The sequence below is a fragment of the Dechloromonas sp. TW-R-39-2 genome (genome assembly GCF_016864195.1).
Taxonomy (GTDB): Bacteria; Pseudomonadota; Gammaproteobacteria; order Burkholderiales; family Rhodocyclaceae; genus Azonexus.
Genome location: NZ_CP045202.1, coordinates 618,959 through 676,140, shown reverse-complemented (window position 1 = coordinate 676,140; position 57,182 = coordinate 618,959). Strand labels below are relative to the sequence as shown.

Here is a 57,182-nt window from a genome sequence, read left to right as displayed (position 1 = left end):
AAGCGGGCCGGCAGATCGATCAGGAAATGCACGCCTTCACCCGCTTTGCTCTGGCAGGCAATCGTCCCACCCAGCTTGGCCTTGACGATGTTGTGGCAGATGTACATGCCCAGCCCCGAGCCGCCCTGCCCGCGCCGGGTGGTGAAAAAGGGTTCGAAAAGATGCGACAGCACTTCCGGCGTCATGCCGGCACCGGTATCGGCATAGCTCAGGATCAGCCGCTCGCCCTGACGCTTTGCCTGGATCGAGATCTTGCCGGACTGGCTTCCCTGATCGAAGCCGTGGGTCACGCTGTTCATCAGCAGGTTGGTCATCAATTGTTCGAGCAGCCCCGGCAAGCCATCGATTTTGAGGTTTTCGGGACAGTCGACCGTGACGCTGACCGGCAGACGCTTGAGCTGGTTCTGCAAACTGTGCAGGACATCCTCGATCAACTCACGTAGTGAAAAGATACGTTCATGATCGGCACTCTGGTCGATCGAGGTCCGCTTGAAACTCTGGACCAGCGCCGCCGCCCGACGCAGATTGCTCATCGCCAGTTCGTCGCCCTGTCGCAAGGTGGCCAGTGCCGCCCGCAAATCATCCTCGCTGACCTCTTCACTGTCCAGCAAACGGTCGATTTCATCGAGCGTATGTTCGCTGTTGGTCACCGCCCCGACGGCCACGCCGATTGGCGTATTTATTTCATGGGCAAAGCCGGCCACCATCCGGCCAAGCGAGGCCAGCTTTTCACTCTGCACCAGCTCGTCGCGCGCGGTTTCGACTTCGGCAATCTTGCCAAGCAAATCTTCCCAGCGACGGCGGAGTTGCTCAAGCAACCACCAGACGCCCCCCGTCACCAGAATGAAAATCAGGCCGTGGATGATCCAGGCTTGCCGCTCGCTTGGCCGGGCCGCTGCCAGGAAAGGCTCGTAACGCTGTGTCACGCTGATGCCGCCGCGCACATCGCCGACTTGATAGCCTTGTGCCGCATGGCATTTGAGGCAGGCATCGACCACCAGGAGCGGGGCCATGTAGCGGTGCTTGAGACCGTCGCTGCCATTCGACTCGAAACCGCTGACCTCGGGAACGCCACGTTCGAAGGCTTCCAGCGCATTGCGCTCCCAGTCATCCGCCGCATTGCGCGGATTGACCGGCTTGAGACTGGTAATGCGGAAAACGACGCCTTCGTCCTGCCGGGCCAGTTCGCTGATCAGGCGCGTCATGTAGGCCGGATTGATCAGCGTCAGTTGTCGCCCGTGATTATCCGAAATATCGCGCAACGGATGCTTGAGGTAGGGATTCGGCTTGGTTTGCTCGTCGACCGCGACATAGACGCCGCCATGTTGCGAATTCCACAGCCGGGTCAGCACCACCATGCGGAACATGTTGCGTGCGCCCTCCGTCACGACATCCTGATTGTGGCGGCGGATATCGTCGATCGAACTATGCAGCGACCAGCCGACCGCGCCGACCCAGAGCGCCAGGAGAACCAGCCAGCGGGCGCGCTGGCTCATGAAGCGTGGAATATTCGTTGGCATGCTGCCTCCACGGAAAAAGGGCAACCCTCCGGCTGCCCTCTTGCTGTTTCAGTCGTCTTCGTCGTGCAACTGGAATTTGCTGGCCAGTTGCTGCTGCACATTGGCCGGCACAGCCGAGTAACGGGCAAACTCGATGCGATAACTGCCCTGGCCGCCGGTCAGCGACTTGAGACGCGACTGGTAGTCGTTCAGTTCGGCCAGCGGCACCTCGCCGGAAATGGCAGCCATGCCGCGGCCACGCCCGTCAGTACCGGTAATGTGGCCACGCCGTCCGGCCAGATCGCCGCTCAGATCGCCAATGGCCGATTCGGGGACCATGATTTCAATGTTGACGATCGGTTCGAGAACAATCGGTCTGGCGGCCCGGATGGCCTCGACGACCGCCTTGCGGCCCGCCGTCACGAAAGCCACTTCCTTGCCATCGACCGCATGGGTTTTCCCGTCGAAAACGGTGACTTTCAAGTCGTCGACCGCGTAACCGGCAACAACACCGCCGGCCAGGCCCTGACGCACCCCTTTTTCAACCGCCGCCATGAACACACCGGGAATGACGCCGCCTTTGACGGCATCAACAAATTCAAAACCTTCACCACGCCCTTTCGGCTCGATCCGCAGATGGACTTCACCGAACTGGCCGGCACCGCCGCTTTGCTTCTTGTGGCGATGAATCCCCTCGGCCGGGCCGGTAATCGTTTCACGGTAGGGAATGCGCGGCGGCTTGGTATCGACATCGAGCTTGTACTGGCTGGCCATCTTCTCCAGCTTGGCCTTGAGATGAATCTCGCCCAGGCCGCGAATCACGGTTTCATTGCTGGTCGGATGGCGCTCGATCAGGAAAGTCGGATCTTCCATCGCCAGCTTGCCGAGAATATCGAACAAGCGCTGTTCATCGCCCTTCTTCTTTGTCTCGACCGCCAGCCCGACCATCGGCTTCGGGAACTCCAGCGGAACAAGGTGGATGTGATCTTCATCATGCGAATCGTGCAGCACGGCGTCGAAATCCACTTCCTCAACCTTGGCAATCGCCCCGATGTCACCAGGCAGCAGTTGATCGACTTCAAGCACATCCTTGCCCTGAAGTTGGTACAGGTGGGCCACCTTGAATGGCCGCTTGCTGTCACCGACAAAGAGCTGGGCATCCTTGCGGATCGTTCCCTGGTGCACGCGGAAAATACCGATCTTGCCCATGTAAGGATCGGCAACGACTTTGAAAACATGGGCCAGCACATGCTTGTCCGGGTCCGGCACAGCCTGGAACGACTCACGCTGATCACCCGGCAGCCCCTTGTAGAACGGCGGCGGATTGCCTTCCGCCGGATTGGGCGCCAGCGAAGCCAGCACATGCAGCAAGGCCTTGATGCCGGCCCCCGTTTTGGCCGAGGTAAACAAAATCGGAATCAGATGGCCTTCACGCAAAGCCTTCTCGAATGGCGCGTGCAAGGCCGCCAGGTCGGGATCGGCACCATCCTCGAGGTACTGGGCAAGCAGGCTCTCGTCTTCTTCGACAATCTGGTCGATCAAGGCACGATGAACGGCGGCGACCGACTCGAAATCAACCTCCCCGGCCGTCCCCTCAAGTACCTCGACGACATCGGCCGCGCCGTGCGACGGCAAATCCAGCAGCATGCACTGCTTGCCGAAGCGTTCACGAATATCAGCGACCAGAGCCGGCAAATCGAGATTGTCGGCATCGATCTTGTTGATCACGATCATCCGGCATAACTTGCGCTCGGCTGCCAGCGCCATCATGCGCTCGGTCATCAGCTCGATGCCGGTCTGGGCATTGATCACGATCAGCGCACTATCGACCCCCGCCAGTGCGGCAATCGACTGACCGGAGAAATCTGGGTAGCCCGGCGTGTCGATCAGGTGAAGATGGGTGTCTTCGTAGCCAAAGTTGATGATGGCTGAATTCAGGGAGTGCCCGGTTTCCTTCTCCTGGCTATCGAAATCGCAGACAGTACTGCCTTTTTCGATGCTGCCGCGGGAGGGAATGGCCCCTGCCGCGTGGAGTAAAGCTTCGGCCAGTGTGGTCTTGCCGACAGCGCCATGACCAACCAGAGCAACGGAACGAATGGCCTCGGTAGTGTACTTGGACATCTTATTCTCCCTGAGCTTTGCAGAATTCAGCGGGTGTTCATTTCACACCCGCTGCCAAACGATCAACAAAATGCGGCCCGAAGCCGTAAAGCAGCGCAACAGCCGCGACAATCAACACCACCCCGGCAATCAACTGCTTGCCCGGGCGCGAAAAGTCCTGCCAGTGAGTTGCTGAAAACCAGAGCGGCCCGATCACGGGCAGGGCCAAGGTCGGCACCCAGCGTTGCCAGCCAAAGGCAAAGGAAGCCGGCAAGGTTCCGACATAACCCACCAGAAGCAGCGAGCCACCGACAGCAACCAGAATGGCGACCGCAAAAACGAAGGCGGTAAACCAGAAATCCATTATTTCTTCACCTTTTGCGGACGAACCCAGCCGGTCAAGGTCACTTGCTTGGCGCGTGACACGGTCAACGAGTCCGGCGGGGCATTTTTGGTCAGGGTCGTACCGGCACCCAGTGTCGCCCCGCGCCCGACCGTCACCGGCGCGACCAGCTGGCTGTCCGAGCCGATGAACGCATCGTCCTCGATAATCGTCTTGAACTTGTTGGCACCGTCGTAATTGCAGGTAATCGTGCCGGCACCGACATTGACCCGCTGACCGATTTCGGCATCACCGATATAGGCCAGGTGATTGGCCTTGGATTGCGCACCGAGCGTGCTTTTCTTGATTTCGACGAAATTGCCGACATGCACTTCCGGCCCCAATTCGGTACCAGGACGCAAGCGGGCATAAGGGCCAAGGATGCCATCCGGACCGATCACCGCGTCCTCGAAATGACAGAAAGCGGCAATGCGCGTCCCCGCCCCGACCTTGACGTTTTTCAGCACACAGTACGGCCCGACTTCGACCGCATCGGCCAATTCGACCCGGCCCTCGAAAACACAACCGACATCGATTGAAACATCGCGCCCGTAAGCCAGCTCGCCCCGTACATCGATACGATTCGGGTCGGCCAGACGCACGCCGCCGACCAGCATGGCATCGGCGATATTGCGTTGATGCACGCGTTCCAGTTCGGCCAGTTGAACCTTGCTGTTCACCCCCAGCACTTCCCATTCGCCATCGGGCTGGGCGGTGTGCACCGGCACGCCTTCGGCAACGGCCAGCGCCACGATGTCTGTCAGGTAATACTCGCCTTGCGCATTGCTGTTCGACAGTTTGCTCAGCCATTCAGCCAGGCGGGCCGACGGAATCGACATGATGCCGGTATTCACTTCATGTATGGTTTTTTCGGCCGCTGTCGCATCCTTCTCCTCGACAATCCGCAGAACCTTGCCGGCAGCATCGCGGACGATACGCCCGTAACCCGTCGAGTTCTCAAGCTCGACGGTCAGGATCGCCAGGCCATCCTTGCCGGCCTGGAGCAAGCGTTTCAGGGTGGATGCCTGGGTCAGCGGCACGTCGCCATAAAGAACCAGTGTCTGGCCGCTATCGCCCAACGCTGGAACCGCCTGCATCACAGCGTGCCCTGTTCCGAGTTGCGGCTCCTGAAGCGCCCAGGAAATATCGTCTGCGGCAAGGGTAGACCGCACCACATCGCCACCATGACCGTAGATCACCACCAACTTGCTCGGCGACAAACTGCGGGCGGTATCAATGACGTGCTGGGCGAGGGCCTTGCCGGCCACCGGATGCAGCACCTTGGGAAGATTGGAATGCATGCGCTTGCCTTGGCCGGCAGCGAGAATGACGATGTTCATAGTGTATTCAAAGGATAAACCCGGCGAAGCGGGTGTGGTTCATGCCGTTTTCTTTTCATCCTGCCCGTTCAGGATATCGCCCAGCACGGCCTTGCCACGCGACGAAACACCCCAGTGCAGAACATTCTTGTCATTGATCCGGGTTTCAATGACACCCATGGTTTTCATGACGGTCAAACGCTGGCTGACAAAATCACGGGCCAGCCCGGTACGCTCGCAAATTGCAGCCAGATTGCCATAGACAAAACTTTCTTCGGCCAAAGCCCGAAGTATTTCAACGTCGTTGTACGACAGGACTTCTCGCGGCTCAAGCTTGACCTCGGGGAGCGGAGCCGGCTCCTCACGAACCGGCATCACGGCAGGCTCGGCCTGCTTTTGCTGCTTGAGCTGGCCGACTTCGCGTTTCACCTGCTCGAGTTGCCCACTCAGCCGTTGTGCCACGTTATCGACAACACGCCGTGAGGCGACGACATAAATCAGGCAAAAACCGGCAAAAGCGAAGAAATCGACGGGTTTGGTCCGCGCACCTTCGAGCAAGGTGCTGGAAATCATGTTCAGGAACAATGGCACGGTCAACGCGGCCACAATGCCCAAAATGGAGTATTTGAGCCACTCTCGCCGGTTCGGCTCTACGTGCCGGTCAACCATGAAGGCATTGGCCAGCCCGCCCAAGGCACCGGCCAGAATCATGATTGCCAGAATGAGCAGCATATGCCCGTCCAGTGCCCCCCCAGGCATTGTTACCAGCAGTGCTGGCTGCAATTCAGACGACATGCTCATCCCCTTATTGGTCTATTTCGCATTTTTACACGATTGTCCGACGCTGTCGAAGAAAGAGCACTATTTTGAGGCGATAAAAAAGCCCCGGGATCGGGAAGATCCGCGGGGCTTTTTGTATTGCCTGAAGCGCTTAGCGTGGCAGGGTCGTCGAACCCATCAGGAATGCGTCGACTTCACGTGCCGCCTGGCGACCTTCGCGGATCGCCCAGACGACCAGCGACTGACCACGACGCACGTCACCGGCAGCGAAGACCTTGGCGACGTTGGTTGCATAGCAGCCTTCGCCATCCGTCGTTGCCTTGGCATTGCCGCGGTTGTCCTTGTCGACGCCAAAGGCTTCGAGCAGACCACCGACCGGATTGGTAAAGCCCATGGCGAGGAAGGCGTTATCGCAAGGCAGTTCGAATTCCGAACCAGCCACCTCGGACATCTTGCCATCCGTCCACTCAAGGCGAACAGCCTTCAGTGCCTTGACGTTACCCTTGCCATCATCGACGAAGCCCTTGGTGGCCACGGCGAAATCGCGCGTACAACCTTCGTCGTGCGAGGAAGAAGTGCGCAGCTTGTACGGCCAGTACGGCCAGGTCAGCGCCTTGTTTTCCTGCTCCGGCGGCATCGGCATCAGTTCGAACTGGGTCACCAAAGCAGCACCATGGCGATTCGAGGTACCGACGCAATCAGAACCAGTATCGCCGCCACCGATGACGATGACGTGCTTGCCCTTGACGTTGATCGGATTAGCCTTGCCCTGCTGGACTTCCTTGTTCTGCGGAATCAGGAACTCAAGCGCAGCGTAGATACCTTTCAGCTCACGACCCGGCACCGGCAGATCACGCGGAACCTCGGAACCGGCAGCCAGGATCACGGCATCAAATGCTGCGGTCAACTGCTCGGCAGAGACAAATTCCTTGGCATCGTTGTTGATCCCGGCCGGCACATCCTTCGAACCGATCACCACCTTGGTCTTGAACGTAACGCCTTCGGCTTCCATCTGGGCAACCCGGCGATCGATCACCGTTTTTTCCAACTTGAAGTCGGGGATGCCATAGCCAAGCAGACCACCGATACGGTCGCTCTTCTCGAACACCGTCACGTCGTGACCGACGCGCGCCAGTTGCTGGGCGGCAGCCATACCGGCCGGCCCGGAACCAACGATGGCGATCTTCTTGCCCGTTTTGGACTTGGCCGGCTGCGGCACAACCCAACCAGATTCCCAGCCTTTGTCGATGATGAAATGCTCGATCGACTTGATACCCACCGGCGCCGCGTTGATACCCAGCGTACAGGCAGCCTCGCAAGGAGCCGGGCAGATGCGGCCGGTAAAGTCCGGGAAATTGTTGGTGGAGTGAAGCACTTCCAGCGCCTGCTTCCAGTTACCACGGAAAACCAGATCATTCCAGTCCGGAATGATGTTGTTCACCGGGCAACCGTTGTTGCAGAACGGAATGCCGCAATCCATGCAGCGCGCGCCCTGAGTCTTGGCATCCTCATCGTTGAGGGTATGCACAAACTCCTTGTAATGCTTCAAACGGTGCTCAACCGGGTCGTAAGACTCGGAAAGACGCTCGAACTCCATGAAACCAGTCGGCTTGCCCATTATGCGGCCTCCTTCTGTGCAGCGGCCATCTCGGTGAGGGCGCGCTTGTATTCGTGCGGATAAACTTTGACGAACTTCTCGCGGTAGGCATCCCAGTTAGCCAGAATGGCCTTGGCTGTCTCACTGCCAGCAAATTCGGCGTGGCGGGTGATCAGTTCCTTGAGCAGCGTTTCGTCAGCCAGACCCAGATGGAGCGGCTCACCAGCAGCCTGACGGCTGGCCGGCAAAACCTTCTCAAGTGCAACCTGGGCCAGATTGGCGCGCTGCTTGAAGCTGCCATCCTCGTCGAGCACATAGGCGATACCACCCGACATGCCTGCGGCAAAGTTGCGACCGGTCTGGCCGAGAACAACGACCGTACCGCCAGTCATGTATTCGCAACCGTGGTCGCCAACACCTTCGACCACAGCCGTACCACCGGAATTGCGGACACAGAAACGTTCGCCACCGACGCCGGCCAGATAGGCTTCACCATCGGTCGCACCGTACATGACGGTGTTGCCGACAATGATGTTTTCCTGGGTATTGCCACGGAAATCCGGGCTCGGCTTGATGATGATGCGACCACCCGACAAGCCCTTGCCAACGTAGTCATTGCCTTCGCCAGTCAGTTCCAGCGTCACGCCACGGGCCAGGAAGGCACCAAAGGCCTGACCAGCCGTACCGGTCAGTTTGACGTGGATGGTATCGTCCGGCAGGCCGGCATTACCGTAACGGCGGGCAACTTCGCCCGACAGCATGGTGCCGCAGGTGCGATTGACGTTGATGATCTTCGTTTCGATCTGGACCTTCTGGCCCTTTTCGAGTGCCGGCTTGGCTTGTTCGATCAGCTGGTGATCGAGCGCCTTGTCGAGACCATGGTCCTGAACTTCGGTGTGACGGCGCGGCACATCGGCCGGCACGGCAGGCTGGAAGAAGACCTTGGTGAAATCGAGACCCTTGGCCTTCCAGTGCTCGATACCACTGCGCATGTCCAGCAAATCGGCACGGCCAACGAGGTCGTCAAACTTGCGGATACCCAGCTGGGCCATGATTTCGCGCACTTCCTCAGCGATGAAGAAGAAGTAGTTCACGACGTGTTCCGGCTGACCGGTAAAGCGCTTGCGCAGTTCCGGGTCCTGGGTGGCAACGCCGACCGGGCAGGTGTTCAGATGGCATTTGCGCATCATGACGCAACCTTCGACAACCAGCGGAGCGGTCGCAAAACCAAACTCGTCAGCGCCGAGCAGCGCACCGACGACCACATCGCGACCAGTCTTGAGCTGACCATCGACTTGAACACGAATGCGCGAACGCAGGCGGTTCAACACCAGGGTCTGCTGGGTTTCGGCCAGGCCGAGTTCCCACGGCGTACCCGCGTGCTTGATCGAAGATTGCGGCGAAGCACCGGTACCACCGTCAAAACCGGCGATCACAACGTGATCCGCCTTGGCCTTGGCAACACCGGCAGCAACCGTGCCGACACCGACTTCGGAAACCAGCTTGACCGAGATGGAAGCGCGGTCATTGGCGTTCTTCAGATCGTGAATCAGCTGTGCCAGATCTTCGATCGAGTAGATGTCGTGGTGCGGTGGCGGCGAAATCAGGCCAACGCCCGGCACGGAGTGACGCAGGAAACCGATGTATTCGGAAACCTTGTGACCCGGCAACTGACCACCTTCGCCCGGCTTGGCGCCCTGGGCCATCTTGATCTGGATCTGGTCAGCATTGACCAGATACTCAGTCGTTACACCAAAACGCCCCGAAGCGACCTGTTTGATGGCGGAACGCAGCGAATCGCCTTCCTTCATCTCGATGTCGCGTTCGATACGACCCTTGCCGATGATATCGGAGAGCATCGTACCGGCCTTGACCGGTGCAAACCGCTTGGCATCCTCACCACCTTCGCCGGTATTCGACTTGCCGCCAATGCGGTTCATCGCCAGGGCGAGCGTGGTGTGCGCTTCGGTCGAAATCGAACCGAGCGACATGGCGCCAGTCGCAAAGCGCTTGACGATTTCCTTAGCGGACTCGACTTCTTCGAGCGGCACGGCAGCGCCGGTCGGCTTGAAATCGAACAGGCCGCGCAGAGTCAGGTGACGCTTGGTCTGATCGTTGATCAGCTTGGCGTATTCCTTGTAGGTCTCGGTTTTGCCCGAACGCGTGGCGTGTTGCAGCTTGGCGATCGAATCTGGCGTCCAGGTGTGCTCTTCGCCACGCGTACGGTAGGCGTATTCGCCACCGGCGTCGAGCATGCTGGCCAGAACCGGGTTGGACGAGAAGGCTTCGTCGTGCAGACGAATCGCTTCTTCGGCAACTTCAAACAGGCCGATACCTTCAATGTTGGAAGGCGTACCGGTGAAGTACTTCTCGACGAATTCCTTCTGCAGACCGATGGCTTCGAAAATCTGCGCGCCGGTGTAGGACATGTAGGTCGAGATGCCCATCTTGGACATAACCTTGCACAGACCCTTACCGATGGCCTTGACGAAGTTCTTGACGTACTTCTCGGCCTTTTCGGCGTCGCCCTTGGCAAAGCTCTCGATGGTTTCGAGGGCCAGGTACGGGTGAACCGCTTCGGCACCAAAACCGCCGAGCAGCGCGAAGTGATGCGTCTCGCGTGCCGAACCGGTTTCGACCACCAGACCAGTGCTGGTCCGCAGGCCCTTCTTGACCAGGTGCTGATGGATCGCCGAGGTTGCGAGCAGCGCAGGAATGGCAACCTGCTCGGCATCCAGCTTGCGATCGGAAACAATCAGCACATTGGCACCGGAACGGACGGCATCTTCGGCATCCGCCGCCAGAGAGGCCAGGCGTGCTTCGATACCAGCCTTGCCCCAGGCGACCGGATAGCAGATATCCAGTTCGAAGGACTTGAACTTGCCCGAGGTGTACTTGCCAATGTGGCGCAGCTTCTCGATGTCGCCCTTGGTCAGGACCGGCTGGGAAACTTCGAGACGGATCGGCGGGTTGATGTCGGCTGTGTTCAGCAGGTTCGGCTTCGGACCGACGAAGGACACCAGCGACATGACCAGCTCTTCGCGGATCGGGTCGATCGGCGGGTTAGTCACCTGGGCGAACAACTGCTTGAAGTAGGTGTAGAGCGTCTTGTTCTTGCTCGACAACACCGGCAATGCCGAGTCGGTACCCATCGAGCCGGTTGCCTCTTCACCGTTCTGAACCATCGGCTCCAGAATGACCTTGATGTCTTCCTGGGTGTAGCCGAAGGCCTGCTGGCGATCGAGCAGCGAAGCGGTTGCAGCGGCACAATCTTCAGCCGGCGCAGCGACTTCGTCGAGCTTGATGCGGATTTTGTCGATCCACTCGCGGTAGGGCTTGGCGTTGGCCAGGGAGTTCTTCAGTTCCTGGTCATCGATGATGCGGCCCTGTTCCATATCGATCAGGAACATCTTGCCCGGCTGAAGACGCCATTTCTTGACGATCTTCTTTTCCGGAATAGGCAGTACGCCGGATTCGGATGCCATGACAACGAGGTCGTCGTCGGTAACCAAATAACGTGCCGGACGCAGACCGTTACGGTCGAGCGTTGCGCCGATCTGGCGGCCGTCGGTGAAGGCCACGGCGGCGGGGCCATCCCATGGCTCCATCATCGCAGCATGATATTCGTAGAAGGCGCGACGGTTCTCGTCCATCGTCGTGTGCTTTTCCCAGGCTTCCGGGATCATCAGCATGACAGCCTGGGCCAGCGAGTAGCCGCCGCCCATGACGAGCAGTTCGAGCGCGTTGTCGAACGAAGCCGAGTCCGATTGGCCCGGGTAATGCAGCGGCCAGACCTTCTTCAGGTCGTCGCCAAGAATCGGCGAAGAAATAGCTTGTTCGCGCGCCTTGAACCAGTTGACGTTACCGCGCACCGTATTGATTTCGCCATTGTGGGCGATATAACGGAACGGGTGAGCCAGGTCCCAGGTCGGGAAGGTATTGGTCGAAAAACGCTGGTGCACGAGCGCCAGGGCGGAAACAGTGCGCTTGTCCTGCAGGTCGTCATAGTAAACGCCAACCTGGTCGGCCAGCAGCAGGCCCTTGTAGTTCACGGTACGAGCCGAGAAGGACGGCACGTAAAACTCTTGGCCGTGCTTGAGTTTCAACGATTTGATGGCGTTGGCAGCACGACGACGGATGATGTACAGCTTGCGTTCGAGGGCGTCGGTCACGAAAACATCGGGACCACGGCCGACGAAAACCTGACGGATCACCGGCTCTTTGGCGCGCACGGTCGGCGACATCGGCATGTCACGATTGACTGGCACATCACGCCAGCCAAGGATAACCTGGCCTTCGGCAATGACAGAACGTTCGATCTCTTCGATACAGGCGTAACGCGAAGCAGCCTCTTGCGGCAGGAAAACCATGCCGACGCCGTACTCGCCCAGAGGCGGAAGTTCAACGCCTTGCTTGGCCATTTCCTCGCGATAGAACTGGTCGGGAATCTGGATAAGAATGCCGGCGCCGTCGCCCTGCAGGGGGTCGGCACCAACAGCACCGCGGTGATCGAGATTTTTCAGGATCAACAAACCCTGCTCGACGATGCTATGACTTTTCTGGCCTTTGAAATGGGCTACAAAACCCACGCCGCAAGCGTCGTGCTCGTTGGCTGGGTCGTACAAACCCTGCCGCTCAGGTACTGCCGGTTCCATCACACGCATTCCTTCAAATAACTTGGCCAAAAACATTCGGCCAATGATGAAAAAAGCCGGGCGCAATTAGGCGCCGGCCTGTACGAAATTTTGAGGCAACCATTAAATATACTGGTAAACCCCTGTCAATTCAAGATGCTGCAACGCACCAATCTGCGGCACAACACTGCGAACGCGCCCTTTTCAGGTGCTGCGCGACTCGATGGCAGCAATAATCTGGGATTCGGTTGCCACATCAGACATCACCGCCCGCCCTATTTTTTCCAGCAAAACAAGCCGCAACTTGCCGTCCAGCACTTTTTTGTCGTGCCGCATCAATTCAAGGTAGCGCCCAGCCCCCAGCGCAGGCCCCGCAACAGGCAAACCAGCCCGCACAAACAGTTTTTCGATTCGAGAGACATCTTCCGCGATCAACCACCCGAGCAGACGAGAAAGCTCAGCAGCAATTAACGTGCCGGCAGCAACAGCCTCTCCGTGCAACCACTCGCCGTATCCCAGGCCAGTTTCGATGGCATGCCCGAAGGTGTGTCCCAGATTGAGCAATGCACGCTCGCCGGTTTCACGTTCGTCCGCCACAACCACTTCGGCCTTGTTGGCACACGAGCGATGCACCGCGAAAGCCAGCGCATCCTTGTCACGCGCCATCAGTTTTTCGATGTTGCTTTCAAGCCAGACAAAAAATTCGCCGTCACGAATCAAGCCGTATTTGATTACCTCGGCCAAACCAGCCTTTAATTCTCGATCAGGAAGCGTATCCAGCGTTGAAATATCGGCCAAAACCAGCTTGGGCTGGTAAAACGCCCCGATCATGTTTTTACCCAGCGGATGATTGATCGCAGTTTTACCGCCGACCGAGGAATCAACCAGCGAAAGAAGCGTGGTTGGCACCTGAATGAAAGGCATGCCGCGCTGGTAGCAAGATGCTGCAAAGCCGCCCATATCGCCGATGACGCCGCCACCCAAAGCAATCAGCATCGTATTTCGTTCGCAATGCGCGCCAAGCAGCGCATCAAAAATCAGATTCAATGTCTCCCAATTCTTGAATGCCTCACCGTCGGGCAAGACAATGGGCAACACCGAAATACCTGCATTTTCGAGCGTAGACCGCAACATCCCGAGATAAAGCGGTGCAACAGTCGTGTTACTAACGATTACCGCTTTTTTTTGCTTGATATGCGGCAGCAGCAACTCCGGTTTGGACAGCACGCCACAACCAACGTGAATCGAATAGGCGCGCTCATCCAGAGCAACATTCAATGTATGCGTCAGATCTTGCATAAACGGGTGTACTCTCGCAATAAATGCTGAACAATTCCGGCAGCAACCAGATGCGATCCCTCGACAACCAGATGTGCTGCATCACGATAAAGAGGATCACGAAGCGTGTGAAGTTCCTCCAGGCGCGCCAAGGGATCAGGGACCCGCAATAACGGCCGGTTCCTGTCGTGCTTGGTACGCTCATAGAGCATTGCAGGAGGAACATTCAGGTAAACCACCCAACCCGAGTCATGCAAACAGCGACGATTTTCGGGGTTCAGCACGACCCCGCCCCCAGTCGCCATGACCATATTGGATTGCTCACAGAGCTCGGCGATGGTCTGTGCCTCACGGCGACGGAAACCTTCTTCGCCCTCGATTTCAAAAATAGTGGGGATAGGAACGCCTGTACGCTCGACAATTTCATGGTCCGAATCATAGAACGGACGCCCAAGACGCCGGGCCAACTGCCGCCCCACGGTCGTCTTTCCGGCCCCCATCAGGCCCACAAGGTAAATATTTCGACAATTATCCACAACCGAATTTTATCCGCTATCCGCCAAACCCACAAAAAAAGGGCCGGCAATGCCGGCCCTGCAATCAGAGAACCAAGTATTCAGTCGAATCGCATCTTGTCGGAAATAATGCGAGGCGTAATGAACACCAGCAGTTCACGACGCTTACCAATGTCATTTTTGTACTTGAAGAGCCACCCCAAAAAAGGAATATCGCCCAGCAAAGGAACCTTCTCTGTTGATGACTGGTTATCTGTGATGTAGACGCCACCAACCACCACTGTTCCACCATTCTCAACCACCACATTGGTTTCGACAACAGAACTCTTGATCGGTGGATTTCCTAAAATTGCACGAGTCCAATCAGCCTCTTCTTTTTTGATAACCAGCGCCATTTTGATCGTTCCTTCCGGAGTGATCTGCGGTGTTGCCTCAAGAATTAGTTTGGCGGGCTTGAAACTCACTGTTTGGGTAGTAACACCTCCGGAGCTTGATGTCGTAACGTAAGGGATTTCTGTGCCATCTTCAATTTTGGCTTTTACATTATTCGCAGTGACAACTCGCGGACTGGATACTAATTTACCAACCCCATCAGACTCCATCGCTGCAATTTCAAGATTAAGGATTCGGGTAGCAGCTGAATTAAATAGGGAAAACGCTAGGGTACCGCCTGTTGAGGAAAACGAAGGTAGATTAACCCCAACAGTTTGTGGCGTGGTTTGTGTCGCAGGTGTTCCAGTTGACGTTGTTACACCATTCGTTGTTGTTGATGTAAAAGTACCCGTCTTTAATGCCCCGCCAGTCATCCCTAAGCCGCTACCACCCAAACCTGTAGCAACCTGGTTAAGAAAATTCATCTTGACGCCAAGGCTTTTATTAAAATCATCGTTTGCTTCCAGAACCCGAGCTTCAATCAAAACTTGCTTGGCGCCAAAATCGATTGCTTTGATAAATGCAGCAATTTCTTCTAGCTTATTTGGCGTATCGCTTACAAACAAAATATTTGATTTATCATCAGCAATAACACTACCGCGCTTGCCCAACATACGTAACGCAGTATTAGTTGCCGCACCAGGAAGGGGAGATAATCCAGCCAATAGCTTAGCTACATCACCAGCTTTTTGATAATTTAGATTAAATTGCTCAGATTTAAGCGGCTCAAGCTCACCAATTTGCTGCCTTGATTCAAAATCCAATTTTTCTCGGGTCGCAATTTCATCGCGCGGGGCAATCATGATGATATTGCCCTTCTTCCGCATATCGAGTCCCTTTTGCTGAAAAATAATGTCAATCACTTGATCGGCAGGAACATCCTTCAAAACTAGTGTCGTTGTTCCTGTCACTGTTTCACTAATAACAGCATTAAGACCAAGTTCTTCGGCCATCAGGCGTAGCAAAGCACGGACATCACCATTTTGATAATTAATACTGACGCGCGGTCCCTGATAACCTATTTTTGTCCCTTGAACAAGTTTATTCGGATCTTCAACAATGCGCTTTACTTCAATGACAAATTGATTATTACTCTGATAGGCATTATGTTCCCACTGTCCCTTTGGAGAAATAATCATACGAATATTTTCACCTTGCGGCTTTGTTTCAACAACAGTAACCGGAGTCGCAAAATCTGTAACATCCAACTTTCGACGAAGGTTGTCTGGCAACGTTGCTTTCATGAAGTCAACAATTAATGCTGCCCCCTGCTGCCGAATATCAATTCCGACACCAGGATCACTCAAGTCAACGACAATCCTACCCTCACCATCTTTTCCTCGGCGAAAAACAATATCTCGCAGCGAGTGTTTGGTAGAGAGCGCATTCTCTTCTGAAAACCGGGTCACTCGCTGCGCCAAGGAGTCACCCGCGCGCACAACAGGGGCAAGTGTCACGTAAAGTGATTTACCATCCAGCCGGGTCGAGTAATTCATATTTCGCACCAAGTTGAGAACCAGACGTGTCCGATCACCAGCCTGCACGATATTCATGCTGCGCAAATCACCCTCATTCAAAACTTGGCTAACTTTTCCAAGAGCGTTTGCCGTCAAGGGAAAATCAAGGGCAATTTTTGATGGGTTAGCCACGCTAAAACCAGCCGGAGCAGCAGACAAAGCCTCCTTGAGATCAACTTTTACTGCAATCTCATTGCCCTACTGAACAACATTAATTGCCTCAATTGCGTTGGTCGGCTGGCTCTGTGCGAACACTGGAGCGACAAGAACCAAGCATGCTGCAGCAACAAAAATAGCGTGGTTAATAAATTTCATTTCTTACTTCCCTCCGTGCTCTGCAGGTACAGCGAACTTTTGCGCTCACTCCAATCGCCAGCAGAATCCTGAATCAACTCTCTCAGTTCAACTTCTTTGTCTGAAATCTTAGTAACCATGCCAAAGTCAAGTCCAATGTAGTCACCAACCTTGACTTGCTTTACTTTTTCTTCAACTTGAATAGCTGCCATAGGCCGATTATTAACATTCAAATAACCAATCATTTTCAACGACTCAAGCGGGTATTTCTCCAATAAACTATTCCGCAATTCGCGTGCTTCAAAATCAGGCTGAAATGCCCCTCCCTTGCCAGATGCTTGTTTATATTTCGACTCAGGTTCAATTTTATTTGGCTTGAATGGATCAAGTAGGGACTCTACTTCATAAGGCACAGGTTGATAAGGTAAAACCTCCGGCAGCTTTGGCACGTTTCCTCGTAAATCCTTGGAGTTATCGACCATCCATTGCCTCAAATTTTCGTGATCCTCACTCGAGCACCCGGCTAGCACCACACAAAAAGCAAAAAGGACGATGCGCATCACTTCTTAGCCTCCTGCAAAGCTTTTTTCTGTTTTATTAGCTCGTCATCATCCAGGTAACGGAACGTTTTTGTTATCGCATCCAATGTCAGAGAGCCATTTGGCAGTGGCGCTATCGTAATATTATTGAGTGTAACAATTCGTGGGAGCTTGGCGATATCAGCAGCAAACGCCCCAAAGTCATGGTAATTTCCATTGATTTTTACGGTTATCGGCAATTCAGCATAAAAATCTCTTAACTGCTCTTGCCCTGGACGGAATAATTCAAATTGAAGGCCGCGTCCTAAACCTGCCTGATTAACCTCAATCAATAGCGCTTCGATCTCCGATTTATTAGGCAACTGCTTCAGCAAAGCGCCGAAGGAGCGATCAATATCTGCAAGCTGCTGGGTATATAAATCAAGATTGACTGCTTGACGTTTTTTGTCTAGATATTGCTGCTTCAGAGTGATCTCTTCTTGCTCTTTGGCTTCCAGCTCCGCCAATTGATCACTCCAGACAAACCACCAACCAGCCAATAAAATAACTACAAAAACACCAAGTAATACAGATATTTTTGGAATAACCGGCCAGACCCCTGGATCATGGGGATTCATGTACCGGAAATCATCAAGAATTGCTTGAAAATTTATATCCGATAGTGATTTGGGAAATGAAATAGCTTTAGCTTCCATTATTTCCCCTTAACTTCTTCAGACTTGATTCTTGTCAGCACAAAATTCATGCCAAATTCATTAATACGACGCCCGTTCAATACAGAGGCTTTAACTTCAATAAGCTGAGGGTCTTCAAGCCAGGGTGATGCCTCGATTGTCCGCATCAAGGCGGACACCCGTGCATTTGACTGGGCATATCCGGTGATGCTTACTTTCAGGCCATCCTGTTTGAGCGACTTCAGATAGACGCCCTCAGGCACCTGCTTGACCAGTTCGCTCAATAGATAAACGGTTTCACCGCGATCTCGCTGCAGGTTTTCGATGACTTGCTTACGGGACAACAGCGCTTGGGTTTGCTCCTTGAGGCGCTTGATCTGATCTAGTTGCTTATCAAGAGTGCTGATTTCTTTTTTCAGAAAATCGTTACTACTCTCCTGATTGCTCACATAACCGGCAATCAAGGTGTAAACCGCAAAAACAATCAAGGTCGCCAGGACGGTGACCAAGCCGGCCAGAACAAAAAACTGCTCGCGCCGTTCCTTGCGTGCTGCTTCGCGGTGGGGCAGGAGGTTGATGCGGATCATGATGGATCAAACCTCCGCAAAGCCAAGCCACAAGCAACCATCAGCGAGGATGAGTCGACAAGCAGGCTCTTGGCCCTGACCCGATCAGAAATTGACATGTTGGCAAATGGATTGGCCAACAGCGTATTGACCTGGGTCCTGGTTGCGACGACTTCATCGATACCTGGAATTACCGCACATCCCCCAGCCAGGACGATGTGATCGACCTGATTGTATTGGGTTGAGGTAAAGAAGAATTGCAGGGCGCGTGAGACTTCAAGTGCCAACCCCTCCATGAAAGGGTTGAGCAACTCAGCCTCATAACCCTCAGGAAGTTTGCCAGCCCGCTTGGCAGCCTCGGCATCTTCATGGGTCATGCCGTAATGCCGAACGATATCCGAAGTCAGTTGAGCACCGCCAAAAGCCTGCTCGCGCGCATAGACCTGCTGCCCATTCCGGAGAACGGTCAAATTCATGACATGAGCGCCAGCATCGATCAAGGCGATCACTTGATTCTTACCAGCTGCAGGCAGTTGTTGCTCGATCAACTCGAATGCCGACAAGGCTGCCAACGTATCCACATCCAGCACTACCGCTTTCAGACCCGCCGCATCGGCGACAGCCACCCGGTCTTCGACACGTTCTTTTTTTGATGCGGCAATCAGCACTTCAAGCTCTTCTGGCGCGGAAGGCGCCGGCCCAAGAACCTGATAGTCCAAATTGACTTCATCGATCGAAAACGGGATGTACTGATTGGCTTCCAGCTCAACCTGGGCCTCAAGCTCTTCGTCACGCAAGCCGGCCGGGACAATGATCTTTTTGGAAATGACGGCAGAACTGGGCAAGGCCATCGCGACGTTGCGCGTTGAGGTTCCCAAACGCTTCCAGGCACGTCTGACAGAGTCGACCACGGCATCCAGATTGGCAATGTTGCCATCCAGCACAGCATCTTTCGGCAACACCTCTATCGTGTAGCGCTCGACGCGGTAACCATCCTTCTTCCCGTTCGAGGCCAACTCAACCATTTTCACAGCAGACGAACTGATGTCCAATCCGAGCAGGGAGCGAGCCTTGGGATTTAATAATGTGGAGATATCGAAGCCCACCAGACCCCCAAAAAGTCCTTACGGAATGCGAAGTTAGCTTAAAAACCAATAATTCACTTCAGATGCTAGCAACAACGTATAGGCATGTAAAGCACTTTAACGGCGCACCTTGGCGTCAGCGTATAATCGCTTCAAGACCAATTTGATCATCAAACCATCTTGCCCTCATCTCTCAGCCCGACGCTTCGTGTCCTCCTTTATCCGCTGATTCTCGCAGTTGGTTTTATTGCCATTGGCATTGCCATCGCGATGATCATGCTGGTTCTCACCTACCCGAACCTCCCTTCGCTGGAAGTTCTGACCGACTACCGCCCCAAGATTCCGCTGCGTATTTACACCGCGGATGGCTACCTGATCGGTGAGTTCGGCGAGGAACGGCGTGCGGTCGTGACAATCCGTGAAGTCCCCGACGTGATGAAGCACGCCATTTTGTCGGCAGAAGATGATCGCTTTTATCAACACGGCGGGATTGATTATCTCGGTGTTTTGCGCGCTGCCGGCAGCAATTTACTGGGCGGGGGAAAACGCCAGGGCGCATCGACGATCACCCAGCAAGTCGCCCGCAACTTCTTCCTGACCGCCGAAAAAACCTACACCCGCAAGCTTTACGAGGTGCTGCTGTCTTTCAAGATTGAAAGCAATCTGTCCAAGGACCAGATTTTCGAGTTGTACATCAACCAGATTTTTCTCGGCCAGCGAGCCTATGGTTTTGCTGCTGCAGCCCAGATCTACTTTGGCAAACCGCTGAAAGACATTTCGATTGCCGAGGCGGCGATGCTGGCCGGGCTACCTAAAGCGCCATCGGCCTACAATCCGATCGTCAATCCGAAGCGGGCGAAACTACGCCAGCAATATGTATTGCGCCGGATGCATGAACTGGGACATATCACCGCCAGCGAACACGAAGCAGCACTCAAGGAGCCGCTCGTCGTCAAACGCGAACTAGGCGATTACGCGGTCCACGCCGAATTCGTTGCCGAAATGGCGCGCCAGATCACCGCCGAACGCTTCCCCGAAGACATTTACTCGCGCGGCATGAAGGTCTACACGACGATCATCAAAGCCGAGCAGGAAGCCGCCTATACCAGCCTGCGCAAGGGCGTCATGGCCTATGACCGACGCCACGGATATCGCGGCGCAGAATCCTATCTGGACATGAAGGACATCAAGTCGGATCAGGATGAAGCCATTGATGAAGCCTTGCAGGACATTGCCGATGCCGGCGACCTGTTCCCGGCACTGGTTCTGTCGGCCGACACCAAGCAAGTCAAGGTTTATCGCAAGGGCGGCGAAATCGTCACGCTAACTGGCGACGCGATCAAGTTTGCCGCAAAAATGCTGGACGACAAGGCTCCGCCGACCAAGCGACTCAAGCGCGGCGCCGTCATTCGTCTGCAGAAGGATGAAAAAGCGGCCTGGCAAATCAGCCAGCTACCTGAAGTGGAATCCGCCTTTGTCGCGGTCGACCCGAAAGATGGGGCGATTCGTGCGCTGGTCGGCGGGTTTGATTTCAATCGCAACAAATTCAACCATGTCACCCAGGCTTGGCGCCAACCCGGCTCAAGCTTCAAGCCCTTCATTTACTCCGCGTCGCTTGAAAAAGGCTACAACCCGGGCAGCGTCATTGCCGATGAACCGATTGTCATTCCAGCCAGTCAAACCGGCTCTCAGGCCTGGGAACCGCATAATTACGATGGCAAGTACGAAGGCCCGATGAAAATGCGCACGGCACTGGCCAAATCGAAAAACATGGTGTCAATCCGCCTGCTGCAATCGATTGGCACCCAATACGCCCAGGATTATGCCGGGCGCTTCGGCTTCGATCCGGCCAAACACCCGCCCTACCTGACGATGGCGCTGGGTGCCGGCTCAGTGACCCCATGGCAGATGGTGACTGGCTATGCCGTCTTTGCCAACGGCGGCTTCAAGGTCAATCCCTACGTCGTCCGTGAAATCCGCGACGAGAAGAACACGGTGCTGGCTCAATCAGCCGAAATCCCGGCAGGCGATGAATCGATTCGCGCCATCGACCCACGCAATGCCTTCATGATGGATTCGATGCTCCGTGATGTAACGATCTACGGTACGGCAGCACGCGCTTCGGCCACACTCAAACGCCAGGATCTGGCGGGCAAAACCGGCACGACGAACGAATATGTCGATGCCTGGTTCTGCGGCTACCAGATGACGGCCGCCGGTTGTGCCTGGATCGGGTTTGACACACCGAGAAAGCTGGGCGACAAGGAAACCGGCGGAACGGCTGCACTGCCGATCTGGATCGGTTACATGGCGCGCGCCCTCAAGGATGTGCCCATCCAAACGCCCCAGATGCCGGAAGGATTGGCCAGCTACGGTGAAGGGCGTAACCGGAATTACGTGTACAGCGAGAATGTCGGTGGCGAACACGCACCGGGCGACAGCGACGCAAACACGCCGGAACCAAAGCCTGAACTGGACAAACCGCCGAGCGACTGATCAGTCGAGAACGACGGCCTCGCCAGCCTGCTGACTGGCGAGTGCCGAAAGCTTTTGCATCAGTTCGGCACCATCGCGGGTATCGACCCAAGCACTACCGTCCCAGCGAAAATGGAATCCGCCGGCACGAGCGGCCACCCAGATTTCCCGCGCTACCCCGTGGCGATTGACGATGATCTTGCTGCCATCCTCGAATTCGATTTCCAGCACGCCGCCAGCGGCGAGTTCGAAGTCGATATCTGCCTCGCAAACATCCAGCGCAGCGTCGATCCGGGCTAGCGCCGCATCGGCCAAGCCGTTGAATTCCTTGTCATCCATCGTGTGCTACCATCCTGTTCTTTGCTGACCGGTCCGTCACTCATGTCCCGAACTGCCGCTATTTTACTGACTCTCTGCCTTGCCGGCTGCGGCTTGAAAGGCCCCGGACTTGAACTACCGCCGGGCCCACCGCCGAGCCCACTGCTCGGCAACTCAAAACCAACAAAACCAGCCCCCAAACCCAGCGCGCCGGATGTTAACACGGACGCCAAATCAAATACCCAATGAGCTCATTTACCCTGAAAAACGGCGTCCTGCACGCCGAATCCGTCGCCCTGCCCGCTATTGCCGACCAATTCGGCACGCCAGCCTACGTCTATTCGCGTGCTGCACTTGAAGCCTCGCTCGGCGAATTTCATGACGTACTGGGCGCCCACCCGGCCGGTCAGGGTTCGCTCGTCTGCTTTGCCGTCAAAGCCAACTCCAACCTCGCCATCCTGAATGTCTTCGCCCGCCTCGGCGCAGGTTTCGACATCGTCTCCGGCGGTGAGTTGCAGCGCGTTCTGGCGGCTGGTGCCGATCCGAAAAAAGTCGTTTTCTCCGGCGTCGGCAAAACAGCAGCGGAAATGAAGCTGGCGCTGGATGTCGGCATTTTCTGTTTCAACGTCGAATCGGCTGCCGAACTTGAGCGTTTGAACGAAGTCGCCGGCCAGTGTGGCAAAAAGGCGCCGATCAGCCTGCGGGTCAATCCCAACGTTGATCCCAAAACCCACCCTTATATCTCGACCGGTCTGAAGGAAGCCAAGTTCGGCGTGGCCTACGACGATGCGCTCGGCATTTACCGCCGCGCCGCTGCCCTGCCGAATATCGAAGTGGCCGGCATCGACTGCCACATTGGTTCGCAACTGCTCGACCCGTCACCCTTTGTCGAAGCCCTTGAGCGCATTTTGGCCCTGATCGACCAGTTGACCGCAGAAGGCATCCACATTCACCACCTCGACCTCGGTGGCGGTCTGGGCATCAAATACAAGGACGACCAGGTTCAGCCAACCGTCGACGCCTACCTGACGCCACTGCTCGACAAGCTGGCAGGCCGCGGCCTGCAGATCGTGCTCGAACCGGGTCGTCGCCTGGTCGGCAATGCCGGCCTGCTGCTGACGCGCGTCGAATATCTCAAGCCCGGCGAAGGCAAGAGCTTTGCAATCATCGATGCGGCGATGAACGACCTGATGCGCCCGGCGCTCTACGAAGCCTGGCACGACATCCTGCCGGTCGCCCCGCGCGACGGTGAAAGCCGGGCCTATGACGTGGTCGGTCCGGTGTGCGAAACCGGCGATTTCCTCGGCCAGGCACGCCCGCTGACCATCGCACCGGGCGACCTGCTGGCCGTGATGTCAGCCGGCGCCTATGGCATGGCGATGAGTTCCAACTACAACACCCGGCCGCGAGCAGTGGAAGTCATGGTCGATGGCGATAAGGTTCATCTGATTCGCCAGCGCGAAACGGTTGAACAACTCTACGCCGGCGAACAACTGCTGCCGTAAGTCATGAAACGACGCTTGAGGCATGTCCTGCTGGCCGCACTGCTTGGTGCTGCCAGCCTTGCGGTCAACGCCGAAAATCGGGTGTTTTTCGTGATCGGCGATACTGGCGATTGCGAGCTTGAAGGAACCGCGCAAGTGGTGCGGGCGCTGCAGCAGCAAGCCGACTGGAGCAAGGCCAGCCTCATCGAAGTCGGCGATCTGGGCTACCCGGTCGCAACTCATGAGCAACTGCAAACCTGTCACGAAAAGCATTACGCGCCGTTCAAAACCCGCTTTGCCGTCCCCGGCAACCATGATTGGCACGCCGGCGAACAAAGCGGATTTTTCAGTGTATTTCCCGGTCCGGTGCCGCGTATCGAATCGCTCGGCGGGCCGTGGCGCCTGGTCATGCTCAACAGCAATCTGCGCGATGACGCATGGGAAAAACAACTGGGCTGGCTCGACAAGCAGCTGCCGGCACAAGCCGGGCTATGCCTGATCGCCGCCTGGCATCACCCGCGCTGGTCTTCCGGCAAGCACGGCGACAACCGCTTTACCCAGCCGCTGTGGGAACGCCTGCAAGGCCAGGCCAGCTTCACGCTGCACGGGCACGACCATCATTTCGAAGCCTTGCCCGCCGTCGACCGCGACGGCAAACCCTCGCCCTTCGGCGTCGCCTCATTCATCAGCGGCAATGCCGGTGCCGTCCTTTACGGCGCAGGCTGGAGCAATGCCCGCTCAAACCGGGCGCACTACGGAAACTGGGGCTTCATGCGCCTGGAACTGGATGAACAGCGTTATCGCTGGCAGGCAATCAGCGTCGATGGCCAGATCATCGACCGTGGCGAAGGCCAGTGCCAGCCTGCCGGAGCCCGAGTTGCGCCTCGATAAGTGGCTGTGGGCCGGGCGTTTCTTCAAGACACGCTCGCTCGCCAGCGAAGCGATCAACGGCGGCAAGGTCCAGGTCAATGGTGCCCGGGTCAAGGCGGCCCGCGAAATCAGGATCGACGACCGGCTTGAAATCAGCAACGGCGAAGTTTGCTGGCAGGTCAGCGTCAAGGCGCTGTCCGACAAACGCGGCCCCGCCCCCGAAGCCCGGCTGCTTTATGAAGAAAGCGCCGAGAGCATTGCTGCCCGCGAAGCTCGGCAGGAAATGCGCAAGTATCAGGCCGATCCGGCAGCCGACCTGCACGGCCGCCCGACCAAACGCGACCGCCGCCAACTCGGGCGGCTGGGCTGATTCGCGCTATCTGACTGAGCCTGGCAACGCCGTCTAAAGCACCAGCACCAGGGCCAGCGGCAGGAAAAACAAGGCCCCGAGGTTGCCAATCAAGACGATGGAAGCAACGCGATGCGGCTCCTGCTTGTAGCGCTCGGCAAACAGAAAATTGAGCACAGCCGGCGGCAAAGCGCCAAAAACCAGCAACATCGCGGCATCCCGCCCTTGCAAGCCGAGCAGTTGAATCGCGCCGGTCGCAATCAGCATCCCGGCCAGCGGGCGGAGAATGGCACTGCCGGTCGCCACTTTCCATTCGCTGAACGACACATCGGTCATCCGCACACCGAGTGAAAACAGCAGCAGCGGTACGGAAACATCGCCGAGCATCTTGATGGCGATGATCAGCGGCGGCCAAATCGCGATATTGAGCAATGCCACGGTCAACCCTGCAATTGCGGCAAAAACGACGGGGATGCGCCACAAGGTCAGAATTCGGGTCGTCGGGTCGAGCAGGCGGGCGCCGAAGGAAAAATGCAGCGTATTCTCGACCATGAACAAGATGACCGCCGCCGGCAACGCTGCTTCTCCCCAAGCCAGCACGGCAAGCGGCAGGCCGATATTGCCGGAATTGTTGAACATCATCGGCGGCGCCAGCGTTTTCGGCTGGCTGCCAATCAGTCCGGCAATGCCCCAGGCCAGAATGCCGCACGTCGCCAGAACGATGAAGCCACCCAGAGCGAGCGGTGCGTACGCCTGCAGATCGAAGGATTTGCCGGCCATGGCCGCAAAAACCAGGGCTGGAACGAAAATATCCATATTCAGGCGATTCGCGACCGCCATTTCCGGCTTGTGTTTGCGGGCATAAAAGAACCCGGCCGCCACAATCCCGAAAATGGGGAAAAGAATCGCCAGCAAGCGGAAGGTCAAACTCTGGTCGGCCAAGTCATGCCCCGAAAATAATTGATGAAAATGGCCGGAAGCGACCGTTTACAGCACGTAGCGCGACAAATCCTCATCAGCCGCCAATTCACCGAGCCGCTGATTGACCACCGCCGCATCGATCAGGATCGTTTCCATCCCGGCCTTGCCGGCATCGAAGGAAATCTCTTCGAGCAGCTTTTCCATCACGGTATGCAGGCGACGGGCACCGATATTCTCGGTTTTCTCATTGACCTGGAAAGCAATCTCGGCCAAGCGGCGAATACCGTCGGCGGCAAATTCGAGATGCACACCCTCGGTTTCGAGCAGGGCCTGATACTGGCGCGTCAGGCAAGCATCGGTCTGGGTCAGGATGCATTCAAAATCGGCCACTGACAGCGAATCCAGCTCGACACGAATCGGGAAACGGCCCTGCAGTTCCGGGATCAGGTCGGACGGCTTCGACAAATGGAAGGCACCGGAAGCAATGAACAGGATATGGTCGGTCTTGATCATGCCGTACTTGGTCGACACGGTAGTCCCTTCAACCAGCGGCAACAGGTCGCGCTGCACGCCCTGACGCGAGACATCGGCACCATGGCTGTCCGAACGGCTGGCGATCTTGTCGAGCTCATCGAGGAAAACGATACCGTTCTGCTCGACCGCCTTGACCGCCTCCAGCTTGACCTCTTCATCATTGACCAGCTTGGCCGCCTCTTCGTCGGTCAGCAGCCTGAGTGCTTCCTTGACCTTCAGCTTGCGCGATTTTTTCTTGCCGCCGCCCATGTTCTGGAACATCCCCTGAATCTGCTGGGTCAGTTCCTCCATACCTGGCGGCGCGAAGATTTCAGCCTGCATCGATGGCGCCGCGAGATCGACATCGATTTCCTTGTCGTCCAGTTCGCCTTCGCGCAGCTTCTTGCGGAATTTCTGGCGCGTCGTGTTATCCGTCGCGGTCGACTCGCTGTTTTCGGCAAAAAACCCAGGGCTGCGCGCCGGCGGCAACAGCACATCGAGAATACGATCTTCGGCCGCATCCTCGGCCCGGGCGCGCATGCTCTTCATCGCCCGCTCACGGTGCGACTTGATGGCCATTTCGACCAGATCGCGGATGATCGTCTCGACATCGCGGCCGACATAGCCGACTTCGGTGAATTTCGTCGCCTCGATCTTGATGAAGGGCGCGTTGGCCAAGCGGGCCAGACGACGCGCGATTTCAGTCTTGCCGACACCGGTCGGCCCGATCATCAGAATGTTTTTCGGCGTGATTTCCTGGCGCAACGGCTCCGCCACCTGGGCGCGGCGCCAGCGGTTGCGCAGCGCAATCGCGACGGATTTCTTGGCGTTGTGCTGGCCAACGATGTGCTTGTCCAGTTCGGAGACAATTTCCTGCGGCGTCATCTCTGCACCACTCATTCGAGCGCCTCGATCGTAAAGTTGCGGTTGGTATAGATACAAATATCGCCGGCAATCTCCAGCGACTTGGTGACGATGTCACGCGGCGACAGCTCGGTATTTTCAAGCAGCGCACGCGCCGCGCTCTGGGCGTAGGAACCGCCCGAGCCGATGGCGACGATGCCGTGTTCCGGTTCGAGCACATCCCCGTTGCCGGTGATGATCAGCGAGACTTCCTTGTCGGCCACCGAAAGCATTGCTTCCAGACGGCGCAGGGCGCGGTCGGAACGCCAGTCCTTGGCCAGTTCGACGGCCGAACGCAGCAGATTGCCCTGGTGCTTTTCCAGCTTGGCTTCAAAACGCTCGAAAAGCGTAAAGGCATCGGCCGTACCGCCGGCAAAGCCGGCCAGAATGCGGCCTTGGTAAAGCCGGCGCACCTTGCGTGCGGTCGATTTGATCACCACATTGCCCAGCGTGACCTGACCGTCGCCGCCCATAGCCACCAAATTGCCGCGGCGCACGGACAGGATGGTCGTGCCGTGATATTGCTCCATGCTATTTCCTAAGATTCAAGATTTGGGAACGATGATGTGGGCCACCTTGTTCAGTCCGACCAGGGCCATCAGTTCAGCCACCAGATGATGCGGACTGCGGATCACCACCTCACGCCCGGCCGCCTTCAAGGGGGTCAGGCAATTGGCCAGCTGGCTGGCCGAGAAAAAGTCCATCCGGCTGACACCGGAAAAGTCGATCACCGGCAGCTCGACCTGAGCGAGCGCGGCGGACAGCTCGGTAAACCGCTGATCGCGCAAATCGCCATACAGGAAATGGGCATCATCGACCGATGCAGGGCAGGCAGGCGGGCTTCCACGAACGATCGGCGAGCTTTCCCAGGAAGGGGGAGAACGTTCGAAGGTGATCGCATAATCGACCGCCCGCTCTTCGAAAGCATCCTGCGCCGCATAGCGCTGCAGCAGCTCCAGCAGCAGTAGCCATGCCGGTTCATGACTGGCCGTCCCGGTCTGCAGGCGTTCATTCAGGCGGACCAGAAAAGCCTCGACACCGTCGACGGCCACCGCAACGCCTTCGCGGCGGGCCTGGGCGAGCATGGCCGCCAATTGCCCGGCCACCTCATCGTCACAACCGACCAGGCGACTGCAATCGATCCGGACCGGCTGGCGCTTGGCCAGCACCCCGGCGATGTTGGCCACACTTTTCAGATCTTCCGCGGTCAACACGCCCTGCAAGGTAAAAACGCCGGACAGGGTGGTGGTGGCCAACGCTTCACCCGCTGCCTCGCGCCAGGCCGGCGGCGATGTTTCACAGGCCTCGGCGAATTCGATACCGAGTTGCTCGAAGGCAGGCCGGTCGCCAATAACTTGCAGGAGATCGAACAGCAGCATCCAGAAACGCCGCCCTTCGTTGCCCTGGTAATGACGAATCAGAGTTTCAAGAACGCTGCGGGCCGCCGCATCCTGGCGGTTGGCAAACAACAGGACAATACGCTCGACCTCGCCCTGCGCCGGATCAAGATCGTGCTCGACATTGATGGCCATGACGCTGGAATCAGTAAAATCGCGCTCGAACTGCGAAATGGTGAAATCCAGATCGTCGTTCGGCTCCGGCGAACGCGGCAGAGGCTTTGCCGCCGCAGCAACCGGCGGGGCGGCCGGCAAAGCGGCAGGTTTGGCCGCAACCGGCTTGGGCAAGGGCGTTACGGTAAATTCAAGATCCGGCAGAGGCTCGCTCAACGCCTCGGGTGCGGGCGGCGGCGAAAAAGGCGGTACAACCGGCTCTTGGGCCCGAGGCTGGGCAGCCGGGCGCTTCGGCATTTGCTGAGGCTGCTTCTTGAAAAAGGAAAAAACCATGACGACTCCGCGTACAGAGCCGGTGTTTTAGCATGCTCCCCGGCCTCACGCAATCACCAGCCCGACAAGGATCAGCAAGACGGCCAAAACAGGTCCGAAAGGCTGGTCCAGCCCGAGGGCGAGCAGGAAGGCTGCCACGTAAGCCAGCACCCCGCTCAACACGGCCATGCGCAAGCCTGCCGCCCAGCGCGGCGCACGCCGGAAAGCCAGCCAGGGGGGAATGAAAACCAGCGCGAAAGCCCCCATCACGCCCATGCTCATGGTGGCCAATGCCAGGCACAAAGCGGCCAGCACATCGAATCCGGTCTGGACAGGCCAGGCCTTGAGACGACGAATCCGGAAAAAATCGGGATAGACATGCGCCAGCAGGAGATGGGACGATAGTTTGCGAAGCAGGATCACGGCCAGCAAGCCACCGCCGGCAGCCAGCCAGAACTGCTCGGTGGCCGCAAAATAAAGCTGGCCATCGAACAGCGCATGACCGAGGCGCTCAGCCATCGGATGATTGGCGGCGAGCAGGACAGAGACGGCCCAGCCGCCGATCAGCAGCAAGGCAAAGCTGGCGCCTCCATCGAGCCGTCTGGCAAACAGGCGCTTGGCCGCACCGGCCAGACCGGCGGCGGCAACACCACCGATCATCGGCGCCATCCCGCAAACCAAAGCCAGCAAAGCGCCGGCTGCAGCCACGTGCGAATAGGCCAAGGCGGCCAGCCATTCGTCGCGCAAACGCAGGTAGCAACCGAGCAGCGGCAGGACGATGGCCAGCACCAACCCGGTCAGGAAGGGGATCAGGAACAGTTCATTCCACATCACGGCCTCCCAGCGTCACGATACGATCGCAAGCCGCCTCGACAAATGCCGCATCGTGGCTGACAACAATCATGCCGACGCCTTCGCGGGCGCGATCGTGCAGATGGGCCGTCAAATGCCGTACCCCTGCCGCATCGAGATTATTGGTCGGCTCATCGAGCAGGATCAGGTCGGCCGGGGCATGCAGAATCGCCCACAAGGCAAGATAGTGGCGCTGCCCGCCGGACAATCGATCAAGCCGCATGTCGAGCCGTTCGCTCAGCCAGGACGGCAGCCCCGCAGGGCTGGCCGCTGTCAGGGCAAGCAGTTCGCGCCCCGACAAAGGCAAACCATCAACCGGTGGTACATCCTGCGTTTGCAGGGCAAGCCGCAAGCCGGGCGGTTGCACGATGCGGCCTGAAAAAACTTTCGCCCGGCCGGCCAGCGCAGCCAGGACCGTGCTCTTTCCTGCCCCATTGGGTCCGGTCAGGCCGACGATTTCACCGGCCGCCAGACTCAGGTCGAGCGCCGGCGTAACAGGCTGTTGCCAGCCTGCCACCAGATTTTCAACGGTTAATAAAATCGTCAACGGACAGCTTTCTGCAAACGCTGGAGGGTGTCATCGAACAAACCGAAAAGGTCCTTCGCTTCGTTCGTCCCGCCCACCGTATATGGCAACAGCACCGCCGGAATGCCGGTCTTTCCGGCAATCCACTGGCTGGGACCCTCCTGGTTGTAGGCGGTGCGCAGGATCATTTTTGCCGGCGCACTCTGCTGGCGTGCCAGCAAACTCCCGAGATGCCCGCTGCTTGGCTCAACGCCGGGCTTCGGTTCAAGCATCCCGACTTCCTTCAAGCCCAGCCATGCGGACAGATAAACGAAGGACGAGTGATGCACCAACACCGGCACACCGCGCAATCCAGCTGCCTCCTTTTCCCAGCGCCCGATAGCTGCCTGCCATTTTCCGGCAAACAGCTTGTAGGCCGCCTGGTAAGCCGCGGCATTCGGTGCATCGAGTTCAGCCATGCGCGCAGCCAGCGCCTCGCCCACCTTGAGCACATTGCGCGGATCAAGGTGGATATGCGGGTTGCCGGCAGCATGCACGTCGCCATGCGCCCGATCCAGCACCGTCGGCACCTCAAGGCGCGAGACGTAATTGGCTGCTTCGAAATACCCCGGTCGACCAGCCTGGATGGCCGAATTTCCCGAGTCACGAATGACCAGCGGCAGCCAGCCGATTTCCAGATCGGCGCCCGCCGCGACAAGCAGGTTCGCCTGCCGCGCCTGAGCCAGCAAAGATGGCTTGGCTTCAATCCGGTGCGGGTCCTGGAACGCATTGGTCGCACTGTAGACCTTGACCTTGTCGCCGCCGATCTCACGCACCAGGCTGGCCCACTCCGGCACCGTGGCAAAAACGTTGAGATTGGCCCAGGCCGGCAGTGCCGCCAGCATCAGCAGCAGGGAGAATAATCGTTTCATCATCCGCTCCTAGAACTTGTGTGCGCCATGCGCACCCAGGCTCATGATGTACTGCATGGTGATCTGGTTCTCGGTCACGCCCTGCATCGATTTATCCTGGGCGAACTGCAAACGGACGCGGGAAAACTCGCTCCAACTGTAATCGACCATGGCCGTCGATTTCTTCGGTTTGTAGGCGTCGACCGCGAGATTCGCCGCATTGATCCCGAAATCACGCGTTCCGCTGTCCAGTTGCTCATAGCGCAGACCGGCCCGCCAGTTCGGCGTGAATTGATAAATCCCTTGCGCATACCAGCCCGACTGCCGGGTGCGATAAGTTCCCGTCACCTCGGCGGCACAGGCATTGCCGACCGCATTTTCATCCTTGCAGGTCATGTTGCCATCTTCGCGCCGGACGAAATACTCGCTCTGGAACTTGAAGTTCTGATATTTTGGATTGCCGTTCGGCGCCCACTTCCAGACAAAATCAGCCAGCCAGGTCGCCGAGTCGCCGGCAAAGAAACCTTGTGCCTCCAGTCCGCCGACATCGCGGAACACCGACTCGCGTTCACGGGCCGACGTTTTCAGATAGGACAGGCCGGCCCGCCAGTTGTTGGCCTCACCCACATCGCCACCGAGATGGGCAAACACCGCACCGCCGCCACTGCCGTTCTTGTTGCGGTCGCTGCCGGGGAAGTTGGCGCCGCGTCCGAATTCGGCACCGAACTCGAGGAATAGCGGCGTCGGCGCCAGCCATTTCAGCTGGATGCCATCCTGCGCATAACCACCCTCGGTACCGAACATCGCCTGATACATCAGCGGTGCGTCGGCAAAATCCCAGGTATGTGGATGCTGCTCGTTGAGATAGCCGATGCCGGAGCGGAAACGGCCGCCCTTCAGACCGATGCCATGGCCGATACCGAGCGACTGGAACCACGCCTCCTCGACTTCGGCTTTGCCGTCGACTGCCGCAATGATCGCCTGGCCGCGCCAGTTCGGATCGATGTTGGCCGCAAAGACCAGCTCGGTGTGATCGACCGAGAAGCCGCGCTTGTTGATCCCTTCGATCGCGCCACTGCCATGGTCATGGCCACCGGCCGGGATGAAGCCGGTGATGCCGCGTCCGGCACCGTTCTTCATGTCCTTGTACTGACCTTGCAGGATCAGCGAAACCTCGGGATTGAAGCTACTGGCCGGCGTGCCTGCGCGGTTCGCCGGGACAGTTTCCGGTGCAGGGGATTGGGTGGCAACGGGAACAGCTTTGCTTTCCCCCTTGTGGCTTTCGGCCTGGGCCAGCTTTTGTTCGAGCGACGCAATGCGCTGCTCGTAGGTTTTTTTCATCTCATCGATCTGGCTGCGAATGGCCGCAAGATCGCTGTCGGTAGCCGCCTGTGCGCCGCAGGAAGCGGCAAGCAGGGCAGCCATGGCAAATGGCTTGTGCATGGAATTCTCCTGAAAATGCGTTGTCGCGACCGCGCGCGCAGGAAAACCCCGGCGGCTGCGGTCGACTGTCAAAAACGAACGATTTTCAGGAAACGGGCGGGTCGCGCTGACGGGTCAGCGGTGGGGGAAACGCAGTTCGCCCGAGATGCGGCAGCTGTTCGGGACGAACATACTGAGCCAGCACCGGCGGCAAGGCGGTGAGCGAGGGCAAGGCGGCACCCAGATCGTGCGCCGCGAGGCACAACTCGCACACATGGTTCGGCAACGCCCCTTCCTTGTCGACCGCATGGTCGATCGCATGCGCTCCCGCCGCCAGTTGGGCGAAGAAGAGAACAGCAACAAGAAGGAGATGGCGCAGCGGATTCACTGGGTAAGTTTAATCGACTTGAACGAGCAGGCCCTTGAGATATTCGCCTTCGGAAAAGTTCAATGCCACCGGATGATCGGCCGAACCGGCCAGGCGTCGCACAATACGCGCCTCGCGTCCGGCATCAAGCGCCGCCGCGGCAATGATCTTCTGGAACAATTCCAGGCCGATGCCACCGGAACAGGAATACGTCATCAGCAGCCCGCCCGGTTTGAGCAAACGGCAGCCGAGGATGTTGATGTCCTTGTAGGCCCGCGCTGCACGGTCGGCGTGCGACGCCGAGGGCGCGAACTTGGGTGGATCGAGCACGATCACGTCGAACAACTTGCCCTCCTTGCGGAAATCGCGCAGCGCCTGGAACACATCCGCTTCCTGCCATTGCGCCCGCTCGGCCGGCAACTGCGGGTTGAGCGCCAGATTGGCCCGCGCCTGGACCAGCGCCGGACCGGACGAATCGATCGACAGCACGCTGTTCGCCCCGCCGGCCAGCGCCTGCAGCGAGAAGCCGCCGGTGTAGCAGAAGCAGTTGAGCACATCCTTGCCTGCCGACAACTGGCCAAGCAGCTGGCGATTGTCGCGCTGATCGAGGTAGAAACCCGTTTTGTGCCCGCCAGCCACGTCGACCGCAAGACGCACACCGTTTTCGAGGATGCTCAGCGGCTCGTCGCGTGCTTCGCCAAGCAGCCAGCCAGTCGCCGACTCCAGGCCTTCCAGGCCGCGCACATCGGAATCCGAACGCTCGTAAATACGCTGGCACCCGGTCGCCTGAACCAGCGCGGCGACAATCGCCTTGCGCCACTTGTCGGCCCCGGCCGAGGTCAGCTGGATTACGACGGTATCGCCATACTGGTCGGCAATGACACCGGGCAAACCATCCGACTCGGCATGAATCAGGCGCAGACCTTCTTGCCCGCGCAATTCCGGCAATGCCTGGCGACGCGCCACGGCCGCAGCAACCCGACGCTTGAAGAAACCGTCATCGACCGACTCTTCAGCATCGAAAGTCCAGAAACGGGCGCGAATCTGTGATTTCGGGCTGTAGGCCGCACGGCCCAGCGGACGCAGGTTGTCGGCCAGCACCTCGACCGTATCCCCCGGACGGGCACGGCCCTCCAGACGACCGACCGAACCGGCAAACAACCACGGGTGGCGCTTGAACGCGGAGCGTTCCTTGCCGGGCATAAGAATCAACTGGGCCATGTTTTTCTCGACAGTCAAAGCAAGAAGCCCCGGTTACCTTGCGGCAACCGGGGCTTCGGAATTCAGCGAATGATTAACCCAGTGCCTTGCGGTTACGGGCGTGGCATTCAGCAGCGTAGATCACCTTGAACATGGTCTTGCCGGTGCTCTTGAACAGACGCTTGGTGGACTTGGAAACGCAGCGGCGTTCCAGGGAAGAACGGCGGGTACGGGTGATGGCCATGACTAACTCCTTGATTCCGGCTATTTTTCGAAACCGCCAATCATAGGACGAAGGCGCATCGCCGTCAATCAAACATCAACGTTTCGCACGCGGATGGGCTGAATCGTAGATTTTTGCCAGATGCTGAAAGTCGAGATGGGTGTAAACCTGTGTCGACGTAATGCTGGCATGGCCGAGCATTTCCTGTACAGCACGCAAATCGCCCGAAGACTGCAGCACATGCGAAGCAAAGGAATGTCGCAACATGTGCGGGTGAACGTGGCGCGACAAGCCGGCCAGTTGGGCCTGACGTGACAGGCGCAACTGAATCATCCGCTGACCGAGACGTCGACCGCGCTGACCGACAAACAGCGCCGTCTCTTCGGGCCCCGCCAGGGAACCACGCACCTGCGCCCAGGCCGCCAGCGCCTCGCGCGCCTTGCTGCCGACAGGAACCAGCCGCATCTTGCTGCGCTTGCCAAGCACGCGGATCTCGCCTTCATGCAAGGCGCTGTCGAGCGCATCGCAATCCAGCGCCGCCAGCTCGGCCAAACGTAAACCGGAGGAGTAAAACAACTCGGACATCGCGATATCGCGCGCCGCCAGAACGCTATCCCCCTCATCCACCGGATCGAGTAATCGAGCTGCCTCATCGACCAACAAGGCATTGGGCAGATGCTTGGGCGACTTGGGAGGCCGCAGACCTTCACAGGGATTGGCCGGTACCGCATCGTGCTGCCCCAGCCAGGAGAAGAATCCGCGCCAGGCAGACAGCAGGCGGGCAATTGAACGCCCGGACAAGCCTTGGGCATGCAACTGCCCGATAAAACGTCGAACGTGATGCAGGCGAACGTCCGACAAGGGCAGTTCGCCGGCCAGCATCACCAGCCGCCGCAAGTCACGGCCATAATTGCTGATGGTATGCGGCGACTGCCGCCGCTGCTCGGCCAACTCGGCCAGGTAAGCATCGACGGCAGAAAGCGCAATCACAATACGCTCTTGGTGACCCGAGCCAGCGCAGCGGAGACCATTTCGCCGAGACGCTCCAGATAAAGCGTTCCCATGTCGGCGTAGAAACGTTGCGCCTCTTCGCTACCCAGGGCAATCATGCCTATCGTTCCGCCACCGTTCCGCAAGGCGATCAGCGCCTGCGACCGAATATGACTGGCATGTTCGCCGAACCAGGAGGCCGTTCCGAACCCGGCGGTCGAGCCGCAGTAAGGGCGCGCCAGCGTTTCGGCAAATACCTGCAACTCTTCGCTCACCGCGGCAAATTCGGGCAAATCATCAATGTCGGCCGGCTTGTTCCACAGGCGCAAGGCAACGTGCGGTACGGAGAAATCATCGCGCAGGTGAAAATTGAGCAGGTGGATCACCGCCTGAAAAGTTTCAGCCGCCACCAGGCCCACGGCAAGGCGATGCACTTTCTCGCTGATTGCATCGTTTTCCTCGCCGAAAGCGATCAATTCGGCCAGTTTGGTTTCCGTCTGGCGATTTTTCTCGCGCAGGGTCAGCATTTGCCGCTCGACCAGCGAAACAGCCCGCCCGCCATGTGGATGCGGGACGAAAATCTGCGCCATCAGATCGGCATAGTGCTCAAAAAAGCCCGGGTTATCTTTCAGATACTCGGCAATTTCCTCAGGAAACAAGGCGCTCATAATTCAATTTCTCCAGAGAAGACCGTCACCGCAGGGCCGGTCATCAAAACAGCTTGGCCGGGACCGCCCCAGGCAATGCTCAGATCGCCGCCACGCGTCGTCACCCGAACCGGCGAGACCAGCAAGCCACGGCGGATACCGGCCACCACGGCGGCGCAGGCGCCCGTCCCGCATGCCAGCGTCTCACCCGAACCGCGCTCATAAACCCGCAGCTTGATAGCATGTTCGCCCAGGACCTGCATGAATCCGGCATTAACCCGTTGCGGGAAACGCTCATGGTTTTCGATCAATGGACCGTGATCGCCCACCGGTGCTCTGTCGACACTTTCAACGACCTGCACGGCGTGCGGATTACCCATCGAAACGACGCTGATTTCCAGTGTTTCGTCGGCCACGTCGAGCGAATAAATCACGACATCGTCGTCGTGGAGGAAGGGAATCTCATTCGGCAAAAACCGGGGAATTCCCATGTCGACCGTGACATCGCCATTTTCTTCAAGGCGCGGTGAAATCAGGCCTTTCTGGGTTTCAACGCGGATTTCCCGCTTGTCGGTCAGGCCGACATCATGCACAAAGCGGACGAAACAACGGGCCCCGTTGCCACATTGCTCAACTTCGCTGCCATCGGCATTGAAGATGCGATAGCGGAAATCGACGCCGGGCTGTCCCGGCTTTTCGACCAGCAGAATCTGGTCGCAACCGACCCCGAAATTGCGATCGGCAAGAAAGCGCAATTGCGCCGGGGAAAGATCGATATGTTGACGAATGCCGTCCAGGACAACGAAATCGTTGCCCAGACCATGCATCTTCGAGAATTTGAGTTTCACGGCCTGCCCCGCTAATTAACTACAAAAAGCATAGCAGAGACAGGTGTTTATCTCAAATTCCTAAAGTTTTTTCTCCATCACGTAGTCGTCCATGACGAAACCACGGCCAATGTCATCAACAATCATTTCACGCACCGTGAAACCGTATTTTTTGTAGGAAGCAATGGCTTTCTCGTTACGCTTGTTAACCGCCAGCACCACGCAGGAATGGCCCAGTTTGGCAGCTCGCCTTGCGACGTGGTCAATCAGCTCACCGCCGACGCCCTGACGTTGCACGTCGGGATGGATGTAGAGCTTGTCGAGCTTGAATTCACCTTTGTAGAGCTCGCTGAACGCGAAGCCGACACGACGGCCGTTATGGAATGCCTGATCGAGCCATTTATCGGCATCTTCGATATCGTCATACAGACGCTCGTGGCCATAACGCTGCTCGAGCATGAAGTCGATCTGCTCCTGCGTGATGATGCCAGGGTAAGTTGCCTGCCAGATTTCGCGGGCCAGCGCGGAAATGGCCGGTACATCGGGCGGCGTGACGGGACGAATCTCGATAGTCAGGTTACAGCTCATTTGTAGAACCTCTGCTCTCCGGGTGGCCGGGTTTTGAAACGCTTGTGTAACCAGAAATACTGCTCCGGCATGGTCAGTACCTGGCTTTCAATAAAACGATTCACGCTGGCCGTATCGGCTTCGACGCTCTCCCCCGGAAAATCACTCCAGGCCGGCATCACCTCGACTTCGTAGCCATCTGCCACCTGACGGGTAATGCAAGCCACAATCTTGGCTCCCGTCAGGCGCACCAACCGGGAAACCCCGGGAATGGTCGCAGCCTGCACGCCGAAAAACGGCACGAAAATCGACTCTTTGGGACCAAAATCCATGTCCGGCAGATAGTAGAACTTGTACCCGTCCTTCATCGCCTTGATGATCTTGCGCATCCCATCCTGCCTTGAAAGCAGTACGGCATCAGTAAATCGAATCCGGCCATCATAAAGCAACTTGTTGAAAACCGGATTCTTCTGATTCGAGTAAACACTGCAACCCGGCACATACATTGAAATGCGCGTTGCACCGGCATCAAGGCCGACGAAATGCGGCGAAAGCAAAATAATCGGTTTGCCCTCCGGGTCATTCAGGTGCTCGACGCCCTTGATCCGGACAATCCGCTCCAGCCGTTCCTTCGAGGCCCACCAGCCGAGCGTCCGATCGATCACCGCACAACTGAAGGCAATGAAATGACGACGGGCGATATCCTCGCGCTCGGCTTCGCTTTTTTCAGGAAAACACAGTCGCAAATTGATCAGCGCCACTTTGCGCCGGTCACGCCCGACGGCATACAGCAGTTTCCCAAGCAAGGTGCCAATGGCCCTCAAAACAGGCAAAGGCAGCCAGTGCAACAGCCACAGGAAGCCCACAAGAATATAAGTCAGGAAAATCTTCACGGCAGCTTGACCTCGGCCGGCGGCGGCTCGGCGCCTCCCGGATGTTTATAACGGTTGTAACCCCAGAGATATTGCGTTGGACACTGACGAATCAGCGTTTCGATTTCAGAATTGATCTGCTGGGCGCGGTCGACCGTGCCACCCGTCAAAGCCTGTTGCGGTGGGCCAAAATGCAAGCGATAACCGCGTCCGCCAGGCAAGCGTTCGCCCCAGGCCATCAGGGTCGTCGCACCGGTTTCGGTCAGACGCGCCGCCAAAGTCATCGTATAAGCCGGCTTGCCGAAGAAATCGAGCCAGACACCTTCCCCAACTTTCGGCGCTTGATCGGGCAACATGCCGACCGCCTGGCCTTTTTTCAACGCCTTGATCAGCGAACGAACGCCGGACAGGTCGGCCGGCGCCAGGTGCAGGCGCTCACGTTTGCGACCATCGAGGATCATCCGCTGAATGGACGCCTGGCGAGGTGGGCGATAAAGCACGGTGACATCGCCGAAAGCCGAGTAATACTGAGCCGTAATTTCAAAGCACCCCAGGTGCGGTGTCAGGAAAACGATCCCCTTGCCCGCCTGCTGGGCCGCTTCGACATGCTCCCAGCCAACAACCTCCGCCACCTGAGCGTTGGTTTGCTCCAGCGTGCGCAGCCAGATACGCGCCAACTCAAGCATCTGCTTGCCAGCTTCGGCGCTGGCCGCTCCGCGCAAAGACGGATCAATGCCAGCCTGCGCCATGTTCTCGCGCACATGGCGACGATAGGTTGGCGAAAGCAGATAGGTCAGTCGTCCAAGCAATCCACCAAGCGCGTGAACGACACACAAGGGCAAGTTGCTGAATATTCGAAAAATGAAAACCATGCGACTCCGGGGGTTGAAACCCACCGTGAAAAGATTAATATTATGAGATCGCCGAGTTAAACAGACAACTTGCGGGGCGATTAATAAATGCCGCTAAAGCGTCACCCGCTCGTGGTCCGAAGCCGGTAACGCCGGACCCAAGGACCAACTGGAGTTACCATGAGCGAGTTTTTCTTCACCTCGGAATCCGTTTCCGAAGGCCACCCGGACAAGGTTGCCGACCAGATTTCCGATGCCATCCTCGACGCCATCCTGGCTCAGGACAAGCATTCCCGCGTTGCTGCCGAGACCCTGTGCAATACCGGCCTCGTCGTGCTGGCCGGTGAAATCACCACCAACGCCAACGTCGATTACATCCAGATCGCCCGCGACACCATCAAGCGCATCGGCTACGACAACACCGATTACGGCATCGACTACAAGGGTTGCGCCGTGCTCGTCGCCTACGACAAGCAGAGCCCGGACATCGCCCAGGGCGTGGACAAGGCCTACGACGACAACCTCAACCAGGGTGCCGGCGACCAGGGCCTGATGTTCGGCTACGCCTGCGACGAAACCCCGTCGCTGATGCCGCTGCCGATCTACCTGTCGCACCGCCTGGTCGAGCGCCAGGCCATGCTGCGCAAGGACGGTCGCCTGCCGTGGGCCCGCCCGGATGCCAAGTCCCAAGTCACCATCAAGTACGTCGATGGCAAGCCGTTCTCGATCGACACCGTCGTCCTGTCGACCCAGCACTCGCCGGACATCAGCCTCAACGACCTGCGTGAAGCAACCATCGAAGAAATCATCAAGCCGGTGCTTCCGAAGGAACTGATCAAGGGCGACATCAAGTTCCTGGTCAATCCGACCGGCCGTTTCGTGGTTGGCGGCCCGCAGGGTGACTGCGGCCTGACTGGCCGCAAGATCATCGTCGATACCTACGGCGGGGCAGCCCCGCACGGCGGCGGTGCTTTCTCCGGCAAGGATCCCTCCAAGGTCGACCGTTCCGCTGCCTACGCTGGCCGCTACGTCGCCAAGAACATCGTTGCCGCCGGTCTCGCCTCACGCTGCCTGGTCCAGGTTTCCTACGCCATCGGCGTGGCCGAACCGACCTCGATCATGGTCGACACCTTCGGCACAGGCAAAGTCAGCAACGAAACCTTGACCGCACTGATCAAGAAGCACTTCGACCTGCGCCCTAAGGGCATCGTCAACATGCTCGACCTGCTCCGCCCGATCTACCAGAAGACCGCCGCCTACGGCCACTTCGGCCGCGACGAACCGGAATTTACCTGGGAAGCAGTCGACCGCGCCAACCTGCTGAAAGCCGACGCCGGCCTGTAAATAAGTACAAGTGAATTGAAAAGGGAGCCACGACGGCTCCCTTTTTTCGTTAAAATCAACAAATATGCTCAAAAAAATTGCCGTCGAACACCTGCGCCTCGGCATGCACCTGCAAGCTTTTTGCGGCGCCTGGCTGGATCATCCGTTCTGGCGGACCCAGTTCGTCCTGTCAGACCCGAACGACATCAGCCTGATTCTCGAAAGCCCAATCCGGGAAGTCTGGATCGACGTTTCAAGAGGACTCGATCTGGCCAGCGGAGAGGCCGTGACCGAAGCCGAGATGATTCTGGTCGAAGAAATACCGCCAGCCCCCCCCGCCATTCAGGAAAAAACCTCGTTTGGCGACGAAGTGAAGCGCGCGGCAAAAATATGCGCCAAAGGCAAGGAAGCCGTCGTTTCGATGTTTCAGGAAGCGCGCATGGGGAAAGCCATTGAGGCAGAAGCGGCGGCGCCGCTGGTCGAGGAAATCTCGAACTCCGTCTTGCGCAATCCTGGCGCGCTGATCAGTCTTGCGCGCCTGAAAACAGCCGACGATTACACCTTCATGCACTCTGTCGCGGTCTGTGCCCTGATGATTGCACTAGCCCGCCAACTGGGGCTTGATGAGCAACAAACCCGCGATGCCGGGATGGCCGGCCTGCTACATGATCTTGGCAAGGCCATGATCCCGATGGACATCCTCAACAAACCGGGGAAACTGACCGACGAGGAGTTTGCCATCGTCAAGGCACACCCCGCCGAAGGCTACAAGCTGTTGCTCTCCGGCAAAGGGGTCAGCCAGATGACACTGGATGTCTGCCTGCACCATCACGAAAAAGTCGATGGCAGCGGCTATCCCGAAGGGCTGAACAGCGAAAGCATGAGCCTGTTTGCCAAAATGGGGGCCGTCTGCGACGTCTATGATGCCGTGACCTCGAACCGCCCTTACAAGGCAGGCTGGGACCCGGCCGAGTCGATCAAGCGAATGGCGGAATGGAAAGGCCATTTCGATCCGGTCATTTTTCAGGCTTTCGTCAAGAGTCTCGGCATCTACCCGGTAGGCTCATTCGTTCGCCTGGAGTCGGGCAAGCTGGGCGTCGTCACCGAGCAAGGGGAGCAATCCTTGCTCAAACCGAAAGTCAAAGTTTTTTTCTCGACCAAGTCGCAAGCCTATATCAAGCCTGAAACCATTGATCTGGCGCGCAGCGCCGAGAAAATTGCCGGCCGTGAAGATGCCGCCAAATGGGGCATCAAGGATATCGATCGCTACTGGGCCGGCGACAAAGTTTAAAACCGGTTTATAATCCGCAACCTACCGAGGGGCGCTGCAGGAGCGCGGTGACACCATCGCTCCCAGGCTCGGTTTAAAACGGCGCTCACTGATCAACCCTGCCGGGCGCAGGGGGCCGCCGGTGAGCAACAACGCCGTTATTCCCCTCCCCGTCACAGTTTATTTGGAGCTTACTGTGGCTGAATTCAAAGACTACGTTATTGCCGATCTTTCCCTTGCCGACTGGGGTCGCAAGGAAATCCTCATTGCCGAAGGCGAAATGCCTGGCCTGATGGCCATTCGCGAAGAATTCGCGAAGACCCAGCCGCTCAAGGGCGCGCGCATCACCGGCTCGCTGCACATGACCATCCAGACCGCCGTGCTGATCGAGACGCTGACCGCGCTCGGCGCCGAAGTCCGCTGGGCTTCCTGCAACATCTTCTCGACCCAGGACCACGCTGCCGCCGCGATCGCCGCGCAGAACATCCCGGTCTTCGCCGTCAAGGGCGAAACCCTGGTCGACTACTGGGATTACACCCATCGCATCTTCGAATGGGCCGACGGCGGCTACTCGAACATGATCCTCGACGACGGTGGCGATGCCACCCTGCTGCTGCATCTCGGTGCCCGTGCCGAAAAGGACATCTCCCTGCTCGCCAAGCCGGGTTCGGAAGAAGAAACCATCCTGTTCGCCGCCATCAAGGCCAAGCTGGCTGTCGATCCGACCTGGTACTCCGTGCGCCTGGCCCAGATCAAGGGCGTCACCGAAGAAACCACCACCGGCGTGCATCGCCTGTACCAGATGCACCAGCGTGGCGAACTGAAGTTCCCGGGCATCAACGTCAATGACTCGGTGACCAAGTCCAAGTTCGACAACCTCTACGGTTGCCGCGAATCGCTGGTCGACGGCATCAAGCGCGCCACCGACGTGATGATCGCCGGCAAGATCGCCGTCATCGCCGGTTACGGCGATGTGGGCAAGGGTTCCGCCCAGGCCATGCGCGCCCTGTCCGCTCAAGTGTGGGTTACCGAAATCGACCCGATCTGCGCCCTTCAGGCCGCGATGGAAGGCTATCGCGTCGTCACCATGGAATACGCTGCCGACAAGGCCGACATCTTCGTTACCACGACCGGCAACTTCCACGTCATCACGCATGACCACATGGCCGCGATGAAGAACAACGCCATCGTCTGCAATATCGGTCACTTCGACAACGAAATCGACGTCGCCTCGATCGAGAAGTACCAGTGGGAAGAGATCAAGCCGCAGGTCGATCACGTGATCTTCCCGGACGGCAAGCGCATCATCCTGCTCGCCAAGGGCCGCCTGGTTAACCTCGGTTGCGGCACGGGCCACCCGTCCTACGTGATGTCGTCCTCCTTCGCCAACCAGACGATCGCCCAGATCGAACTGTGGAGCGAAGCCGTCAAGGGTTCCAACAAGTATCCGGTCGGCGTCTACACCCTGCCCAAGCATCTCGACGAAAAGGTCGCCCGCCTGCAGTTGAAGACGCTGAATGCCCAACTGTCCGAGCTGACCGACGAGCAAGCTGCCTACATCAGCGTGCCGAAGGAAGGCCCGTACAAGGCTGACCACTACCGCTACTAAGATGCGCTTGCTCGCCATCTGGACCATCAACGCGCTCGCCCTGCTGGCGCTGCCGTATGTCGTGCCGTCGGTCCAGGTCGCGAGTTTTGGTACGGCTCTGATCGTCGCCCTGATACTTGGGCTGATCAATGCCGTACTGCGTCCGATACTGGTTTTGCTCACACTGCCGGTGACCTTGCTGACGCTGGGCTTGTTCATTTTCGTGATCAACGCCCTGCTTTTCCAACTCGCCGGCAGCCTCGTCGACGGCTTCAACGTTGGTGGTTTCTGGCCAGCATTGTTCGGCTCGATCGGCTACAGCCTGATTTCATGGCTGCTCAGTTCGCTGCTTTTCCCGCAAGGAAAACGCTGAATGCCGCGCGCCGATCAGCTGCTCGTCGAATCCGGCCTGGCTTCGTCCAGAACCGTTGCCCAACGCATGATTGCCGCGGGTCGCGTCAGCTGGTCAGGCGGCGTGATCAAGAAGCCGGCACTGGATTTGCCCCTTGAAACAGCGTTGACCGTAGCAAGCGACCCGGAAGACCGTTTCGTCTCGCGTGGCGGCCTCAAGCTGGCGGGTGCGCTAACGAAAAGTGGCATCTCGGTAACCGGCAAAATCTGTCTTGATGTCGGCCAGTCGACCGGCGGCTTCACCGATTGCCTGCTGCAATCAGGTGCGACACAGGTTGTTGGCGTCGATGTCGGGCACGGCCAACTGCATCAAAAACTGATCGGCGACACCCGCATTAACGCCATCGAAGGCATCAACTGCCGCGCCCTGAGCGCAAGCGACCTGGGTGCCGCTTGCCCAGCCCAAGGCTTCGATCTGATTGTCGGCGATGTCTCATTCATTTCGATGACGCTGATCCTGCCGCAGCTCCCCGCCTTGCTGGCCGATGGCGGCGACCTGCTGCTGCTGGTCAAGCCGCAGTTTGAAGTCGGCCCGGGCAATGTCGGGAAAAGCGGTATCGTCCGTGACCCGGCGCTTTATAGCGAAGTCGAAAACAAACTGCGCCAATCTGCCGCCACCCTGGGCCTCAAAGTCCGCGCCTGGCTGGACAGCCCAATTACCGGCGGTGATGGCAACCGCGAATTCTTCATCTGGTTGAACAAATGAACACAGAAATCTCCATCGAGTTTTTCCCGCCGCAAACGCCGGAAGGCATCGAAAAACTGCGGTCGACCCGCGCTGAACTGGCAAAACTGAAACCCGAATTTTTCTCGGTGACCTACGGTGCCGGCGGCTCGACGCGCGAACGCACTTTCAATGTCGTCAAGGAAATTGCCGCCGAAGGCTTCGATGCCGCGCCGCACCTGTCGTGCATCGGCTCAACGCGTGAAAGCATTCGCGAAATCCTCAACGAATATAAATCAGCCGGCATCAAGCGCACCGTCGCCCTGCGCGGCGACCTGCCGTCCGGCATGGCCGAAACCGGCGAATTCCGCTACGCCAACGAGCTGGTCGAATTCATCCGCGCCGAAACCGGTGATCATTTCAGCATCGAAGTCGCCGCCTACCCGGAATGGCACCCGCAGGCGCGCAGCCCGAAGGACGACATGGATGCCTTCGTGCGCAAGGTCAAGGCCGGCGCCAATTCGGCGATCACCCAGTATTTCTACAACGCCGACGCCTACTTCCATTTCGTCGAAGAAGCCAAGGCGCAAGGCGTCGATCTCCCGATCGTTCCCGGCATCATGCCCATCGTCGGCTTCACCAAGCTGGCGCGCTTCTCGGATGCCTGCGGCGCCGAAATCCCGCGCTGGATGCGTAAAAAATTCGAAAGCTTCGGCGACGACAGCGATTCGATCCGCGCCTTCGGTCTCGATGTCGTGACCGAACTGTGCGAGCGCCTGCTCAAGGGTGGCGCGCCCGGCCTGCACTTCTATTGCATGAACCAGTCGACGCTGACCACCGAGATCATGAAAAGACTCGGCTAAGGCCAATCCTGCGGTCGACGTTAAAAAACCCGCGAAATCGCGGGTTTTTTAACGTCCGGAAAAACTCAGGCCGCTTGTGTGACAACCACGCTCTGCGCCGGCATCGGTGCCGGAAAGCCAGCCTCGACAAGCGCCTCGCGGATCACTTTATTAGTATCAAAATAGACCTGCCAATAGTGGTCATTGTGGCAATAGGGACGAATGGCCAGCACCGGGCCAACCAGCGTGAAATCGAGGATTTCGACATCGACTTTCGGCTCGGCCAGCACATTCGGAATGGCCGCCACTTTCTCGCGCAACAAAGCCATCGCCGCCCGATGATCGGCCGCCCCGGCCAACTGGCATTTCAAATCGACCCGGCGAAACGGGTTGACCGTGAAATTCTGGATCGTGTCGCTGAACACCTTGTTGTTACCAATCACCGTCTGGACGTTATCCGGCGTATTAATCGTCGTGGCAAACAGCCCCAACTCCATCACCGTCCCGGTGACGCCACCGACCGTGACGAAATCGCCGACTTTCATCGGTCGCAGGACCACCAGAAAAGCACCGGCTGCAAAATGTGCCAGCAACCCTGACCAAGCCATGCCGATGGCAACCCCGGCAGCTGCGATCAAGGCGGCAAATGTCGTGGTCTGGATACCGAAGTAACCCAGGATGCCGACCACCAGCAAGACGTTCAGCGTCACCGTGATTACCGAGCCAAGATAACGCAGCACGGTCGGATCGACTTTCTGGCGCTCAAGCGACGCACGAACCATGTTCAGTACAAGACCGATCAGCCAGCGGCCGATCACCCAGAAAGCAATGGCAGCCAGAATTTTCAAACCGACATCGGTTGCCGTAGCGATAAAAATATCCTGATAACGTGAAACATCCTGCTCAGTCATTTTGCCTCTCCTGAAAATGGGCGTTTACCGACAAAAATCGGCAAAAAAGCCGGGGAATTCGATTCTATCCAGCCTTTCAGCAACGATGACGACCAGCCCCTCCGATTAAACAATTCTTCACATTGATGAAAATCCGTTGACGACTTCCCTACATCTCACTATAATTCGCGCTCCCTCGGCGGGTCGGTAGCTCAGTCGGTAGAGCAGCGGACTTTTAATCCGTTGGTCGCGAGTTCGAATCTCGCCCGACCCACCAGTCGTAAAGGTACCTTGGGGCGTTAGCTCAGTTGGTAGAGCAGCGGACTCTTAATCCGTAGGTCCACAGTTCGAATCTGTGACGCCCCACCAAGGAATTATTGCATCAAGCCTCGGTCGCAAACCGAGGCTTTTTGCTTTATGTCCTGCATCAGCGTACCTTGCAAGTGAACTTCATCCATGTACGAGCCTTGTTTACATAAAGGATTCTGAATGCACACCACTCAAGTCTGGGAACTCCTGAAAAAACACGGGCAATTGCTCGATCTGGAAATCGCAGTTGCAACCGGCATTTCGATTGAGGATGTCCGGGCATCGCTGTCCACCCTCTCTTCGCAGGGCGACATCTCGAAATGCAGCGTGACCAGCTACGTCAAGGGCAAGCCGATCGAAGGCTTCCAGTGCCGCGTGGCCGGCTATTTCCCGAAACCGGCCCCTGGCCGCAAGCCTGCCGCAAAATAAGCCAGCCGAAACAGGCTCGTCAGAGCACTTTGGCCTTCAGCGTTTTTTTCGGGTAGATATCGAAGCGACTTGAGCTCCCCTCAAGCGCATAGCCCGGTTTCGCCCCTTCAATGCAAGGCGCCTTGCGCGGCCGCTTGACCACGACCCGATGCGTCGCCAGGTCAAGCGCGGCCGCCAGCAGGCCTGCGGCATCGTCATCATCGCCCACCAAGGGCCGGAACAATCGCATCTCTTTCTTGACCAGCGCCGTCTTTTCCCGATGGGGAAACATCGGATCAAGATAAATCACTTGCGGTGATTCGTCCTTCCACGCCAGCATTTGAGCAATTGCATTGGCGTGCACCAGCCGCATCCGGCCGACAATCGGCCCTACCTCAGGATCGCCCGCCGCACGTCGCAGACCATCTTCCAACAAGGCTGCAACAACAGGATGACGCTCAATCAGGATGAGCGAACAGCCCAGGCTTGCCAGCACAAAGGCATCGCGCCCCAAACCGGCTGTTGCATCCAGCACTGCCGGACGTATGCCGGGTTGGACACCGACCGCCTTGGCGATCATCTGCCCGCTACCGCCCCCGAACAAACGCCGATGAGCCACGGCACCTTCGACAAAATCAATGCGCAATGCCCCGGGAGCCTGGGGAGCAAGCTCAACGAATTGCAGACCATTCGCTCCGAATTGCAATGCGAATTCGGCATCGCCCTGCACCGGCAGGGCAAGTCGCTCAGCCCAAAGCGACGCTTGCGCAGCAAATGCCGGCTCCAGCGCCTCTACACGGATCGAAGCGGACTGCGGCTCGCCACTCATGTCATCGCGCCGGTGAACAACGCGGTTAGCGGTCTTTACGACCGAATTTCTCTGCCAGTTCGTTGAGCTTTTCAGTCCGACGCTGCTCTGCCTTGGCCGCCGCCTCGACAGCCTTGCGCTGTTCGACCTGCTTCTTGAAGCGTTCACGCAGCAGCTCGGAAGCGTGCGTACGCTGCTCTTCGCTGACCTCACCAGCCGGCGTGCCGTCCAGATTGAAGCGCTGCGTCGCCTTTTCCATTTCCTTCAGATAACGGGTTGCCATCGTGTGGCTACGCATCGCCAGGCGCAGGGCTTTCTTTTCCAGCGTCGGCTGATCTGCCAGTACCTGACGGTCAATGCCAATCGCCAACGGGCTGTAATTGCGAAAAACGTCGTAGCGCACTTGCAGTTCCTTGAGCAACGCACGTGCATCGATGGTTTTTTCAGGCGTCGCCTGGGGGGTCGTTTCAGCAGTAGTCATGTTCGGGCAGCAAATTCTGATCAAGGCGCGAAGCGTAGCACGAAGCCCGCTCCACCCCGCTGGATAACAAGGTTTTATACAAGGTTTTTGCGGAACCAGGCCAACATGCGCAGCCAGCCATCCTCCGCTTCTGCCTTGCGATAGCTCGGCCGGTAATCGGCATGGAAGGCATGCGGCGCATTATCGTAAAGGTGAATCTGCGACGCACGTGCAGCAGGACTACCTTTCTCCAGCGCTTTTTCCATTTTTTCGACTGTTTCCAGCGGAATTCCAGTATCCAGCCCCCCGTAAAGCCCGAGCACGGGGGCTTTCAGTTCACCAACCAGATCGGTGGGATGAGCGGGGGTAAACTCATTGGCGACGCCAACCAGACGACCGTACCAGGCAACCCCGGCCTTGACGCGGGGATTGTGCGCACTGTACAGCCAGGTGATGCGCCCTCCCCAGCAGAAACCAGTGATCGCCAGCCGGTCGGTATCCGCCCCTTGCTGCGCCGCCCAGGCAACGCAGGCATCAAGGTCACTCATCACCTGTGCATCCGGCGTTTTGCCGGTGATATTGGCCATCAGTTCCGGAATGCTGGCATAACTACGCGGATCGCCCTGACGCGCGAAAAGCTCCGGGGCGATGGCGCAGTAACCGAGCTTGGCTAGACGCCGGCAAGTATCCTTGATGTATTCATGGACACCGAATATCTCGGAAACCACCAGCACTACCGGCGCCTTGGCAACACCTTGCGGCGCGGCACGGTAGGCAACCATTTCGCCATCTTTGACCGGCACCTTGACTTCACCGGCCTGCAGCCCGGCGATATCGGTATTGATCGCGGTCTGCGCCATCACCGGCTGAACCGCCAGAGCGAAACCCGCCCCCAGACTGGTCACGATGAAACTCCGTCGGTCAAAGGACTGGGCAGGAACAAGGCTGTCGAATTCCGGGGTCGTGTCTGGCATGGATGGGCTCCTGAAAAAGCATTACATCAAAACAATGTCGTATTGCTCTGATTTTTTTACACTTTAACGTTTAAATTCAATTGATTGCGTAAAAATCAATGGGTCGATCATGCGACCAGCTACCCATCTAGCTACCAAAAACGGGAGAGTACCCTCACAAGGCTCAATTGCCTGCAAACAAGCTGCGGTTTATATCGGCGCAATACACATGAGTCCAAGAACACTCACACTGTTAGCCGAAATCAGTGCTCAATTCAAGGCATGTTTTAACCCCTGAAATCTCCCCCTGAATTCTAACTTCAGCGAGAGGAAAATCCTCCTCACGATAAACAACCAAGGAACAACGGGGATAAACATGGTCCATCCCGATCTTTCCAATTTCGATCAACTGCCAGATGCCGCCAACGTCAGTGTCGAGATTGTCGCAGGTCTTTTCGGCTGCAAGGTCCCGACAATATGGGCCAGGCTGCGCCGCAAAGAAATTCCAGAGCCGCGTCGCTTTGGCTCACACACTCGCTGGAATGTAGGCGAACTCAGACAAGCCCTGAAAGGAGATGCAATCTAAAAAATAGCACGTTGTTCAATCACAACAAAGGAGAAAGCAAGAGTAGCAATTCGGAAGCAACCCCAATCGGAGACGAGGGCCCCGTCTCAATTGGATCAATACATCACAGAAAGCGTTGCACGAGTGCACACGCTCTCCAATCGCATTCAATTTGAGGTCCATATATGTATCCAAGCTTTTCTCAACCGCTCAGCGCATCGCTGGCACCTCTCACGCAATCATCTGGATATGGTGCAAGTCAGTTCGAACATGCAGTATTCCCAACTCAACAACTCGGCCCAAAACTTGAAGCCCTGATTTTTGAAATACACAATGAAACCGGCGCATCCATATCGGCAATCGCTAGCGCGTTGATCGCCGTGATCACCTTGGTGTGCCAAGGCCGCATCCGTATCAAAAAGCGCCATCAATTAGTTTCCCCAGTAAGCCTATGGTTCATTGGCATTCTTCCCCCCGGCGAGCTGAAGACCTCAATCGTTAAGCGACTGCTTAATGGCGTTGAGAAATTCGTCGAAGAGCAATCCGAAGTCCATGCAGTTCAGATGCAGCAATTCGATGCCGCCATTTGTGCCTGGCGTGCCGAAGGTAAAGGCATTTTGAGTGCCATCAAGAAAAAATCGGCTGCCTTCGAGCCGATCGAGGCAGAACAAGCGCAGCTTCAGGCTCATGCATTGCGGAAGCCCCAAAAGCCGAAACGCTTCAAACTGATCCACGAAAAAATGAGTACAGAAGCATTGCACAAGAACCTGAGTGAATGCTTTCCGACAACCAGTCTGATTTCTGATGATGCTGATCGTGTCTTTAGAAGCCGTGGGATGTCGGATATGGCCACACTGTGCAAAGCCTACGACGGATCAGATCTCATTTCCGATCGCAGTATCGAGGGCGAATTGATCGCGCGAGACCCTTGCCTAACTCTCCTACTACTCTCCCAGCCAGAGCCGTTTGCAGCTTTTTTAAACGGCAAAGGCGCAATGGCAGACGGTATCGGTTTTACGGGGCGCAGTTTCATCATTGCACCGGCTCCAACTGCTGGATATCGCTCCGTCGTTTATTCCAAATCCGCCTCAGACGAAGTACTGAACGAGTTTTATGGCCGTTGCATCGCCATTTTGAAGAGCCATATAGGGGATGACCCAACTGAGATGCGGCCGAAAATCGAACTGAGTTTTTCGAACGAGGCACAGGCTCGCTGGGAAGCCGCGTTCGACAATATTCAGGTCGACATGCGTCCTGGCGGACTACTTGAGAATGACAAGGACTTCGGTGCAAAGCTGGCCGACAAAATTGCTCGCGTAGCCGCGCTGCTTCATTTTTTTGAAGGCGCAGAGGACACGATTCCACTCTCGACGCTTGAACGCGCAATCTCGATTTGCCAGTGGTACACCCACGAGTTTGTAAGGTTTTTTGCGAAACCCGTCGAACTACCTGAAGAGCAGCAAGATGCTAATCGATTGCTGTATTGGTTCGCCAACCATCTTCGAACGGGTGGGAAATTTGAAATCAAGAAAAATGATGTTCGGCAATACGGTCCGAATCCGCTTCGCAACATCATGCGCCTCAATACTGCACTGCGCCTGTTGTGGTCGATGGGCTACGCCTGTGAAGGCAAGATCGACGGAGAAAAAGGTGCCTTCATCTTCCTGAACCAGCAGTATTTCACGCCAGGCCAGGTTCAACTTCTTTGTTCTCAGCCCAAATATTAAGAGAGAGACTCGCAAAACCCTGCTATTTCCTGCTTTTTTTGGGAATAGCAGGGGTTTTTATGTATTGCTTAAAAAAATTGGCCTGTTTTCGCCAACTCCAGCCCACAAAATCAAGCCAATGCTACGCTCCTGGAAGCATGGCTGAACAGCCCCCCATACCCTGTCAGACCCAAACGTTAATGGTGGCGGTATCAGCCTCAGACTCTCCGCTACCCACTATAGAGCACATCCCAGATTGCCACGAACACCACATTCATTGACGCAAAGGCGATCTAATCTCACACCCAGCCGGACATGATCCGGCTTTTTTGGCTTCGGATATTCAAGGGGAGTCAACGCCCCTCGGCGGCCTTTTAGACTGCATTTTTGTCGCGCTTGCCTACGGCGACGACCAGCACGACCAATCGACCATCCAGCACTTCGTAGACGAGCCGGTAGCCGATACTGCGCAGCTTGATTTTGTAGCGATCAGGGTGCCCCGACAACTTGGCGGAGGGTAGCCGTGGCTCAACTAAGCGCTCAGCCAGCTTTTTCTTGAACTGAGCCTTGATCGAGCCATCCAGACGCTGCCATTCGGACAAAGCCTCTTCAAGAAACTCAAGCTCATAGCTCATCGAGTTTGACCTTCACTCGCTTCTGGCCTGCACGAGCATCCGCAATAGCATTCAATTCCAAATCTTCCAGGCGATCCATCAAGCTCTCGAATGCGCGAGCCGGAATGCAATAGAAAGCTGGCTCATTCCTATTCAGGATCGCCACTGGGAAGCCTTCTCCCGCTGCAACCGTACCCATAGGGTTGCGTTTTAGCTCGGAAATGCTTGCTGCCGTTTCAGACAATATTTGGTGGGCCATATCTGCCTCCTACTCTAGTTAGCACCAATGGTAGCACTTTTACAAACACCATTCAGAGTGCTTTGAGCAGCATCACTGACAAGTGGTTCCATGCAACGAGATCCCGCCATGCGCTCTCGGTATTTTTTTACCGCTAACACCGATAACTATGAGGTGTAGCCGGACATAAAAACCATCGGCACAAGGGAAGACCGATCTTGACCATCGATTGCTTCCCGAGTGTTTCGATCGCCTCATATTTAGGCGCGCATTTCTTATTAGATTAATTAATCAATATTTATTTATATATTTACCATGACAATCATTAATCAACCTATCCCTACTCCTATCGATCCGATCAACCCCACCATGAGTGCTCTCGACACTCATAACATGGAGTCACTACCGACATCATCCAAGCAGCCTTCCGTATCTGCCTACTCGCTGGATACCTGATCTGCCGTTGATCCTCCGCTAATCAAAACAGGAGGGAAAATAATTCCCTCCTGGTTCATTTGGCAGTCCGATTATCGGCCAAGGACTAAACCGCTCGCGCGGTAGGGTCCATGCTCAACCGTAGCACGCAGCTCTGGCAGGCAAGAGGTTTGTATCGTGCTGGCAATTGCCGATGTTGGAAATGAGGCATTTCCGCCTCGTTCTGACAGGAGCCAGCCATGGAAACCCGGAATCCGAGTATCAGCCCGTTACGCCAGCGCATGATCGAGGACATGCGGATGCGGAAATTTGGCGAGAAGACGCAATACCAGTACGTTCGCGCAGTCCGGCAATTTGCCAAGTACCTCCGTCGATCCCCCGAAACGGCCAGTGTTGAGGAACTACAGAATTACCAGTTGCATCTGGTCGACCATGGAACGTCGCCGGCGTCGCTGAACGCTGCGATCCGCGGGTTGAAGTTCTTCTTCGGCGTCACCCTGGACCGCCCGGAGGCGATGGCCAAGATGAAACCGGTCCATCTGCCGCGCAAGCTACCGGACATCTTGAGTCCCGACGAGGTAAAACGCTTGATTGCCGCCGCCGGCAACCTGAAACACCAAACCGCCCTGGCCCTGGCCTATGCGACCGGGTTACGGGTCAATGAAGTGGTCCACCTGAAGGTCAGTGACATTGACAGCCAGCGCATGACCCTGCGGGTCGAGCAAGGCAAAGGACAGAAGGATCGCTACGCCTTGCTATCACCGGTGCTCCTCGAACGGTTACGCGTCTGGTGGCGGGTCGCCCGTGCCCAAGGCAAGATGTTGGACGGTGGCTGGCTATTTCCGGGCCTGGACCCGGTGGACCACCTCAGCACTCGCCAACTCAACCGAGCCATCCATGCAGCCGCCGACGAGGCCGGCATCGACAAGCGCATTTCGATGCACTCCCTGCGCCATGCTTTCGCCACCCACCTGCTCGAGCAGAAGGTCGACATCCGCTTGATCCAGGTACTGCTCGGCCACAAGAAACTGGAAACGACAGCCCTGTATGCTCAGGTCGCCACCGACATCCTGCGCGAGGTCGTCAGTCCGTTGGAGCGGCTGAACACGGCGTAGCGCCGCCATGGGCGACAGTGGCGCCCGCGCGGCAGTGCTGGAAATGGTCGTACCGGAAACCGGCGCTGATGTCGCCAGCGCATCATTCGACATGCAGATGTTCGTCGGGTGCCGCGGGCGAGAACGGACGCTCAGTGAATGGAAATCGCTCATTCAGGCCGGCGGGCTGGCGCTCGAAGAAGTCGTTGGGCTGCGCTCGCTCGGCAGCATTCTGGTCCTGCGCTCTACCTGAACAATCGGCAGCTTCCAGAAATTGGCATGACGTCTCGTTGCACGCCCGTTTCGCGGAAGCTGCCATGGATCTACGACTTCAGAGGCAGGTAGATATCGGTCACCAGTTCATGCTCAGGTGTTTCCGGCATCAAGTTGAGGTAATGGAAATAGAGCGGAAAATCACGCAGCTCCTCGCCACTCTCCGGTAACCAGTTGCGGTAGAGCGGGTAGATACTCTCGCCAATCCTAGTGTGGGAGCCGTTATGCCGCACCCGCGCGCAACGGCCGCCGGGAATGTATTTCGTGATCACGCCCTGCGGGTTGGCCGGCACCTCGTCATGCACTTCTCCGCAGATATCGAACCGGAAGTCTGCAGGTTCGCAGGTGTCCGGGTTGTCGTAGACAATGCCGAAGGACCGGCTGCTGTTCTTTGGCGAAAGACCGCTCGCCTTTCGCCAGTCAATGAATTGGCCGACAGAGTCATTGACCCTTTCCGTCGGGCCGCGATGCTCCATGACGGCGACACGGGTGGTTTTAAAATCGACGATCTCGACTTGCACGGTTTGTTTCCTTTCCGGGATACGGAAGCGATAGCGGTCATGCCAGGATTCCCAGTCCGGTTGCCGCCTGAATGCGGAGGGCGACTGGCCGAAGGTGTTCCTGAAGGCGCGCGTAAACGATTCCGGGTTTTCGAAGCCGGCGTCCAGGGCGATGTCGATGATTTTGTCCTGGCGACTGAAAGCGAGCCGATAACTGGCCTGCCGCAGACGCAGCAACTGGATGTAACGACCAACGCTGGTACCGACGTATTCGGCAAATTGCCGATGGAAGTGAAACTTGGAGAAATTGGCGACCTGGCTCAGAAGTTCCGTGCTCAGCGTTTCGCCCAGGTTGGACTCGATATGGTCGAGCACTTTCGCGAAGCGCCTTGCGTATTTTTCAGCCTGTGTGTTGCTCATCTTTAATCCTCGGTTCACAGCGCACACTATGCGCGGGACGCGCCGACAAATCCTGACCGCAATTGCTCTATCTACCGGCGAATCTTCAATGGGCAGGAAGCAGTTGCGCGAGTTTGCCCAGGATGATGGTTTCCTGTTGCTTGACGACAGCGTTTGGCTCCGCTTCCGCCCGATGCAGTAGCGGGCCTATGCTGGGCAGTTCCGGCATGCCTGACAAAATCTGCAGATTGCCCGGCAGACCGGCCGGGTCAGGATCGTGATGCCGAACCCAGCTCCACCGCTGCCAATATTCCGCTCAGGCTGGCGCTGGTATCGGCCAGGGGCGGACGGTCGCCTGTCTTTATCAGCACCCATTTGAATGACTGGTTAGGCTGATACCCGCCGCAACGCCTACACGATAAACTCTGATACATCAGTTCCTTAAGTATCGCTCAGTGCATAACAAAAATTGAAAGAATAACCAATATGGGTTATGCCAAGGATGCTTGAACTTGGGCTGAAAATATCTTCGGTAGGCGGACTCAACAAGCAACGGAAACCCGTCTTGGCTTTAAGCTTGCGTTAAGATTAGTTGACTATATTGGTTGGGTATTGCACCCATGAAATAGGAGACCCGATGAAAACCATATTCGCCGTAGTTCTGACTGCCATTGCGCTTGGAGCTTCGCCCAATATCCTCGCAGCTGAAAGTGCCGCACACAACCATAGCCATGGGAGTGTCGAACCGACAAAGCTCCACCTTAACGTTGGAAAAAAATGGGCAACTGATGAGCCGCTGCGTCAGGCTATGAACGACATCAATCAAGCGATGGCGAAGGCAATACCGGCGATTCACAAGAATCAATACGGCAACGACGACTATCAAGCATTAGCGACGACAATCAGTGAAAAGGTGGCCTATGCAATTCAGAATTGCAAACTCGAGCCCCAGGCTGATGCGATGCTTCACTTGGTTATTGCAGACCTGATGGAAGGCGCCGAGACCATGAGAGGAAAAACTTCAAAGTCGCGCCACGATGGCGCGGTGCAAGCACTTGAAGCTCTGAAGGCATATGGAAAATATTTCCAGCATACGGGTTGGAAAGCCGCCAAAGGCTGAAGAATCATGATGCGCCAGGGATGAACTCTGATTAACTAGTCATCTGCAAATGGTTAGCCACCAATACTTGCGGCCAGGAGAGGCGGGCAAAACGGGCGCAGCATCTGATTTCGCTTGAAATAGGGCATTGTCTGCCCGCCTATCTGAGACTCAGCTCAGAGCCTGGCCTTTTTCTTCAAAGGTTTTGCCATCGCGAATGTGGTAAATCCGCTTGAAGGTAGGAATGATTTTCTCATCGTGGGTCACCACGATGATGGCCGTATTGAACTGCAGCGCCATCTGGTTGAGGATGCGCACGACACTCAAGGCGCGTTCGCTGTCCAAAGGTGCGGTCGGCTCATCGGCGAGGATGACGGGCGGCTGATTCGCCAGGGCCCGGGCAATTGCCACGCGTTGTTGCTCCCCGCCCGACAGTTGCGACGGTTGGGCTTTGGCGCGGTGCCCGACATCCAGTGCTTCAAGCAACTCCAGCGCGCGCTTTCTTGATTCACCATTCGGCCTGCCGGCCAGCATGGGTAACAAGGCTACGTTGTCGATAACATCGAGAAATGGAATCAGATAGGGGGCCTGAAATACGAACCCAATCCGGTCGCGGCGCAAGGCGCGCAGGTCGGGAATTTTCCAGCCATTGTCGTAGATGACCTCGTCACCCAGCGTCATCTTGCCGGTAGTCGGTTCTATTACCGCGCCCAGGCACTTGAGCAGGGTGCTTTTTCCGGAACCTGAGGGGCCAATCAATCCCACCACCTCCCCGGGGGCGACGGTCATATTGACGTCTTTCAAGGCGTCGACCGCGGTATCGCCCTCGCCATAGCGCTTGCTCAAGCCTTCGATGCGAATGCCGAAACCGTCCATCTCATCCTCCAATGGCGGTGGCCGGGTCTACGCGCAGGGCAGCCCGAATCGCCAGCGTGCTGGCCAGCGCACAAATGACCATGACCACGACAAAGCCGCGCGCTGCATCGCCTGGCTCCAGCAGAACATACTTGGGAAAGAATGGCGCCCAGGCAGTGGCCGAAACCTTGCCGACGAGAAAACCGATAAGCCCCAGACCCAGTGCCTGCTGAAGAATCATCCCGGCAATGGTCCGGTTACGCGTGCCAATCAGCTTCAACACGGCAATCTCGCGAATCTTGCCCAAAGTCATCGTGTAAATAATGAAAGCGACGATGGCCGCGCTGACCACCGCAAGAATTACCAGAAACATCGCG

General features: G+C 57.2%; 57 protein-coding genes, 2 tRNA genes and 1 riboswitch (2 of these 60 running past the window's edge). Of the genes, 18 read left to right on the top strand and 41 right to left on the bottom strand.

What is annotated here, in order from left to right; translation table 11 throughout:
* The 14 genes from GBK02_RS03335 to GBK02_RS03270 form a co-directional block, all read right to left on the bottom strand.
* Window positions 1–1,520 carry the 5' portion of an ATP-binding protein gene (locus tag GBK02_RS03335; RefSeq protein WP_203468354.1) on the bottom strand. The gene continues 10 nt to the left of window position 1, outside the view, so only the first 1,520 of its 1,530 coding nucleotides appear in the window; its start codon is at window positions 1,518–1,520; the stop codon falls past the left edge of the window.
* A 48-nt stretch (window positions 1,521–1,568) separates the two neighbouring features.
* On the bottom strand, window positions 1,569–3,620 hold the full coding sequence (gene fusA, locus GBK02_RS03330) for an elongation factor G (protein ID WP_203468353.1): 2,052 nt from the start codon (window positions 3,618–3,620) through the stop codon (window positions 1,569–1,571).
* A 37-nt stretch (window positions 3,621–3,657) separates the two neighbouring features.
* The gene (locus GBK02_RS03325) at window positions 3,658–3,963 is read right to left on the bottom strand and encodes a hypothetical protein (protein ID WP_203468352.1); all 306 of its coding nucleotides are present in this window, start codon (window positions 3,961–3,963) and stop codon (window positions 3,658–3,660) included.
* Entirely contained in the window at window positions 3,963–5,321 is a 1,359-nt protein-coding gene (glmU, locus tag GBK02_RS03320) for a bifunctional UDP-N-acetylglucosamine diphosphorylase/glucosamine-1-phosphate N-acetyltransferase GlmU (RefSeq protein ID WP_203468351.1), read from the bottom strand. The genes GBK02_RS03325 and glmU overlap by 1 nt, the downstream gene beginning before the upstream one ends.
* A gap of 39 nt (window positions 5,322–5,360) precedes the next feature.
* The gene (locus tag GBK02_RS03315; RefSeq protein ID WP_203468350.1) at window positions 5,361–6,095 is read right to left on the bottom strand and encodes a YEATS-associated helix-containing protein; all 735 of its coding nucleotides are present in this window, start codon (window positions 6,093–6,095) and stop codon (window positions 5,361–5,363) included.
* 136 nt (window positions 6,096–6,231) lie between these two features.
* Window positions 6,232–7,698: a glutamate synthase subunit beta gene (locus GBK02_RS03310; protein WP_203468349.1), complete on the bottom strand. Its 1,467-nt coding sequence runs from the start codon at window positions 7,696–7,698 to the stop codon at window positions 6,232–6,234.
* Window positions 7,698–12,332, bottom strand: a complete 4,635-nt coding sequence (gene gltB, locus GBK02_RS03305; RefSeq protein ID WP_203468348.1) for a glutamate synthase large subunit — start codon at window positions 12,330–12,332, stop codon at window positions 7,698–7,700. Before gltB ends, GBK02_RS03310 begins: the two co-directional genes overlap by 1 nt.
* A 183-nt stretch (window positions 12,333–12,515) precedes the next feature.
* Window positions 12,516–13,610: a 3-dehydroquinate synthase gene (gene aroB / locus GBK02_RS03300; RefSeq protein WP_203468347.1), complete on the bottom strand. Its 1,095-nt coding sequence runs from the start codon at window positions 13,608–13,610 to the stop codon at window positions 12,516–12,518.
* A complete protein-coding gene (locus GBK02_RS03295) occupies window positions 13,598–14,125 on the bottom strand; it encodes a shikimate kinase (RefSeq protein WP_203468346.1) in 528 nt (175 codons plus the stop codon). Before GBK02_RS03295 ends, aroB begins: the two co-directional genes overlap by 13 nt.
* 80 nt (window positions 14,126–14,205) lie before the next feature.
* Entirely contained in the window at window positions 14,206–16,242 is a 2,037-nt protein-coding gene (pilQ, locus tag GBK02_RS03290; protein WP_256435920.1) for a type IV pilus secretin PilQ, read from the bottom strand.
* 122 nt (window positions 16,243–16,364) lie between these two features.
* Window positions 16,365–16,907: a pilus assembly protein PilP gene (locus GBK02_RS03285; RefSeq protein WP_239003243.1), complete on the bottom strand. Its 543-nt coding sequence runs from the start codon at window positions 16,905–16,907 to the stop codon at window positions 16,365–16,367.
* Window positions 16,907–17,581 carry a type 4a pilus biogenesis protein PilO gene (locus tag GBK02_RS03280; protein WP_203468344.1) on the bottom strand — a complete coding sequence of 225 codons (675 nt, stop codon included), beginning with the start codon at window positions 17,579–17,581 and terminating at the stop codon, window positions 16,907–16,909. The genes GBK02_RS03285 and GBK02_RS03280 overlap by 1 nt, the downstream gene beginning before the upstream one ends.
* Entirely contained in the window at window positions 17,581–18,147 is a 567-nt protein-coding gene (locus tag GBK02_RS03275) for a PilN domain-containing protein (protein ID WP_203468343.1), read from the bottom strand. Before GBK02_RS03275 ends, GBK02_RS03280 begins: the two co-directional genes overlap by 1 nt.
* Window positions 18,144–19,232, bottom strand: coding sequence for a pilus assembly protein PilM (locus GBK02_RS03270; protein ID WP_203468342.1), 1,089 nt, complete (start codon window positions 19,230–19,232; stop codon window positions 18,144–18,146). The genes GBK02_RS03275 and GBK02_RS03270 overlap by 4 nt, the downstream gene beginning before the upstream one ends.
* Window positions 19,233–19,391: 159 nt before the next feature.
* Between GBK02_RS03270 and GBK02_RS03265 the strand changes: the two genes are divergently transcribed.
* Complete coding sequence (locus tag GBK02_RS03265; protein ID WP_203468341.1) at window positions 19,392–21,707, top strand: penicillin-binding protein 1A; 2,316 nt, start codon at window positions 19,392–19,394, stop codon at window positions 21,705–21,707.
* Here GBK02_RS03265 and cyaY read toward each other — a convergent pair whose 3' ends face one another.
* On the bottom strand, window positions 21,708–22,025 hold the full coding sequence (gene cyaY, locus GBK02_RS03260) for an iron donor protein CyaY (protein WP_203468340.1): 318 nt from the start codon (window positions 22,023–22,025) through the stop codon (window positions 21,708–21,710).
* A gap of 224 nt (window positions 22,026–22,249) precedes the next feature.
* Here cyaY and lysA point away from each other — a divergent pair, with 224 nt between their 5' ends.
* From lysA to GBK02_RS03245, 3 genes are read left to right on the top strand one after another with little or no spacing between them, the layout of a single operon-like run.
* On the top strand, window positions 22,250–23,509 hold the full coding sequence (gene lysA, locus GBK02_RS03255; protein ID WP_203468339.1) for a diaminopimelate decarboxylase: 1,260 nt from the start codon (window positions 22,250–22,252) through the stop codon (window positions 23,507–23,509).
* Between the two features lie 3 nt (window positions 23,510–23,512).
* Window positions 23,513–24,379: a metallophosphoesterase gene (locus tag GBK02_RS03250; protein WP_203468338.1), complete on the top strand. Its 867-nt coding sequence runs from the start codon at window positions 23,513–23,515 to the stop codon at window positions 24,377–24,379.
* Window positions 24,312–24,728 carry an RNA-binding S4 domain-containing protein gene (locus tag GBK02_RS03245; RefSeq protein ID WP_203468337.1) on the top strand — a complete coding sequence of 139 codons (417 nt, stop codon included), beginning with the start codon at window positions 24,312–24,314 and terminating at the stop codon, window positions 24,726–24,728. The genes GBK02_RS03250 and GBK02_RS03245 overlap by 68 nt, the downstream gene beginning before the upstream one ends.
* 33 nt (window positions 24,729–24,761) lie before the next feature.
* Here GBK02_RS03245 and GBK02_RS03240 read toward each other — a convergent pair whose 3' ends face one another.
* The 17 genes from GBK02_RS03240 to GBK02_RS03160 all read right to left on the bottom strand — a co-directional run bounded on the left by GBK02_RS03240 (window position 24,762) and on the right by GBK02_RS03160 (window position 39,122).
* Window positions 24,762–25,649: an AEC family transporter gene (locus GBK02_RS03240; RefSeq protein ID WP_239003147.1), complete on the bottom strand. Its 888-nt coding sequence runs from the start codon at window positions 25,647–25,649 to the stop codon at window positions 24,762–24,764.
* A gap of 45 nt (window positions 25,650–25,694) precedes the next feature.
* The gene (gene hslU / locus GBK02_RS03235) at window positions 25,695–27,026 is read right to left on the bottom strand and encodes an ATP-dependent protease ATPase subunit HslU (protein ID WP_203469283.1); all 1,332 of its coding nucleotides are present in this window, start codon (window positions 27,024–27,026) and stop codon (window positions 25,695–25,697) included.
* Between the two features lie 11 nt (window positions 27,027–27,037).
* Complete coding sequence (hslV, locus tag GBK02_RS03230; protein WP_203468336.1) at window positions 27,038–27,574, bottom strand: ATP-dependent protease subunit HslV; 537 nt, start codon at window positions 27,572–27,574, stop codon at window positions 27,038–27,040.
* A 15-nt stretch (window positions 27,575–27,589) separates the two neighbouring features.
* Window positions 27,590–28,888 (bottom strand): STAS domain-containing protein, encoded by a 1,299-nt coding sequence (locus GBK02_RS03225; RefSeq protein ID WP_203468335.1) that lies wholly within the window; start codon window positions 28,886–28,888, stop codon window positions 27,590–27,592.
* 45 nt (window positions 28,889–28,933) lie between these two features.
* Complete coding sequence (locus GBK02_RS03220) at window positions 28,934–29,698, bottom strand: metal ABC transporter permease (RefSeq protein ID WP_203468334.1); 765 nt, start codon at window positions 29,696–29,698, stop codon at window positions 28,934–28,936.
* Entirely contained in the window at window positions 29,688–30,236 is a 549-nt protein-coding gene (locus tag GBK02_RS03215; RefSeq protein WP_239003146.1) for an ATP-binding cassette domain-containing protein, read from the bottom strand. Before GBK02_RS03215 ends, GBK02_RS03220 begins: the two co-directional genes overlap by 11 nt.
* A gap of 26 nt (window positions 30,237–30,262) precedes the next feature.
* Window positions 30,263–31,159, bottom strand: coding sequence for a metal ABC transporter solute-binding protein, Zn/Mn family (locus tag GBK02_RS03210; protein ID WP_203468333.1), 897 nt, complete (start codon window positions 31,157–31,159; stop codon window positions 30,263–30,265).
* A gap of 6 nt (window positions 31,160–31,165) precedes the next feature.
* Entirely contained in the window at window positions 31,166–32,578 is a 1,413-nt protein-coding gene (locus tag GBK02_RS03205; RefSeq protein ID WP_203468332.1) for a TonB-dependent receptor, read from the bottom strand.
* 85 nt (window positions 32,579–32,663) lie between these two features.
* Window positions 32,664–32,945, bottom strand: coding sequence for a hypothetical protein (locus GBK02_RS03200; protein ID WP_203468331.1), 282 nt, complete (start codon window positions 32,943–32,945; stop codon window positions 32,664–32,666).
* A 9-nt stretch (window positions 32,946–32,954) separates the two neighbouring features.
* On the bottom strand, window positions 32,955–34,145 hold the full coding sequence (locus tag GBK02_RS03195) for a class I SAM-dependent rRNA methyltransferase (protein ID WP_203468330.1): 1,191 nt from the start codon (window positions 34,143–34,145) through the stop codon (window positions 32,955–32,957).
* A gap of 73 nt (window positions 34,146–34,218) precedes the next feature.
* Window positions 34,219–34,368, bottom strand: coding sequence for a hypothetical protein (locus GBK02_RS03190; protein WP_203468329.1), 150 nt, complete (start codon window positions 34,366–34,368; stop codon window positions 34,219–34,221).
* 75 nt (window positions 34,369–34,443) lie between these two features.
* Window positions 34,444–35,337, bottom strand: coding sequence for a tyrosine recombinase XerC (gene xerC / locus GBK02_RS03185; RefSeq protein ID WP_239003145.1), 894 nt, complete (start codon window positions 35,335–35,337; stop codon window positions 34,444–34,446).
* Window positions 35,334–36,005, bottom strand: coding sequence for a DUF484 family protein (locus GBK02_RS03180; protein WP_203468328.1), 672 nt, complete (start codon window positions 36,003–36,005; stop codon window positions 35,334–35,336). Before GBK02_RS03180 ends, xerC begins: the two co-directional genes overlap by 4 nt.
* The gene (gene dapF, locus GBK02_RS03175) at window positions 36,002–36,832 is read right to left on the bottom strand and encodes a diaminopimelate epimerase (RefSeq protein WP_203468327.1); all 831 of its coding nucleotides are present in this window, start codon (window positions 36,830–36,832) and stop codon (window positions 36,002–36,004) included. The genes GBK02_RS03180 and dapF overlap by 4 nt, the downstream gene beginning before the upstream one ends.
* Before the next feature lie 60 nt (window positions 36,833–36,892).
* Window positions 36,893–37,399, bottom strand: a complete 507-nt coding sequence (locus GBK02_RS03170) for a GNAT family N-acetyltransferase (protein ID WP_203468326.1) — start codon at window positions 37,397–37,399, stop codon at window positions 36,893–36,895.
* Window positions 37,396–38,271, bottom strand: a complete 876-nt coding sequence (locus GBK02_RS03165) for a lysophospholipid acyltransferase family protein (protein WP_239003144.1) — start codon at window positions 38,269–38,271, stop codon at window positions 37,396–37,398. Before GBK02_RS03165 ends, GBK02_RS03170 begins: the two co-directional genes overlap by 4 nt.
* Window positions 38,268–39,122: a lysophospholipid acyltransferase family protein gene (locus GBK02_RS03160; RefSeq protein ID WP_203468325.1), complete on the bottom strand. Its 855-nt coding sequence runs from the start codon at window positions 39,120–39,122 to the stop codon at window positions 38,268–38,270. The genes GBK02_RS03165 and GBK02_RS03160 overlap by 4 nt, the downstream gene beginning before the upstream one ends.
* Window positions 39,123–39,281: 159 nt before the next feature.
* Between GBK02_RS03160 and metK the strand changes: the two genes are divergently transcribed.
* From metK to metF, 6 genes are all read left to right on the top strand, one after another.
* Window positions 39,282–40,445 carry a methionine adenosyltransferase gene (gene metK / locus GBK02_RS03155; RefSeq protein ID WP_203468324.1) on the top strand — a complete coding sequence of 388 codons (1,164 nt, stop codon included), beginning with the start codon at window positions 39,282–39,284 and terminating at the stop codon, window positions 40,443–40,445.
* A 64-nt stretch (window positions 40,446–40,509) separates the two neighbouring features.
* A complete protein-coding gene (locus tag GBK02_RS03150) occupies window positions 40,510–41,715 on the top strand; it encodes an HD-GYP domain-containing protein (RefSeq protein WP_203468323.1) in 1,206 nt (401 codons plus the stop codon).
* Between the two features lie 20 nt (window positions 41,716–41,735).
* Window positions 41,736–41,809, top strand: a riboswitch (S-adenosyl-L-homocysteine riboswitch).
* An 81-nt stretch (window positions 41,810–41,890) separates the two neighbouring features.
* Window positions 41,891–43,303 (top strand): adenosylhomocysteinase, encoded by a 1,413-nt coding sequence (ahcY, locus tag GBK02_RS03145; protein WP_203468322.1) that lies wholly within the window; start codon window positions 41,891–41,893, stop codon window positions 43,301–43,303.
* A gap of 1 nt (window position 43,304) precedes the next feature.
* Entirely contained in the window at window positions 43,305–43,655 is a 351-nt protein-coding gene (locus GBK02_RS03140) for a phage holin family protein (RefSeq protein ID WP_203468321.1), read from the top strand.
* Entirely contained in the window at window positions 43,656–44,399 is a 744-nt protein-coding gene (locus GBK02_RS03135; RefSeq protein ID WP_203468320.1) for a TlyA family RNA methyltransferase, read from the top strand.
* Entirely contained in the window at window positions 44,396–45,220 is an 825-nt protein-coding gene (gene metF / locus GBK02_RS03130; protein ID WP_203468319.1) for a methylenetetrahydrofolate reductase [NAD(P)H], read from the top strand. The genes GBK02_RS03135 and metF overlap by 4 nt, the downstream gene beginning before the upstream one ends.
* Before the next feature lie 65 nt (window positions 45,221–45,285).
* Here metF and GBK02_RS03125 read toward each other — a convergent pair whose 3' ends face one another.
* Window positions 45,286–46,110, bottom strand: coding sequence for a mechanosensitive ion channel family protein (locus tag GBK02_RS03125; protein WP_203468318.1), 825 nt, complete (start codon window positions 46,108–46,110; stop codon window positions 45,286–45,288).
* A gap of 180 nt (window positions 46,111–46,290) precedes the next feature.
* Between GBK02_RS03125 and GBK02_RS03120 the strand changes: the two genes are divergently transcribed.
* The 3 genes from GBK02_RS03120 to GBK02_RS03110 all read left to right on the top strand — a co-directional run bounded on the left by GBK02_RS03120 (window position 46,291) and on the right by GBK02_RS03110 (window position 46,827).
* Window positions 46,291–46,366 (top strand) — tRNA-Lys (locus GBK02_RS03120).
* A gap of 16 nt (window positions 46,367–46,382) precedes the next feature.
* Window positions 46,383–46,458, top strand: a tRNA-Lys gene (locus tag GBK02_RS03115).
* Between the two features lie 120 nt (window positions 46,459–46,578).
* Window positions 46,579–46,827 carry a transcriptional regulator gene (locus GBK02_RS03110; RefSeq protein ID WP_203468317.1) on the top strand — a complete coding sequence of 83 codons (249 nt, stop codon included), beginning with the start codon at window positions 46,579–46,581 and terminating at the stop codon, window positions 46,825–46,827.
* Between the two features lie 19 nt (window positions 46,828–46,846).
* Here the strand turns inward: GBK02_RS03110 and GBK02_RS03105 are convergent, their stop codons facing one another.
* From GBK02_RS03105 to GBK02_RS03095, 3 genes are all read right to left on the bottom strand, one after another.
* Entirely contained in the window at window positions 46,847–47,635 is a 789-nt protein-coding gene (locus GBK02_RS03105) for a class I SAM-dependent methyltransferase (RefSeq protein WP_203468316.1), read from the bottom strand.
* Window positions 47,636–47,660: 25 nt separating this feature from the next.
* Window positions 47,661–48,095, bottom strand: a complete 435-nt coding sequence (locus tag GBK02_RS03100) for a ProQ/FINO family protein (protein ID WP_203468315.1) — start codon at window positions 48,093–48,095, stop codon at window positions 47,661–47,663.
* Window positions 48,096–48,169: 74 nt separating this feature from the next.
* Window positions 48,170–49,048 (bottom strand): dienelactone hydrolase family protein, encoded by an 879-nt coding sequence (locus tag GBK02_RS03095; RefSeq protein WP_203468314.1) that lies wholly within the window; start codon window positions 49,046–49,048, stop codon window positions 48,170–48,172.
* 355 nt (window positions 49,049–49,403) lie between these two features.
* Here GBK02_RS03095 and GBK02_RS03090 point away from each other — a divergent pair, with 355 nt between their 5' ends.
* Both GBK02_RS03090 and GBK02_RS03085 read left to right on the top strand, forming a co-directional pair.
* A complete protein-coding gene (locus GBK02_RS03090) occupies window positions 49,404–49,613 on the top strand; it encodes an AlpA family transcriptional regulator (protein WP_203468313.1) in 210 nt (69 codons plus the stop codon).
* A 164-nt stretch (window positions 49,614–49,777) separates the two neighbouring features.
* Entirely contained in the window at window positions 49,778–51,319 is a 1,542-nt protein-coding gene (locus tag GBK02_RS03085; protein ID WP_203468312.1) for a YfjI family protein, read from the top strand.
* Between the two features lie 353 nt (window positions 51,320–51,672).
* On the opposite strand, the gene GBK02_RS03080 is transcribed toward GBK02_RS03085, so the two are convergent.
* Window positions 51,673–51,933: a type II toxin-antitoxin system RelE/ParE family toxin gene (locus tag GBK02_RS03080; RefSeq protein WP_203468311.1), complete on the bottom strand. Its 261-nt coding sequence runs from the start codon at window positions 51,931–51,933 to the stop codon at window positions 51,673–51,675.
* On the bottom strand, window positions 51,923–52,171 hold the full coding sequence (locus tag GBK02_RS03075) for a type II toxin-antitoxin system Phd/YefM family antitoxin (RefSeq protein ID WP_203468310.1): 249 nt from the start codon (window positions 52,169–52,171) through the stop codon (window positions 51,923–51,925). Before GBK02_RS03075 ends, GBK02_RS03080 begins: the two co-directional genes overlap by 11 nt.
* 653 nt (window positions 52,172–52,824) lie before the next feature.
* On the opposite strand from GBK02_RS03075, the gene GBK02_RS03070 reads away from it, so the two are divergent.
* Both GBK02_RS03070 and GBK02_RS03065 read left to right on the top strand, forming a co-directional pair.
* Entirely contained in the window at window positions 52,825–53,700 is an 876-nt protein-coding gene (locus GBK02_RS03070) for a site-specific integrase (protein WP_239003143.1), read from the top strand.
* Between the two features lie 7 nt (window positions 53,701–53,707).
* Window positions 53,708–53,932 carry a hypothetical protein gene (locus tag GBK02_RS03065; protein WP_203468309.1) on the top strand — a complete coding sequence of 75 codons (225 nt, stop codon included), beginning with the start codon at window positions 53,708–53,710 and terminating at the stop codon, window positions 53,930–53,932.
* A 70-nt stretch (window positions 53,933–54,002) separates the two neighbouring features.
* On the opposite strand, the gene GBK02_RS03060 is transcribed toward GBK02_RS03065, so the two are convergent.
* Window positions 54,003–54,872 (bottom strand): GyrI-like domain-containing protein, encoded by an 870-nt coding sequence (locus GBK02_RS03060; RefSeq protein WP_153151382.1) that lies wholly within the window; start codon window positions 54,870–54,872, stop codon window positions 54,003–54,005.
* A gap of 616 nt (window positions 54,873–55,488) precedes the next feature.
* On the opposite strand from GBK02_RS03060, the gene GBK02_RS03055 reads away from it, so the two are divergent.
* Window positions 55,489–55,971: a hypothetical protein gene (locus tag GBK02_RS03055; protein ID WP_153151383.1), complete on the top strand. Its 483-nt coding sequence runs from the start codon at window positions 55,489–55,491 to the stop codon at window positions 55,969–55,971.
* Between the two features lie 150 nt (window positions 55,972–56,121).
* Here the strand turns inward: GBK02_RS03055 and GBK02_RS03050 are convergent, their stop codons facing one another.
* Together GBK02_RS03050 and GBK02_RS03045 are read right to left on the bottom strand one after the other, a co-directional pair.
* Entirely contained in the window at window positions 56,122–56,826 is a 705-nt protein-coding gene (locus GBK02_RS03050) for an ABC transporter ATP-binding protein (protein WP_203468308.1), read from the bottom strand.
* A 1-nt stretch (window position 56,827) separates the two neighbouring features.
* Window positions 56,828–57,182, bottom strand: the 3' portion of a protein-coding gene (locus GBK02_RS03045) for an ABC transporter permease (RefSeq protein WP_203468307.1). The gene runs 839 nt beyond the window's last position; 355 of the gene's 1,194 nt are visible here — the last part of the coding sequence; its start codon lies off the right edge, out of view — the gene reads right to left on this strand; it ends in the stop codon at window positions 56,828–56,830.

Bases quoted from the DNA above. Each gene is read 5' to 3' on its own strand.
- gltB (WP_203468348.1), bottom strand. From the start codon at position 12,332: ATGGAACCGGCAGTACCTGAGCGGCAGGGTTTGTACGACCCAGCCAAC.
- GBK02_RS03075 (WP_203468310.1), bottom strand. From the start codon at position 52,171: ATGGCCCACCAAATATTGTCTGAAACGGCAGCAAGCATTTCCGAGCTA.
- GBK02_RS03180 (WP_203468328.1), bottom strand. From the start codon at position 36,005: ATGAGCGCCTTGTTTCCTGAGGAAATTGCCGAGTATCTGAAAGATAAC.
- GBK02_RS03065 (WP_203468309.1), top strand. From the start codon at position 53,708: ATGGGCGACAGTGGCGCCCGCGCGGCAGTGCTGGAAATGGTCGTACCG.
- GBK02_RS03085 (WP_203468312.1), top strand. From the start codon at position 49,778: ATGTATCCAAGCTTTTCTCAACCGCTCAGCGCATCGCTGGCACCTCTC.
- GBK02_RS03210 (WP_203468333.1), bottom strand. From the start codon at position 31,159: ATGATGAAACGATTATTCTCCCTGCTGCTGATGCTGGCGGCACTGCCG.
- glmU (WP_203468351.1), bottom strand. From the start codon at position 5,321: ATGAACATCGTCATTCTCGCTGCCGGCCAAGGCAAGCGCATGCATTCC.
- cyaY (WP_203468340.1), bottom strand. From the start codon at position 22,025: ATGGATGACAAGGAATTCAACGGCTTGGCCGATGCGGCGCTAGCCCGG.
- metF (WP_203468319.1), top strand. From the start codon at position 44,396: ATGAACACAGAAATCTCCATCGAGTTTTTCCCGCCGCAAACGCCGGAA.
- GBK02_RS03190 (WP_203468329.1), bottom strand. From the start codon at position 34,368: ATGGCCATCACCCGTACCCGCCGTTCTTCCCTGGAACGCCGCTGCGTT.
- GBK02_RS03100 (WP_203468315.1), bottom strand. From the start codon at position 48,095: ATGACTACTGCTGAAACGACCCCCCAGGCGACGCCTGAAAAAACCATC.
- metK (WP_203468324.1), top strand. From the start codon at position 39,282: ATGAGCGAGTTTTTCTTCACCTCGGAATCCGTTTCCGAAGGCCACCCG.
- GBK02_RS03220 (WP_203468334.1), bottom strand. From the start codon at position 29,698: ATGTGGAATGAACTGTTCCTGATCCCCTTCCTGACCGGGTTGGTGCTG.
- hslU (WP_203469283.1), bottom strand. From the start codon at position 27,026: ATGACGCCGCAGGAAATTGTCTCCGAACTGGACAAGCACATCGTTGGC.
- GBK02_RS03275 (WP_203468343.1), bottom strand. From the start codon at position 18,147: ATGATCCGCATCAACCTCCTGCCCCACCGCGAAGCAGCACGCAAGGAA.
- fusA (WP_203468353.1), bottom strand. From the start codon at position 3,620: ATGTCCAAGTACACTACCGAGGCCATTCGTTCCGTTGCTCTGGTTGGT.
- GBK02_RS03205 (WP_203468332.1), bottom strand. From the start codon at position 32,578: ATGCACAAGCCATTTGCCATGGCTGCCCTGCTTGCCGCTTCCTGCGGC.
- GBK02_RS03285 (WP_239003243.1), bottom strand. From the start codon at position 16,907: ATGCGCATCGTCCTTTTTGCTTTTTGTGTGGTGCTAGCCGGGTGCTCG.
- GBK02_RS03150 (WP_203468323.1), top strand. From the start codon at position 40,510: ATGCTCAAAAAAATTGCCGTCGAACACCTGCGCCTCGGCATGCACCTG.
- GBK02_RS03315 (WP_203468350.1), bottom strand. From the start codon at position 6,095: ATGTCGTCTGAATTGCAGCCAGCACTGCTGGTAACAATGCCTGGGGGG.
- GBK02_RS03250 (WP_203468338.1), top strand. From the start codon at position 23,513: ATGAAACGACGCTTGAGGCATGTCCTGCTGGCCGCACTGCTTGGTGCT.
- GBK02_RS03160 (WP_203468325.1), bottom strand. From the start codon at position 39,122: ATGGTTTTCATTTTTCGAATATTCAGCAACTTGCCCTTGTGTGTCGTT.
- hslV (WP_203468336.1), bottom strand. From the start codon at position 27,574: ATGGAGCAATATCACGGCACGACCATCCTGTCCGTGCGCCGCGGCAAT.
- GBK02_RS03135 (WP_203468320.1), top strand. From the start codon at position 43,656: ATGCCGCGCGCCGATCAGCTGCTCGTCGAATCCGGCCTGGCTTCGTCC.
- GBK02_RS03080 (WP_203468311.1), bottom strand. From the start codon at position 51,933: ATGAGCTATGAGCTTGAGTTTCTTGAAGAGGCTTTGTCCGAATGGCAG.
- aroB (WP_203468347.1), bottom strand. From the start codon at position 13,610: ATGCAAGATCTGACGCATACATTGAATGTTGCTCTGGATGAGCGCGCC.
- GBK02_RS03140 (WP_203468321.1), top strand. From the start codon at position 43,305: ATGCGCTTGCTCGCCATCTGGACCATCAACGCGCTCGCCCTGCTGGCG.
- GBK02_RS03325 (WP_203468352.1), bottom strand. From the start codon at position 3,963: ATGGATTTCTGGTTTACCGCCTTCGTTTTTGCGGTCGCCATTCTGGTT.
- GBK02_RS03225 (WP_203468335.1), bottom strand. From the start codon at position 28,888: ATGGTTTTTTCCTTTTTCAAGAAGCAGCCTCAGCAAATGCCGAAGCGC.
- GBK02_RS03055 (WP_153151383.1), top strand. From the start codon at position 55,489: ATGAAAACCATATTCGCCGTAGTTCTGACTGCCATTGCGCTTGGAGCT.
- GBK02_RS03110 (WP_203468317.1), top strand. From the start codon at position 46,579: ATGCACACCACTCAAGTCTGGGAACTCCTGAAAAAACACGGGCAATTG.
- GBK02_RS03090 (WP_203468313.1), top strand. From the start codon at position 49,404: ATGGTCCATCCCGATCTTTCCAATTTCGATCAACTGCCAGATGCCGCC.
- GBK02_RS03195 (WP_203468330.1), bottom strand. From the start codon at position 34,145: ATGGCCCAGTTGATTCTTATGCCCGGCAAGGAACGCTCCGCGTTCAAG.
- GBK02_RS03095 (WP_203468314.1), bottom strand. From the start codon at position 49,048: ATGCCAGACACGACCCCGGAATTCGACAGCCTTGTTCCTGCCCAGTCC.
- GBK02_RS03050 (WP_203468308.1), bottom strand. From the start codon at position 56,826: ATGGACGGTTTCGGCATTCGCATCGAAGGCTTGAGCAAGCGCTATGGC.
- GBK02_RS03310 (WP_203468349.1), bottom strand. From the start codon at position 7,698: ATGGGCAAGCCGACTGGTTTCATGGAGTTCGAGCGTCTTTCCGAGTCT.
- GBK02_RS03125 (WP_203468318.1), bottom strand. From the start codon at position 46,110: ATGACTGAGCAGGATGTTTCACGTTATCAGGATATTTTTATCGCTACG.
- lysA (WP_203468339.1), top strand. From the start codon at position 22,250: ATGAGCTCATTTACCCTGAAAAACGGCGTCCTGCACGCCGAATCCGTC.
- GBK02_RS03070 (WP_239003143.1), top strand. From the start codon at position 52,825: ATGGAAACCCGGAATCCGAGTATCAGCCCGTTACGCCAGCGCATGATC.
- GBK02_RS03105 (WP_203468316.1), bottom strand. From the start codon at position 47,635: ATGAGTGGCGAGCCGCAGTCCGCTTCGATCCGTGTAGAGGCGCTGGAG.
- GBK02_RS03170 (WP_203468326.1), bottom strand. From the start codon at position 37,399: ATGAGCTGTAACCTGACTATCGAGATTCGTCCCGTCACGCCGCCCGAT.
- GBK02_RS03060 (WP_153151382.1), bottom strand. From the start codon at position 54,872: ATGAGCAACACACAGGCTGAAAAATACGCAAGGCGCTTCGCGAAAGTG.
- GBK02_RS03245 (WP_203468337.1), top strand. From the start codon at position 24,312: ATGGCCAGATCATCGACCGTGGCGAAGGCCAGTGCCAGCCTGCCGGAG.
- GBK02_RS03280 (WP_203468344.1), bottom strand. From the start codon at position 17,581: ATGGAAGCTAAAGCTATTTCATTTCCCAAATCACTATCGGATATAAAT.